Here is a 57,671-nt window from a genome sequence, read left to right as displayed (position 1 = left end):
TCGCCGCGGAAGACGATCGCGTCAGCCGGCCCTTCGCTCGAAAGCAGGTTCTCGGCGAAGTTCAGCTTCGCATCAGGAAAGAAACGAGCCTTGAGCATGAGATCGCCGTCGGCGAGTGCTCGTGCGCCCTGCTCCCCCTTCACACCGCAAAACGCCCAAACCGAGGTCCAGAACTTTTCGGGCTCATCGATCGACCAGGCATGAAGGTCCAGATAGGTTTCAAACTCTAGACCAAACTCGGCATTGCAGCGCTGCACGAAGGCATGCATCGGGCTTGCCTCAATCGACTCTTTCGAAGGCACCCAAAGCGGCACGGTGTCACTCATTTAATCTCCTCCCCTATTATCCGCTATATACCATGCTGCACCGCATTATAAAGTGTGCATCGCTTTCGGACACAGGCTCTCCGAGATTTGCATATGTCTCCCGTTTCATATATCCGGCGAAATCGATAGCTAACGGATAAGCAGCTGAAAATACTGGCGGAGCTTATGGGTACGTCAAGACAACCAAAATGGCGGCGCAAGATGATACCCGTTTCCCGCTGGCTGCCGGGTTTCGCGCGAATTGCAACCAGCCTGATCCTTTTCGCCGCCATCACTTTCGTGGCGCTTCGTGTTGCCGCCCCTTACCTCGTTTCGAGCGGACTGGTGCGCTCCGGCATCGAGGACGTATTGTCGAAATGGACCGGCTATCAGGCCGAGATCAAGGGCACGCCGGTTCTCGAATTCTGGCCGACACCGCGCATTACGCTGAACCAGATTACCATCCGCCAGCCCGAAAGCAGCGGCAACAAGCTGCTCGGCACGATCGAGAGCCTTTCGGCCGATTTCAGCCTCATCGACGCCATCGGCGGCAGCGCCCGCTTTCATGAATTCCACCTGCTGCGCCCCAATCTTTCCCTCACGCGCGACCAACAGGGGCTGATCGACTGGACCTATGCCGGGCAGCTTGCGAAGGCGATCACCAGCGCGCGCCAGGAAGGTGGAGCCGAAGTCCTCGATCAAAGGCTTGATGCGACGATCGGTGCGATCACCGTCGAAGACGGCACGCTCAATGTCGCCGACCTTGCAAGCGGCAAGACCTATCATTTCGAAGGCGTGACCGCCGATATCACCTGGCCGCGGCTTTCAAGCCCGATGACAGCAGTGCTGATCGCGAGAACGAGCGGGCAAGATTTGAAGCTCGACTTCTCGTCCAGTAGCCCGCTGCTGATCTTCGGTGGCAAGGTTGCTCAGATCAAAACCGCACTCACCTCCAAGCTCGTGACGGCAGAATTCACCGGTATCGGCGGTATCTCAGGTCTTGCCGGACTATCCGGCAACATGTCGGTCAATATTCCCGACCTGCCGGCGCTTTTGGCCTGGTCCGGCAAATCCATTCCGGACGTCGAGACGCTGAGATCGTTTTCGATCGAGAGCGACATATTTTCCGCCGCCAACGGCCTGCGCTTCAACGAAGTCGCGCTTGGGCTCAACGATGCGAATGCAACCGGCGTCATGGACATCTCCATTGGAACAAACGCGCGGGCAAGACTTGGCGGCACGCTGGCCTTCGACCGTATGAACCTCAAGCCCTTCTTCGACGCCTTTGCTCTGCGCCTGGCCGCCGGCGAAGCGGGCGCGCCGGAAGATGGCGGTCCGCTGCAGAAGCTTGATGTCGACCTCAGGCTCTCCGCCAAGGAAATGCAGCTTCCGCCCTTCCAGCTCTCTGATGTGGGGGCAAGCATCATCGTTTCCAGCAACGAAGCCAAATTCGATATCGGCGACAGCCAGTTCGAAGGCGGAGAGATGACGGCGCATCTGGAGGCAACGCGCGGGAACTTCGATGGCGGCGGCAAGCTGCAGGTCTCGATCCGCGGTGCCGATTTTGCTGGGCTGATCGAACGGTTGCAGTTGAAGGGCCCATTACCGCTCGCGAACGGATCGCTCGACATTTCACTGAAAACCAACAAGCCGATCTGGACGGCAGGTGCTGCCGACGTGAGCGGACAGCTGGCATTCCACGGCAATGCGGGCTCGATCGCCGGCCTTGACATCGAAGCGATCCGAAGCCAGGCCGTTCAACAGAAATTTTTCCCGCTGAGCGCCGTTTCGGGCCGCGCGTTCGAATTCAATCGGATCGATGTGGCTGCCACTCTCGCGGATGGCTCGGCCGAGCTTCGCGGCGTCAGCGTTCAGGAGGTGCAGACGAGACGCTGACCCTTTCAGGCATCATCCCGTACGAATCCAACGGACCGGCCCTTTCCGGATGGCTGCAGGCGACGGATGACGCCAAGAAGGCAGTGTTGCCGCTTCTGCCGTTCTTCGTCGGCGGCTCTTGGCCGAACCCGGTGATTTCACCGGTTCCGCGGATCAATCAGCAGCTACCGGGCGCCCAGTGATTTTCAAGGCGCGTTGGCTGCCGCACGCTCATCGCGTTCCCGCTGTATCTCGCGGCGCTTGGAGACGAGCGAAGCGCAGATGACCCCGACCGTCACGATACCGATCAAAATCGTGCAGACCGCATTGATTTCCGGGGTCACGCCGAGGCGCACCTGGCTATCAATTCGCATCGGCAGGGTCGTGGCGCCCGGGCCTGACGTGAAGCTCGCAATCACGAGGTCGTCGAGCGACAAGGTGAATGCCAGGATCCAGCCCGAAAAGACGGCAGGCGCAATGATCGGCAGCGTCACCTCGAAGAAGGTCCGGACCGGCGGAGCGCCGAGGTCCTGCGCCGCTTCTTCGATCGAATGATCAAAGCTCACCAGACGCGACTGCACGACAACCGCGACAAAGCACATCGTCAGCGTCGTATGCGCCAGCGTGATCGTCCAGAAGCCGCGGTCAAATCCGATCGCCACAAAGAGCAGCAGCAACGAAAGGCCGGTGATCACCTCGGGCATGACGAGCGGGGCATAGACCATCCCGGAGAAAAGCATGCGGCCGCGAAACCGCGTGTAGCGTACGAGCGTGAGCGCCGCGAGCGTGCCGAGGATGGTAGCCAACGTGGCGGAGAGCACGCCCACGCGCACCGTCACCCAGGCAGCGTCGAGCAAAGCCTGATTGTACAACAGCTGTGCGTACCATTTCGTCGAGAAGCCGCCCCAGACGGTGACGAGCTTCGATTCGTTGAACGAGAAGATTACGAGCAGGACGATCGGCAGATAGAGGAAGGCAAAGCCGAGCGTGACCGAGACGATATTGAAGCGGGTCCATTGCAGCATGGCTTACCTTCCCTGCTCGTCGGCTTTGGCTTGCGCGTTCTGGAAAAAGACGATCGGGATCACCAGGATCAACAGCAGGATCGTCGCGACTGCGGAGGAGACCGGCCAATCGCGGTTCGAATTGAACTCGCTCCAGAGCGTCTTGCCGATCATCAGTGTCTGCGATCCGCCGAGCAGGTCGGGGATGACGAATTCGCCGACGGCCGGGATGAAAACCAGCATGCAGCCGGCGATAACGCCCGGCAGCGAAAGCGGGAACGTCACACGCCAAAAGGCCGTGATCGGCGTGCACCCGAGATCCTGCGCGGCCTCGATCAGCGTCCCGTCCATCTTTTCCAGCGATGAATAGAGCGGCAGAACCATGAACGGCAGGTAGGAGTAGACGATGCCGATATAGACCGCGATGTTGGTGTTTAGGATGATGAGCGGACTGTCGATGATCCCGGTGGCCAGCAGCACCTGATTGAGCAGGCCTTCCGGCTTCAGGATCGCGATCCAGGCGTAGACGCGGATCAGGAAGCTCGTCCAGAACGGCAGGATGACGAGCATGAGCAGTGTCGGACGGATGCTGCGAGGGGCCTGCGCCATGCCATAGGCGATCGGATAGGCGATGAGTAGCGTCAGGAATGTCGAGATCGCGGCGATAACGACGCTCGAGACATAGGCGTTGAAATACAGCGGATCGTCGACGAGATAACTGTAATTTTCGAAAGAGAAGGTCGATACCTTGTCCCAAAAGCCGGTCCAGCCATCGCCGAGCGAAAAGACGGGCGTATAGGGCGGCATCGCGATCGCCGTTGCCGACATCGAGATGCGGAAGACGATGAAGAACGGCGCCAGGAAGAAGATGAGCAACCAAGCATAGGGAACGATGATCACGAGGCGGCTGTAGATCGCGGAACCGAGCTTGCCCATGGTCAATCCCTCAGCAGCACGCCGGCATCTTCGGCGAAGGAGATCCAGACTTCCTGATCGTATGTGAAAGGATCATCGACCGCACGCTGCGCATTGAGCGAGGAAGCCTTCACGACCTTTCCGCTCTTCAGCTTGACATGGAAAACCGTCATATCGCCGAGATAGCCGATATCCCAAAGCTCGCCGGAGGCCGCATTAACCGAAGAGTTCGGCGGCGGATGACGAAGCACCTTCAGTTTTTCAGGGCGGATCGCAAAGCCGGCATTGCTGCCCTTTGCAGGCTTATCGGATGTCGCGACCTTGATGGTGAGGCCACTGTCGACCGCAATCTCGACCGTACCGGCCCCGGCGGAAGCAACCTGGCCGTCGAAGATGTTCACGTCGCCGATGAAATCCGCAACGAAACGCGAGTTCGGGGCCTCGTAGATTTCCGCCGGTGTCGCCACCTGGATGACCTTGCCGTGGCTCATGACTGCGATGCGATCCGCCATCGTCATCGCCTCTTCCTGGTCGTGGGTCACGACGACGAAGGTGAGGCCGAGATTCTGCTGCAGATCCATGAGCTCGAACTGCGTTTCCTCGCGCAGCTTCTTGTCGAGTGCACCAAGCGGTTCGTCGAGCAGCAATACTTTGGGGCGCTTGGCAAGCGAGCGGGCGAGTGCCACGCGCTGACGCTGACCGCCCGAAAGCTGGTTCGGCTTGCGGGAGGCAAACTGCTCCAGCTTCACCATCTTCAGCATCTGCATAACGCGCTCGATAATCTCGTCCTTCGGCATGCCGTCCTGGCGAAGGCCGAAAGCGATGTTCTTCTCGACCGTCATGTGGGGGAAGAGCGCATAGGACTGGAACATCATGTTGACCGGCCGCCTGTGGGGCGGAGTACCTGCCAGGTTCGTGCCGTCGAGGATCACTTCGCCGGAGGTCGGCTGCTCGAAGCCCGCAAGCATGCGCAACAATGTCGACTTGCCGCAGCCCGATGCGCCGAGCAATGCAAAGAATTCGCGATGATAGATATTCAGCGACAGGTCATTTACGGCGGTAAAGTCGCCGAACTTCTTCGTCACGTTCTTGAAGGAGATAAATGGCTTGGAAGCCGGATCGGCCCAAGGCGCGAAGGTGCGGCGAATATTGCCAAGTGACTTCATATTGTTCCCCGAGACATGATTTGAGAACCGGCCCTCCCCCATGGCCGACAGTCGTCAAGAAAAGGCCCGGGCGTTTCCACCCGGGCCGAAGTCTCGACTACTGGCCGGTAACGACCTTGGTCCAGATTCGTGTCACGAGACGCTGCGCCTTAGGATCGAGCGGCGGCACGGTAAAGAGCTTAGCCATGATCTCCGGCGTCGGATAGATCGCGGTATCATCAATCACTTCCTTGTCCAGCAGCGGCTGCGACGCCTTGTTACCGTTGGCATAGAAGACAAAATTCGATGCCTTGGCGGCAACTTCCGGCCTCATCATGTAATTGATGAATTCATGGGCCTCTTCGACATGCGGCGCATCCTTCGGGATGCCGAAGACGTCGAAGAAGATCTGCGCGCCTTGGGCAGGAACCGAATAGTCGACATTCACGCCAGCCTTTGCCTCGGCCGCGCGATCGCGCGCCTGGAACACGTCGCCCGAATAGCCGAGCGCAATGCAGATATCGCCATTGGCGAGCGCGCTGATATATTCGGAGGAGTGGAACTTGCGCACGAAGGGACGGACGGCGAGCAGGACATCTTGTGCCTTCTCCAGCTCTTCCGGCTTCTTGCTGTTCGGATCGAGGCCGAGATAGGCAAGAACGGACGGAATGACGTCCGTCGGCGAGTCCAGCATATAGATGCCGCAATCCTTAAGCTTAGCGGCCTTGGCCGGATCGAAAAGCGCATCCCAGTTCGGCTTTTCGTCAGTGCCGAGCGCAGCCTTCACCTTGTCCACGTTATAGCCGATGCCGGTCGTGCCCCACATGTAGTCGACGCTGTACTCGTTGCCTGGATCGAAGGTGGCGACGCCCTTCATCACCACGTCCCACATGTTCTTCAGGTTCGGCAACTTCGACTTGTCGAGCTTTTGATAAACGCCCGCAGCAATCTGGCGCTGCATGAAGGAAACGGTCGGAACGACGACATCGTAGCCGGTCCCGCCTGCAAGAAGCTTGGTTTCAAGCGTCTCGTTGGAATCGAAGGTGTCGTAGACGACCTTGATGCCGGTTTCCTTGGTGAAATCCTCGAGGATGGTACTGTCGATATAATCCGACCAGTTATAGACGTTGACGACACGCTCCTGCGCAAAGCCCGGCGCTGCAGCGAAAACGGCAACGACGGCCGTGGCCGCAAGTCTTGCGATTCTTCGACCTCATATTATCTCCTGTCCATTTATTATAAGCGTTTTGCAGGCATCACCCCGGACACCGTTTCCCTCTGGATTTTCGGGTAGACTAGAAAGGATTTTGTGAGGCGACAAGCGCAAAATCCTGCACTCTCAATGATTTCACCGGTCACTGGAAATCGAAGGCACTGAGCCCTGCTACCATCTCATCTAACCCAAGCGGGCGAGTGACAGGCGGTTCGGCGCGCGCAAGACAGCCCTTCCTTTCGCAAAGGCGACAGGCAGGCCCGATTGCCACCGGATGGAGGTTCGCAGAGAGGGCCTGGCCATAGACAGTGCTGTCTTTGAGCGCGATATCGCAGCCGAGCAGAAGTGCTGTACGCCGGACCCGTTCGCCAAATGGCGCATGCGGCCCTTCAAGCGTCCGCGCTATGGTAAGATACGCGGAGCCATCCGGCATCTCGGCAGCCTCGGCCAGAACTTGGCCCGGCTGGAGAAAGGCAGCGTGGATGTTGAGCTTCGGACAGCCGCCGCCGAAGCGCGCGTGGGGAAAACCTGCCGCTCCTCCCCGCCGCAGCCGATGGCCTGCGGCATCGGCCTCCATGACAAAGAACGGAACGCCGGCATTCGCTGGCCGCTGCAGCATCGTCAGCCGTGTCGCAGCCTGGCCGAACGAACAGCCGAAGCGCGCGCAAAGAATATCGATGTCATAACGCGATGCTTTGGCTGCGGAAAGGAACGCATCGTAAGGCATCATCAGCGCAAGTGCTGCATAACGTGCGAGCTCGAAGCGGACAATGCGCCTCGCCTCCTGCGTCGAGAGGCTGAATGTTTCCAGTTCTCGCGCAATGGCCTCGCGAAGCGCGAGCGTTGAGACCTCGACGGCGATTTCCTGGAGCTGATCGGAGGCCGCAAGGCGCTCCGAAATAAAAAGCCGCATGGAATGCCGGTCGAAGCGGCGACGCAGATCGGGCATCACGTGCACCGGCAGGATGCGGACGCCGATGCCACGCTCCTTCTGCAGCCAGTCCTTCAGAACCTGCGCGCGCTCACCCGCCGGCAGAGTGACGAAGAAAGCCTCCGCAGCCTCTTCAAGCGCGCCGAAATAGGCAGACCGGCGCTCCAGCACGTCGCGCACTTCATCTGCAGGCAGCCGCGCGCCAGCGGCCGGTGCCTGCCCCTCTCCCGCCATCAGGACCGCAAAATCGGAAAGCCGCATAGCCTGCTCGCGATAGGCGCGATAGAGTTTCACGACACCGCTTGCCGCATTGGGCGCGGCTTCTGCGACTTCGATGAGTTCCTGGTCTCCGGGCAGTTCGCCCGAAAGCAAGGGATCGGCGAAAACCTCGCGCAATTGCGCAAGATTGTTTCCAGGCTCACTCTGCAGCTCCTCAAGGTCGACCTTGTAGACCGACGCCAGCTTCAAGAGGAGCTGCACCGTCAATGGCCGCTGATTGCGCTCGATCAGATTGAGGTAGGATGGCGAAATTCCCAATGCCTCGGCCATCGCCGTCTGCGTGACCGCCAGGCCGTTGCGGATCCGGCGAACTTTCGGACCAGCAAATATCTTCCGCTCGACCATATGACACCTCCCGCATTGAAAGAATTTACAAACATTCACAAATTAACAAACTAATGTTGTAAATGCTCTCGCAACCTAACCTCAATTCCCGCCTAAAAATCAAGCTTTTCCTGGCATCGCGAGTGTTTTTGTAAATTATGTCACATAGCCGATGAGGACATGATTATCGCGAAGGAGGAAATCGTGACAGAATTTGACAAGCTTATCCGCAATGCTCCGGCAGGCCGTTTTGACGGTATCGAGCGGCCCTATTCGCCCGAGGACGTGAAGAGATTGCGGGGCTCCGTCGAACTTCGTTATTCGCTTGCCGAGATGGGGGCGAACCGGCTGTGGCAACTGCTGCATCAGGATGATTTCGTCAATGCGCTCGGAGCGCTATCTGGCAACCAGGCAATGCAGATGGTCCGTGCCGGACTGAAGGCGATCTACCTGTCCGGCTGGCAGGTCGCAGCCGATGCGAACACAGCTTCGGCGATGTATCCCGACCAGTCGCTTTATCCCGCCAATGCCGGACCAGAACTCGCCAAGCGGATCAACCGCACGCTTCAGCGCGCCGACCAGATCGAGACATCGGAGGATCGGGGACTTTCCGTCGAAACATGGTTTGCGCCGATCGTTGCCGATGCCGAAGCCGGCTTCGGCGGACCGCTCAATGCCTTCGAGATCATGAAGGCCTATATCGAAGCTGGCGCTGCCGGTGTCCACTTCGAGGACCAGCTGGCATCGGAAAAGAAGTGCGGGCATCTCGGTGGCAAGGTGCTGATTCCGACTTCGGCCCACATCCGCAATCTGAACGCGGCGCGGCTTGCCGCGGACGTCATGGGGGTTCCCACGCTCGTCATCGCCCGTACGGATGCGGAAGCGGCAAAGCTTCTGACCTCGGACATCGACGAGCGCGATCGGCCCTTCGTCGACGACGATGCCGGGCGCACGGTCGAAGGCTTCCATCAGGTGCGCAATGGCCTCGAGCCCTGCATCGCCCGTGCCGTTGCCTATGCGCCGCATTGCGATCTCATCTGGTGCGAAACCTCCAAGCCGGATCTGGAGCAGGCGCGGCGCTTTGCCGAGGGCGTGCACAAGGCCCATCCCGGCAAGCTGCTTGCCTACAACTGCTCACCGTCGTTCAACTGGAAGAAAAACCTCGATGACGCGACGATCGCCAAGTTCCAGCGGGAACTCGGCGCGATGGGCTACAAATTCCAGTTCATCACGCTCGCTGGTTTCCACCAGCTGAACTTCGGCATGTACGAACTGGCGCGCGGCTACAAGGACCGGCAGATGGCCGCCTATTCGCAACTGCAGCAGGCCGAGTTCGCCGCCGAGGCACAGGGCTACACAGCGACCAAGCATCAGCGCGAAGTCGGGACCGGCTACTTCGATGCCGTCTCGCTCGCCATCACCGGCGGCAAGTCCTCGACGACCGCAATGAAGGAATCGACCGAACACGCCCAGTTCAAACCCGCAGCCGAATAGCCACACCAAAGGAGACAAGGCCATGGCTTCCATCGCACGTGTCCGCGAAAGAGCGGACGAACAATCCTCCAGCATGAGCGCCGATCAGCAGGCCACGATCCGCATGCTCGCAAACGACCTGCACCGGCTGAATCAGTCCGTGATGAAGGCTGTAGAGGCCGGGGTCTCGGTCGAACTCGTGCGCTCCGCCCGCCACCATGGCGGAGACGGCAATTGGGGCGATCTCCTGATCCCCGTCGTCGTCGCCAACAGGATGTAGGAACAGAGATGGCGGCGCCGCTCCGGCGCCGCCATCTGCGTTATTCGACGTAATTGTCACTGTCACGAAAGGCGGGCATAATAAGCATCCGCTCATACGAGACGCCGGATGCCCGTCACGACGCACGCCAATCTCGAATCTCTCACTGACCTGGTCTATGGCGCATTGTTTGGCGAAACGGACTGGCAGGACTTTCTCGACACCCTCAACACGAGAATGCCCGATGCGAAGACGACGCTCTTCTACCACGACAGCGTGGCGGGCGCCGGTGCATTTTCGCTCTGCTCAGGCTTGGACGATACCGGCCTGGAAGGCTACAACCGGTATTATTGCACCATAAACCCGTGGATGCCGAAGGCAGCCGTCCGGCCGGTCGGCCTCGGCGTCATCGCCGACCAGATGCTGCCGCATGTCGAACTCGTCAAAACGGAATTCTACAATGACTTTCTGCGCAGTATCGGCTGCCGCAGCAGCGTTGGCGTGACGATCCTTCGTGAGAACAACCGGTCCTTCAATCTATCGACGCTGACATCGAGCACCGACACCGGGTTCAACCGGATCAACGCCGATCTCCTGACGCGACTTGCGCCGCATTTGCAGCGGGCCTTCGATTTCATGCGCCGGGACAAAGCAGGCAATGAGATGGGCCGTTCGCTGTTCGACGCGATCGGCGTCGGGCTCATCTATATCAGCGAAGGCCGCCAGATCCGATCGATGAATCTTGCCGCGGAACAGATGCTCGCCACAGATGCCGGGATCAGCGTCACGCCAACAGGACGTCTGAGCTCCAGCGATCGCGATTTCCTCGAGCACCTCGCCTCTTTTTCACGCTACCGCCCCTCCGCCGCGGCAGGGCCGTTCACCGCGAGGTTCAGTTCTGCCCGCGCCTCGTTCAAATGCACGCTCGTGCGCCTCACCTCCGATATCATGACCGAGTTCCTGCAGGGGCCGACCGCAGCAGTCGTCATCGAGCGAATACCCGTTGCGCGCCCCGAATTGAACGATCATTTGCCTGCAAAGCGACAACTGACCGCTGGCGAACTGCGGATCGCCTCCTCCATCGCCGCGGGTCTCTCGCCGCGCGAGACGGCCAAGCTGCATGGCATCAGCTACGAGACGGCCCGGACGCATCTGAAGAACATCTATTCCAAGCTCGGCGTGAACAGCCAGGTCGCACTTGTGCGACGTCTGATGCCGTAGAATTCAGCTGCGGCTGGCGCGCTTGCCGGCAAAAAGATCGGCATAGCTTTTCAGCAGCTTCGTCATACGATCTGCGACCGTGCGGATTTCCAGGCGATGGCGATCCTCGTTGTTCAACACGATCCATTGCCGGTGGCGCAGCTCCGCGAGCTCGCCGCCGAGCCGTTGCAGTCCCGGATCGAGATCACCCACGAAGCAGGGGAGCACCGCCTTTCCCGCACCTGCACGGACGAGGTCCGGCAGTGACCGGGGCCGGTTGACCGTCGCTCCGATCGGCTCCGGCGTCTGGCGGTACGGCCAGCGGAGATAGGCAGAAATGGCCTCATCCTCAGCGACCGCAATCCATCGGTTTTCCAATTCGCCGGCATTGCGCCGGACATAGACGGCATAAGCGACTTCGCCCAAAAGCCGAGCGGCGAGATTGGCTTCGTCCGGCTCGAAAGCGCGGATGCCGATATCGCTCTCGCGGTAGGCGAGATTGGCCCGCGCCTCTCCGATCGTCAGCACAATGTTGAAAGCGTCGGCAGGCATGCGGATTGCGGAGAAGTTTTCTGTCAGCAGCCAGGCCACCCAGGTGCCGGTTGCGATCTTTACCGTTGCGCCGCCCTCGCCGGCCTGGCGCCAGGCATCGACTTTCCGGGCCGCCGCTTCCATCTCCTGGAGATGGTCGAGGAGCGTCTGACCGTCGGCCGTCAAGCGGTAGCCGGTCTGGCTGCGGGCAAACAGCATCCGTCCCGTTTCCTGCTCCAGTTCAAGCATACGCCGGCCGACCGTGGCCGGGCTCAAGCCGCTCGCGACACTCGCACCGGTGAGCCCGCCGTGGCGCGCGACCTGCAGGAAAAGCTGATAGGAGTCCCACGGGGTATTTTTCATTGATGAAAAACATAGCCGGATTTTCGATGTTTATGAAGCGATTTTTGATGTGTATTTGAAGGGATGTCTTTAACGGAGGACATCACCAATGATCGAGCAGATCATGATTGCCAATTTTCTCGGCCTTTCGCAGAACGACCATCCAATCCAAAAACGTGAGAGGACTGAGGATGACTTCTACAGGGATTTTGGAAGCTCGCCTTTCGTAAGCGTCACCGCGTGGCTTACAAGCATCAGCCTCAAAAGGCAGAAGGACCGCGCCTTTCCGGCGCGATCCTCCTCCATACCTTCAAGCTGCAAGCCCGATCAGGCTGCCTGGCTTGCCCGGCCGTGAGACTGCGCCGACGCTTCGATGCGGAACTGCTGCAGCAGGCTCATCAGCGTGTCGGCCTCGTCGGCGAGCTGGCGGCTTGCTTGTGTGGTTTCCTCGACCATCGACGCGTTCTTCTGGGTCATCTGGTCCATGGCGTTGACCGAACCGTTGACCTCCTGCAGCGCCGCCGACTGATCCTGGCTCGCCGTGGCAATGGTTTCGACGTGCTTGCTGATCGCAATGATCTCCTCGCTGATCGAGGCGAGCACGCTGCCGGTTTTCTGCACCAGCGCAGAACCTGCCGTCACTTCTTGGCTGGACTTCTCGATCAGACCCTTGATCTCGCGGGCGGCATCGGCGGAGCGCTGTGCCAATTCGCGGACTTCCTGTGCGACAACCGCAAACCCCTTGCCCGCCTCGCCGGCGCGCGCCGCTTCGATACCGGCGTTGAGGGCGAGAAGGTTCGTCTGGAAAGCGATGTCGTCGATGACTTCGATGATCTGTTCGATCTGCTGCGAAGCCTGCTCGATGCGCCCCATGGCGGCCACGGCCTCGCTGACGACGACCCCGGAGCTGTCGGCGGTCTTCTTCGTGGCGGTGACCGCGTTGTTTGCTTCGGAAGCGCGCCCTGCAGACGAGCGCACGGTCACAGTAATCTCTTCGACGGCAGCTGCTGTTTCCTCCAAGCTGGCGGCCTGCGCTTCGGTTCGCTTGGAAAGCTCGCCGGCTGATGCCAGCATCGCGCCGCTATTGCGCTGGATGGCATTGGCGTTCTCGCGAATCTGCACGAGGGTATCCTGCAGGCGGACAAGCGATGCGTTGAAATCGACGCGCAACTGCTCCAGCCGACCGACAAACGGCGTCTCGATCGTCTGTGAGACATCGCCCTTGGCGAGGCGTCCGAGGCCGGCCGCAAGCTCGTTCACGGCAAAGTCGATCTGACCATCGAGCGAACGCTTATCGGCGTCGTTGCGGGCACGCTCGGCTTCGTTCAACGCCCGCTGTTCCGCAGCCTGCGCCTCGAGATCCTGCTGGGCGCGGGCGCTGTCGCGGAAGGCGGCCAAAGCACGTCCAATCTCCCCGAATTCGTTCTTCTTCTCGAGGCAGGGGATTGTGCCGTCAAGATTGCCGGCGGAGATCGAATGAACGGTCTGCGTCAGCGCAAACAGCGGCTTCACGCAGGCGCGGATCGCAAAAAAGGCAAGCACGCCGACAAGCAGCATGACGGCAGCGCCGACGCCGAGAACCATCGTCTGCAGGTGATTGATGCGGGCGAAATAGACTTCCATCGGAATGCCGATGAAGAGGATGCCGATATTGGCGCCGGCGGCACTCTTGACCGGGAAGTAGCCGGTCATGAAATTCCGGCCGAAGAGCTGCGCCGGACCGTAGTAGGCCTTGCCGTTCGCGAGAACCGGCTGCGCGGGATGATCGGCTGCAAGCTTGGTGCCGACAGCGCGGCTGCCATCTTCCTTCTTCACGTTGGTCGAAACGCGGACATAGTCGTTGCCCTGCTTCTGAAAGACCGTCGCGACACCGGCGATCGACTGGGCCGTGCGATCGACGAGGGCATGGTCCTTGATTTCGGGAATGCCTTCTTCCGTCACGGAGAGAAGCTCATCCCCCCTCACGCCGACAGCCGCGTTCGCATCCGCCGCACCATAGAGTACCGCCATCGTGCGGCTTGCGCCCTTTGCGTCCGAAACGGCGCTTTCCATCACGTATCGGCCGAGATTGTGGTGCGTGACAGCGACGATCGCCGCGGTGCTGATGGCGAGCAGAGCAAGCGTGATCGCAACCACCTGACGCACGATTGACGTCGAAAAGAATCGCGGCATGAAGACCTCCGGTGAGTACAACCAAAGTAAGAATAGGAGAAAAGCGTTAAGGATTTTTCTCGCAGCCGGCTTGCCTTCTAAGACGTTGCCACTGGCCCGCTGACAGCTGCTGCCTGCCTTCCGGATTAGCCGCACCGGAATGGCCAGTTTGCAACCAAAGGAAAAGCGGCTCCGGAGACCGAAGCCGCTTGCCGAACGGCAAGATGGCGCAAGGTTTATGCCGCGCGATAGAACGCTGCGTCGGAGCCTTCGCCGTCGATCTTGAACTGCTGGACGAGACCGAGAAGCGCATCCGCCTGACCGGCAAGTTCGCGGCTCGCGGCTGTCGTCTCCTCCACCATCGCGGCATTCTGCTGGGTCATCTGGTCCATCTGATTGACGGTCGCGTTGACTTCCTGCAGCGCACTCGACTGGTCATGGCTCGCACGGGCGATCATCTCGACATGCTGGCTGATCGTCACGATCTGCGCGCTGATCTTTGCAAGCACGGTACCAGTCTCCTGCACGAACTGCGAGCCTGAGCTGACCTCCGTCGTCGACTTGTTGATCAGGCCCTTGATTTCCTGCGCGGCAGCGGCGGAACGCTGCGCCAGTTCGCGGACTTCCATGGCAACGACTGCAAACCCTTTGCCTGCATCGCCTGCCCGCGCGGCTTCGATACCGGCGTTCAGCGCCAGGAGGTTGGTCTGGAAGGCGATCTCGTCGATGACGCCGATGATCTGTTCGATCTGGCGCGATGCGTCCTCGATGCGGGTCATCGCGTCGATGGCGTTGCTGACGACGGTTGCCGAATCGTCGGCGCTGCGCTTGGCCTCGCGAACGACCTGGTCGGCATCCTTGGCACGGGCCGCCGAGGAACGGACGGTGACGGTGATCTCCTCGACAGCAGCCGCCGTTTCCTCGAGAGAAGCGGCCTGATGCTCCGTGCGCTTTGCGAGATCTTCGGCGGACTGAGCCATCTGATTGCCGTTGCCCTGGATCATTTCGACATTGTCGCGGATCTGGCTCATCGTTGCCTGGAGGCGCAGCATCGAGCCGTTGAAATCCTGGCGCAGCTGCTCGAGGCGGCCGATGAACGGCGTTTCGATCGTAGTCGAAATGTCGCCCTGCGCCATACGTTCGAGGCCAGCGGCAAGCTCGTTGACGGCGAGCTCGATCTGGCGATCCATCTCGCGCTTTTCGGCGTCGTTGCGCTGGCGCTCCTGTTCGGCGGCTGCGCGCTCTTCTTCGCTTTCTTCCTCGATGCGGATCTTCGAGATCGCATTTTCCTTGAAGATGCCGAGGGCACGGGCCATGTCGCCGATCTCGTCGGACCGTTTCTCACCGGAAATGCTGGTATCCAGCGCACCGTCGGCAATGCGACGCATGGCGGCAGTGATCTGGCCGATCGGACGCTGCAGCGTCAGCACCAGGGCGAAGCCGCCGACGATCGAGACGAGGATGCCGAGGCCGGTCGTCAGAACGGAGATGCTGTTTGCCTGCGTGCGCTCGGTTCCTGCCGACTGCTTCTGCAGCTCGGCGAAGGTGGTCAGTTGGCCCCAGACGCTATCGAGCTGCTGACGGGCGGCTGCATAGTCAGTGGTACGCTGGCCGATTGTCGCGACCAGCTTTTCGCCGTCGCTGTCCATGGACGCCAGTGCGGGCGACATGGCGGCAACGATGTCTTCCGCAAAGTCCATGCCCTTGGCGCTCGCAAGCAGCGTGTTCAGGTTGGTGCCAAGCGTCGTGATTTCCTGATGCAGGCGAACGCGGTTGTCCGGGTTCGGCTTGGCGGTGAATTCGCCGAGCACCAGCTGCAGCGAATAGATCGAGGTCTCAAGACGGCGAGTGTCTTCGAGAACGGAGTTCGTCTGAGCGATGCGGCCGTCGAGCTCGACGAAGGTCGTCGTCGCTTCCCGCATCATCTGCGTGGCGGTCAACTGCGTATAGGTCGACATCTGGCGGAAGCGGGAAACAAGGCGGCCAAGGTTGACAATCGCTTCATCGGTCGCTGCATCAGGGGCTGCCGCCTGCGTCTTCAGGTCGTTGATCGTCTGGGCAATCGACTGCGTCATGCTCTTCTGGTTCTGCGGCACGGAGATTTCGATGAGGCGCTGCGCCTTGGCGATCTGCGGGATCGCGTCGGTGACGACCTTCAACTTGTCGGCAGGCACCTGCGCCTTGTTGAAGGCGGTCATGACAGAGGCAAGCGTATCGCCACCCTTCAACAGCCGATCGGCGGCGCGGAGCGTCGCGGTGGCATTGCCTTCGTCGTTGCGGATATTTTCCTCGAGCTGCTGTGCGTCGTAATTGACATTGAAACGGCTGCTGATCAGCGTCTTCTGTGCGTCATCGATCGACTTGCGAAGCGCCAGCTCCTGTTCATGAAGAGACCATAGCTTGCCGACGGTATCCGCAATCCCAGCCGTGCCGTCCGACGCGGCTTGCAGGTTCTCGCGGCCATCATTGTCGCCGATTTGGTTCAGGGTGGCTTTCAGCGTATCCCGCTGCGTCTTTATGTCGGTGTAGAGCTTGTCGCGTGCTTCCTGGTTGGTGATCTGCAGGAAATCGCCCATCGAGCCATACAGATCCTTGAAGCCACTTAGCGACTGGAGGACGCTGTTTGAAATCTCCATGCGGCCCTGCAGCAGGCCGGAGGCATAAAGGCCTGTCAGGCCGACGGCGGAAATGGTGATCACGAAAGGCAGGACGAAGATCAGAACCTTGGTCTTGATCTTGAAGCGCGAAAGGATCTTGTCAATAAACATGGCGATACCGGCCTTCCATACACCACTCCTCCCACCGGCTGAAATCGGCGCCGGCCGAGTGCATCGAGCTGATTTGTGGGACACTGGGGAACCCGAGGGTCAGGCGGCAATCATTGCCAAATCATCTCCGGCACAAAAGCGGCGATGCCCAAACATTCGCGGTGAATGTGACAGAAGATATCTTAATATTCAGATAAGCTGAACCGTTTGAAATCGTGTCTTCCCGCATCGTCGTATCCGCCCAGCAGTTTGCCGCGCAAGGACAGAGCACAAAAAGTATGACGAAAGGGATGTGTCAGAAGCCCTGAACGATCAGGAGGGTCACAAGTGCCGCCGTTGCACCGGCCGCGAGCATGAGGAAGCGGGAGGTCGCAAGCTTCGTATCAGGCTTTGCCTGAGCGATTGCGATGGCGCGGGCGCGTCGAGCGTTCCTGTTCATGCGAAGATCCTCACTTCTTTCAAGACTCAACAATCCATCAAAACGGCTTGCCGGTAAAGCGCAATTTAGGAAGCTCTTTCCTAACGGCCATTGGGACACGATGGCGCAACCTTCTTAACGAGTCTTGAATCTCCTGCTCCAGATTCGTGCCTACAAGGATTCACCTGCGGCAAAACCCGAGGCCCAGGCCCACTGGAAATTATAGCCGCCGAGCCATCCCGTCACATCGACGCATTCGCCGATGAAATAGAGGCCGGGTACGCTTTTCGCCTGCATCGTGCGGGAGTCGAGCCCAGCGGTATCTACGCCTCCAAGCGTCACTTCGGCGGTGCGATAGCCTTCCGAGCCGGACGGCTTGATCTTCCAGTTCTGCACCGCATCGCAGAGACGGATAAGCCCCTTGTCCGAAAGATCGGCCATGTTGCCGGAAATGGCTTCGCGTTCCGTCAGATAGTGCGCCAGCCGCTTCGGCAGGATTTCACCGAGCGCCGTCTGGGCCGACTGGCGGCCGTTCGCCTGCTTGGCTTTTTTCAGATGCATCAGAAGATCGACATCCGGCTCGATATCGATGGCGATCTCATCCCCTTCCCGCCAATAGGAGGATATCTGCAGGATTGCCGGGCCGCTGAGGCCGCGGTGGGTAAAGAGCAGGGCCTCGCGGAAGCCGGTTTTTCCATGCCTGATTTCGGACGGCGCCGAGATCCCCGAAAGCGGCGCAATGCTTTCCAGCAGGACGGGATCGAGCGTCAGCGGCACGAGACCCGGGCGCGTTTCGACGAGCGCGAGACCGAACAGTTCGGCGATGCGGTAAGCAAAACCGGTCGCACCCATTTTCGGTATCGACTTGCCGCCGGTCGCCACGACGAGCGAGGCGCACTCGTATTCGCCTTCGGACGTCCTGACGCGAAAGCCGTCGCTGTCTTTTTCAACGGTGAGCATTTCGGTCTGCAACCGCAGTTGCACACCTGCCGCCCGCATCTCGTCGAGCAGCATCCGGATGATGTCCTTCGCACTGTTGTCGCAGAAGAGCTGGCCGAGCGACTTTTCGTGCCAGGCAATTCCGTGCCGGTCGACCATGGTGATGAAATCGGCAGGCGTAAAGCGTGCAAGGGCGGATTTGCAGAAGTGCGGATTGGCGGACAGGAAGTTCTTCGGGCCAGCATGGATATTGGTGAAGTTGCAGCGGCCGCCGCCCGAGATGCGGATTTTCTCCCCCGGCGCTTTCGCGTGATCGAGCACGACCACTGAGCGGCCGCGCTGCCCGGCGCGGATGGCGCACATCATTCCGGCGGCGCCCGCGCCTATGACGATCACGTCGCTCTTCAGTCTCAAGCCCATTTCCCTTCTGTGAATGGCGCCTTCTTTTTCTATCAAATGGCGAAAGTCAACGCTGCCGCCCCTCGCCAATTGCCAAACTCCCGTTATGATGACCTTCCGATCAACCGCGAACATGTGTGTCATGTCACCCAAGAAGACGACGCTGAAGCCTGCCAGAAACGTGCCTGCCTCTACGAAAATTCCCCCAGATCCCGGATCTTCGCGCGGTGTGGCAAACTGGAAGGAAGCGGCGCAGTGGCTTCGCGCACGCGGCATCGAGGACATCGAGTGCATCACCCCGGATCTCGCCGGCGTTCCGCGCGGCAAGATGATGCCGACATCGAAATTCACGTCCAATACGTCGCTCGCCCTGCCCTCGGCGATCTATCGCCACACGATCTCCGGCGAATATCCCGAGGAGACCGAGAGCTTCCGCTACGAGCCCCGTGACAGCGACCTCAAGCTGATGCCCGACCTTTCGACGCTTTCCGTCGTTCCTTGGGAGACTGATCCAACGGCGCAGGTGATCTGCGATATTGTCAATTCGGAAGGCGAGGAGGTCCCCTATACACCGCGCAACCTCCTCAAGCGCATCATGGGACTTTACGCCGAACGCGGTTGGAAACCGGTCGTCGCGCCGGAGATCGAATTCTATCTCGTCGCCAACAACGACGACCCGGATTATCCGTTGCGCCCGCCGAAGGGACGCTCGGGCCGCTCGATCCTCGGCGGCCAGGGTTACTCGATCGCCGGCATCAACGAGTTCGACGAGCTGATCGACGATATCTATCATTTCTCCGAGAAACAGGGCCTCGAGATCGACACGCTGATCCATGAGGAGGGCCCAGCGCAGCTCGAGATCAATCTGCGCCATGGCGACCCGATCGAGCTTGCCGACCAGGTCTTCATGTTCAAGCGCACCATCCGCGAGGCTGCGCTGAAGCACGATATCTATGCGACGTTCATGGCGAAGCCGATGCAGGGTCAGCCGGGCTCGGCGATGCATATCCATCAGTCGGTCGTCAACATCGGGTCTGGCAAGAACGTCTTTTCCAATTCCGACGGATCGGCGTCGAAGGAGTTCTTCCACTTCATCGGCGGCATGCAGAAATATGTGCCGAGTGCACTTGTGATGCTGGCGCCCTACGTCAACTCCTACCGGCGCCTTGCGCCGGACATGTCCTGCCCAGTCAACAACGCCTGGGGTTACGACAACCGCACCACCGCATTCCGCGTGCCGGTTTCCGACCCGCAGGCACGGCGCGTCGAAAACCGGCTGCCGAGTTCCGATGCCAACCCATATCTGGCCCTGGCTGCTTCGCTGGCATCGGGCCTTCTCGGCATCATCAAGGAGATCGAGCCGACGGCACCGACCGAGGACGCAGCCAATGAAGGGTCGATCGACCTTCCGCGCGGCCTGCTCGAAGCCGTAGCACTCTTGGAAGACGAACCGGCATTCGAGGAGGTGTTCGGCAAGGAATTCATCGGCCTTTATGCAGGCGTGAAGCGGGGAGAGTTCGAAACCTTCATGCAGGTGATCAGCCCCTGGGAACGCGAATTCCTGCTGCTCAACGTGTGAGGAGGCCGCCGCATGACGGTGCAAGAAAACTGGCAGAGCCCCATCGCGCCGGGCGTTTCGTGGTACCAGGCGACGGTGGGCGAGCGGCCGACCTATCCGCAGCTTGACGGATCGAAGACATGCGACGTCGCCATCGTGGGCGGCGGCTATACCGGCTTGCAGGCGGCATACAATCTGGCGAAAGCCGGCGTCTCGGTCGTGCTGATCGATGCGTGCCGTTTCGGCGACGGGGCATCCGGCCGCAACGGTGGGCAGCTCGGCACCGGCCAGCGCTGGTGGCCGGAGGAACTGGAGGAGAAGATCGGCTACGAGCGTTCCAAAGCGCTCTTCGATCTTGCGGAGGCTTCCAAGAAACACCTGCTCGATTTTGCGACCGAACATCAGATCGACATCGAATTCATGCCCGGCCAGATGAACGTCTCGCACAAGGAAAGCTACACGCGCTTCTACTCTGAAAATGCCGAGATTGCGGCCCTTCGTTACGACTATCCGCATCTGCGGTTCATGGACAGAGAGGAGACCCAGGAACGCCTCGGCTCCAAACGCTACTACTGCGGCGTGCGCGACACCGGCACCGGCCACATTCATCCGCTGAAGCTGCTGATCGGGCTGGCGCGCGTTGCGGCCAATGCCGGGGCGCAGATTTTCGAGATGACCAAGGCGACCGCAATCGGCCAGGGCGGCGGCAAGGTGACGATCGAAACGCCGAAGGGCACAATTGCCGCGTCCCGCGCGCTGATTGCCTGCAACGGCTATATCGGCAATCTGGAGCCGGTGACGGCAAGCCATGTCATGCCGATCCGCTCCTTCATCGGCGCAACCGTGCGGCTCCACGAATATCCTGCCGTGCTTCCCGGCGGGGAAGCCGTCGCAGACTCGCGTTTCGTCGTGCGTTATTTCCGCAAGTCCAAGGATGGACGACTGCTTTTCGGCGGGCGGGAAGCCTATACCGCCGACAATCCGCGCGATATCAGCGAACATATCCGCCGCCAGATCGCCGAAATCTATCCGGCACTCAGGGACATCGAGATCACGCACGCCTGGGGCGGCAGCGTCGGCATAACGATGCCGCGCCAGCCCTTCGTGCGCGAAGTGATGCCGGGCGTCACCTCAATCGGCGGATATTCGGGCCATGGAGTGATGCTGTCAAATTACTGCGGCAAACTTTATGCAGAAACGGTGCTTGGAAAATCAGCCGATCTCGAGCTCTTCAAGGCGCTCGATATTCCGGCATTTCCCGGTGGTGCGGCAATGCGCGCGCCGCTGCTTTTCCTCGCCTTGTCGTGGTTCGCGCTGCGCGACAAGTTTTAAGGGCGATTGCGGGATTTCCTCCCGGTGCAATTCGCTTTAAAACCGAGACCCGACAGATTCATTGCATCGCACACTGGCTTTTTTAAATCGATTAGATTAAAACGGCCACAACCAGCCTGATTGAGAGAAGAGCTCATGAGCAGCCAGATCATTCCCGTCGAACCCTTTGATTATGTCGTCTTCGGCGGCAGCGGCGATCTTGCCGAGCGCAAGCTCCTTCCCGCCCTTTATCACCGCCAGATCGAGGGCCAGTTCACCGAGCCGACGCGCATTATCGGCGCTTCGCGCAGCCCGCTTTCCGATGACGAATACCGCAAGTTCGCGCAGGATGCCCTCAAGGAGCATCTGAAGAAGGGCGAGTATGACGAGGCGGAAGTCGAGAAATTCTGCAAGCGCCTCTTTTATGTCTCCGTCGACGCGCGTTCTGACGGCGGCTGGGATCAGCTGAAGAAGCTGCTGGACGAGGGCAAGGACCGCGTCCGCGCCTTCTACCTCGCCGTCGCACCCGGCATCTTCGGTGACATCTCGCAGAAGATCGCCGAACACAAGCTGATCACCAAGTCGACGCGCATCGTCGTCGAAAAGCCGATCGGCCGCGACCTTTCCTCGGCGCTGTCACTGAACGATACGATCGGCCGTGTCTTCAAGGAAGAGCAGATCTTCCGTATCGACCACTATCTCGGCAAAGAAACGGTGCAGAACCTGATGGCGCTGCGCTTTGCGAACGCCCTCTACGAGCCGCTGTGGAACGCCAATTACATCGATCACGTGCAGATCACGGTTGCCGAGGCCGTCGGCCTCGAAGGCCGCGCCGGCTATTACGACACCGCCGGCGCATTGCGCGACATGGTGCAGAACCACATTCTGCAGCTCCTCTGCCTGACCGCCATGGAAGTACCGTCATCGATGGATTCCGAGGCGGTCCGCGACGAAAAGCTGAAGGTCCTGCGGGCCCTGAAGCCGATCGATGCTTCCAACGTCGAGCAGGTCACCGTGCGCGGCCAGTATCGCGCCGGCGCCTCCGGCAGCGGCCCGGTCAAGGGCTACCTCGAAGAGCTCGAAGGCGGCGTTTCGAACACCGAAACCTTCGTTGCCATCAAGGCCGAGATCAACAATTGGCGCTGGGCGGGTGTCCCGTTCTTCATCCGCACCGGCAAGCGTCTTACCGGCCGCATGTCGGAAATCGTCATTACCTTCAAGCCGATCCCGCACGCAATCTTCGACCAGGCGGCCGGCCGCATCAACCAGAACCAGCTCATCATCCGCCTGCAGCCGGACGAAGGCGTCAAGCAGTCGCTGATGATCAAGGATCCCGGCCCGGGCGGCATGCGCCTGCGTAGCGTCTCGCTCGACATGAGCTTTGCGTCAGCCTTCAATGTGCGCAATCCGGACGCCTATGAGCGCCTGCTGATGGACGTCATCCGCTCCAACCAGACGCTCTTCATGCGCCGTGACGAAGTTGAAGCCGCTTGGCAGTGGGTCGATCCGATGCTCAAGGGTTGGGAAACAACCGGCCAGCTCGTTCAAGGCTATACCGCCGGCACTTGGGGCCCAAGCCAGGCCATCGCGCTCATCGAGCGTGAAGGCCGCACCTGGCACGACAACATCTAGGATCGCGACCGATGGCAGCAACCTTGCATGCTTTTACCAATGCAGCGGAACTTGCAAGCGGCCTTGCAGACAAGGTGACGGAGCGGCTTTCTGCAGCGATCACAGCCCGCGCAGCGGCCAGCATCGCCGTTTCCGGCGGCTCGACCCCGAGGGCCTTCTTCCAAGAGCTCTCCGTCCGCGACCTCGACTGGAGCAAGGTAACCGTCACGCTTGTTGACGAGCGCTTCGTTCCCGCGGACAATGAGCGTTCGAACCATCTGCTGGTCGCGAACAATCTGCTGCAGAACAAGGCGAAGGCGGCGCGCTTCCTGCCGCTCTATCACAAATCAGGCTCTGCCGAAGATGCGGCAAAGCTTGCGACTGCCGAGACGAAAGCGATTGGCAACCCGTTCGATGTGGTGATCCTCGGTATGGGCGGCGACGGCCACACGGCATCGTTCTTTCCCGACGGCAGCAACCTTGCAGCCGCGCTCGATCCGGCGACGCCGCGCGGCATCATCACGATGGAAGCGGAAGGCGCCGGCGAGCCGCGCCTGACCTTCACCTTCTCCAGCCTTCAGGATGCCGGGCTCCTGGTGCTTCACATCGAAGGCGCGGGTAAGAAAGATACGCTGGCGAAAGCGGAAAATGCCGGAGAAGAGGCCGAGATGCCGATCCGGGCCGTTTTGCGCCGGGCGGCTTCCCCGGTCGAAATCTACTGGGCGCCGTAAAACCAAGCCTTCGGGCAGAGCCGCCGAACGTCAAACTTGAGAGCAACCAAGGCAGGATACCTCCCATGTCCGCTAACGCACGCATTTCCGCGATCACATCCCGCATCGTCGAACGATCAAAACCGACGCGCGAGCGATATCTGGAACGCCTGCAGGCCGCGACTTCCAACGGCGTGAGCCGCTCGATACTCGGCTGCGCCAACCTCGCCCACGGCTTTGCGATCTGTTCCCCCTCCGAAAAGGATGCACTGGCGGGCGACCGCGTGCCCAATCTCGGCATCATCACCGCCTACAACGATATGCTCTCGGCCCATCAGCCGTTCGAGACCTATCCGGCGATCATCCGCGAAGCTGCGGCGGAAGCTGGGGGCATTGCCCAGGTCGCCGGCGGCGTCCCGGCCATGTGCGACGGCGTCACGCAGGGCCAGCCGGGCATGGAGCTGTCGCTCTTTTCCCGCGACCTGATTGCCATGTCTGCCGGCATCGGTCTGTCGCACAACATGTTCGATGCGGCGCTCTTTCTCGGGGTCTGCGACAAGATCGTGCCGGGCCTCGTGATCGCGGCCCTCTCCTTCGGCCACCTGCCCTCGATCTTCGTGCCGGCGGGGCCGATGACCAGCGGGCTGCCCAACGACGAAAAGTCTCGTGTCCGCCAACTCTATGCGGAAGGCAAGGTCGGCCGCGCCGAGCTGCTCGAGGCCGAGTCCAAGTCCTATCACGGCCCGGGAACCTGCACCTTCTACGGCACGGCAAACTCCAACCAAATGCTGATGGAGATCATGGGCTTCCATCTGCCCGGCTCTTCCTTCATCAATCCGGGCACGCCGCTGCGCGAAGCGCTGACGCGCGAGGCGGCAAAGCGCGCTCTGGCGATCACTGCGCTCGGCAACGAATTCACGCCCGCCGGCGAAATGATCGACGAGCGCTCCATCGTCAACGGCGTCGTCGGCCTGCATGCAACCGGCGGCTCCACAAACCACACGCTGCATCTCGTCGCCATGGCGCGCGCTGCCGGCATCCAGCTCACCTGGCAGGATATTGCCGAACTCTCCGAGGAAATCCCGCTGCTTGCCCGCGTCTATCCGAACGGACTGGCCGATGTTAACCATTTCCACGCCGCAGGCGGCATGGGCTTCCTCATCAAGGAGCTTTTGAAGAAGGGCATGCTGCACGATGACGTGCGCACTGTTGCCGGCCAGGGTCTTGAAGCCTATACGATCGACGTGCGCCTCGGCGACAACGGCACGGTGGTTCGCGAACCGGCACCGGAAAAGAGCCACGATGGCAAGGTGCTCGCCAGCATCGAAACGCCGTTCCAGTCGAATGGCGGCCTGAAGATGCTGCGCGGCAATCTCGGCAAGGCGGTCATCAAGATATCCGCGGTGAAGCCGGACCGCCATATCATCGAGGCACCGGCGATCGTCTTCCATAGCCAGCAGGAGCTGCAGGACGCCTTCAAGGAAGGCAAGCTCAACCGCGACTTCGTGGCGGTTGTGCGCTTCCAGGGGCCGAAGGCAAACGGCATGCCGGAGCTGCACAAGCTGACGCCGCCGCTCGGCGTACTGCAGGACCGCGGCTTCCACGTCGCCCTCCTGACGGACGGACGCATGTCCGGCGCGTCAGGCAAGGTTCCGGCTGCGATCCATGTGACGCCGGAGGCTGTCGAGGGCGGGCCGATCGCCCGCATCAAGGACGGCGACATCATCCGTCTCGATGCAATCCGCGGCACGCTGGAAGTCCTCCTCGATGCCGCCACCCTGGCGGACCGCGAGCCGGTGACGGCCGATCTTTCGGACAATGAATTCGGCATGGGGCGCGAGCTCTTCGCTCCGTTCCGCCGCTCCGTCGGCACCTCAGACCACGGCGCCAGCGTCCTCTTCCACTGACGCAAACAGCCCGCGAACGGATCGCGGGCTTGCTCAATTCCAGAAATGTCCGATCAGGCGCGAACGTCTAGAACGTAGTCGCGATGCGCCGGATGCGTGCTGTAGACGAAAATCTTGTTCATTTCCTTCTGCGTCAGCAGGCGCAGGAAGCGGACCTCGATGGTGTTGTTGGTGTTCACCCGCATCAGCATGCAGCCGACCTTGGTGATGCGCGCATCGGGAATATCCAGATAAAACTGCTTCGGCAAAGTGAACTGCGTCAGGATCGCCAGGATCGCGCTGCTCATCGAAATTCGTATGATATCGCAGCGCCGGGACGCCATGTGCATGACCCCCTTTTCGGTGTACTCGATCCGCGCAGCGTTCATCGTATCCTCCATTTTGAACCGCTGTTCGCGGTCGTACATGAAGGATTCTTCCTTGTTGAGAAAATGCCCTGGAGGCAATGGATTGGATGCACCCACGACCCTGATTCCCCTTGAAACTATGAGGGGAAAGCTAGCAGCGGATGTTTAACAGAAAGTGATGATTGCTGCGTTTCAGGCGCTCACAAAGAACCGCCCAAAAATAGTCTCCTACCTTCTGTAAGTGTGGCCTTCGGCATCGAAAAGATGCAGTTTCGAGCGATCAGCAGCGAACCTCATCTTCTGACCTTTCTTGATGTCGGTGATGCCCGGCAGCTTGACGATGATCGGCTCGCCCGGCATCAGGCCTTCGATATAAAGCAGGGTAACTTCGCCGAGCGCTTCGACGATCGAGACCTCGCCTTCGAAGATGTAGTCGTCGCCATTGGCGATCTGCAGGTCTTCAGGGCGCACGCCGAAACTTGCCGTCTTTCCTTTTTCGGAAGCCGCGGTCGGAATGTCGAGCGTGACCGACCTGCCGCCCTTGAGCGTGATCGTCGTGGTGGCACCCGCTTCACTGATGGTAGAGGGGATGATGTTCATGGCCGGAGAGCCGATGAACTTCGCAACGAAGAGGTTTGCCGGACGCTCGTAAAGCTCCAGCGGTGCGCCGACCTGCTCGATGTGGCCGGCCGACAGGACGACGATACGGTCGGCAAGCGTCATCGCCTCGACCTGGTCGTGGGTGACGTAAATCATCGTGGTATCGGCCATCTGCTCATTGAGGCGGGCGATCTCGATACGGGTCGCGACGCGCAACGCTGCATCGAGGTTCGACAGCGGCTCGTCGAAGAGGAAGACCTTCGGGTCGCGGCAGATGGCGCGGCCGATCGCAACGCGCTGGCGCTGGCCACCGGAGAGCGCCTTTGGCAGGCGGTCGAGATAATTGGTGAGTTGCAGGCTTTCGGCGGCGGCTCTCACGCGACGATCGATCTCCTGCTTGCTCTCGCCGGCGATCTTCATGCCGAAAGCCATGTTGTCGAAGACTGTCATGTGCGGATAAAGCGCGTAGGACTGGAACACCATGGCGATGCCGCGCTTCGAGGGCGGGACATCGTTGACGAGTTGGCCATCGATATACATCTCGCCGCCCGTGATGTTCTCTAGGCCGGCGATCATGCGCAGCAGCGTTGACTTGCCGCAACCCGACGGCCCCACGAAGACGATGAACTCACCCTGGTTGATCTCCAGGTCGATGCCGTGGAGGACATCCACGGAGCCGTAGGATTTACGGATTTCCTTTAGAGTAAGTCCAGTCATGTGATGCTCCCCTCCTGATCCTTACGCGAGACGGGCGAAATACGCCCCCCAAGCGGGAATATCGATCTTGTCGCCGTAGTTGTTGCTGGTGAAACCGTGTCCCGTCAATGCCTGCCATTCTCCCATCGGTAAGCTGACGTTGATTTCCACCGGGCTCATGTTGAAAATGCAGAGCAATTGCTCGTTGCCATATCTGCGCGTGAAGACAAGCGCATCGCCTTGCGGCTGCTCGAATTCGATCTCGCCCTTGGCAAACGCCGGATGCTGCTTGCGAAAGGCGAGGAAGCGGCGGTAGTGCTCGAGCACGGAATTCTCGTCGCCCTGCTGCACGCTGACGGCGCGCAGGATATGCTCGACCGGCACCGGCAGCCACGGCGTGACGGTCGAGAACCCGCCCTGGGAAACCTGCGAGTCCCAGACCATAGGCGTGCGGCAGCCGTCGCGTCCCTTGTATTCCGGCCAGAACTGGATGCCGTATGGATCCTGCAGGTCCTGGTAGGCAAGATCGGCTTCGGTCAGGCCGAGCTCCTCACCCTGATAAAGGCAGACGGAGCCACGCAGGGTCATCAGCAGGGAAGCATATTGCTTGGCAAATGCGTCATGATCGGCAACGAGCGAACCCCAGCGGCTGACATGACGCATGACGTCGTGATTGGAAAATGCCCAGCACGCCCAGCCATCGGGCGCTGCGGCGGCGAAATCTTCCATCACTTCTTCCACGCGCTCCGGCGAAAGCGGATCGGGGGCGAGAAACTCGAAGGCATAGCACATATGCATCTTGTCGTTTCCGGAAGTGTATTCGCCGACGATCTCCAGGCCGCGCTGGCTGTCACCTACTTCGCCGACGGCCGCGATTGCCGGAAACTCTTCCAGAACCGCACGGAAGCGCTTCAGGAATTCCAGGTTCTCCGGCCGGTTCTTGTCGTAGATGTGTTCCTGGAAATTATAGGGGTTCACCGCCGGCGCGGTCGAAGCGTTGCGGCGCGCGGGCGGCAGCGCCGGATTGTCGCGCAACTGCTGGTCGTGGAAATAGAAATTGATCGTGTCGAGACGGAAGCCGTCGACGCCGCGCGTCAGCCAGAAGCGGACAACATTGAGCAACCGGTCCTGTACTTCCAGATTGTGCAGGTTCATGTCCGGCTGCGAGGTCAGGAAATTGTGCAGGTAATACTGCATGCGCCGCGGATCCCACGCCCATGCCGAGCCGCCGAAAATCGACAGCCAGTTGTTGGGCGGCGCGCCATCCGGCTTTGCATCCGCCCAGACATACCAATCGGCCTTTGCATTCGTCTTGCTGGAACGGCTTTCGGCAAACCAGGGGTGCTGGTCCGAACTGTGCGAGATGACGAGGTCGATCATCACCTTGATGCCGAGGCGATGGGCCTCGGCGATCATCGTGTCGAAATCCACCAGCGTGCCGAAGATCGAATCGACGTTCTCGTAGTCCGAAACGTCGTAGCCGAAATCGCGCATCGGCGAGGTGAAGAAGGGCGAAATCCAGATCGCGTCGGCACCGAGGCTTGCTACATACGGAAGGCGGGCGGTGATGCCCTTCAGATCGCCGATGCCGTCGCCGTTTGAATCTTGAAAGGAGCGCGGGTAGATCTGATAGATTACCGCACCGCGCCACCAGTCCTTGTCGACTGTCAAATTGGTTTGGGATGCCATGCTCATGTCTGTTCCTGCGGGATGTGTCGTGTTGGGATGATCAGCCCCCCTTGACCGAACCGGCGAGCAGGCCGCGCACCAGATAGCGCTGCAGCCCGAAGAAGACGAGCAGCGGTATGATGATGGTGACGAAGGCCGAAGCCGTTAGGATTTCCCAGTTGCCGCCGCGCGAGCCGAGCAGCGCGTTCAGCGCGCCGGTCAGCACGAGGTGCTGCCTGTCGGTGCCGAGGAAGACCATGGCAACAAGCAGGTCGTTCCACACCCAGAGGAACTGGAAGATCGCGAAGGACGCAAGTGCGGGAAAGAAAGAGGCAAAACGATGCGGACGAAGATTTCGAAATCGCTGGCGCCATCGACGCGCGCCGATTCGATGATCTCCTTCGGCAGCCCTGCGATATATGCGCGGAGCAGGTAGATGGCCAGCGGCATGCCGAAGGCCGTGTGCGCCAGCCAGATGCCGAGATAGGTCTTGGACGGCGCATCGAAAGCCGCGCCGACCATATTGTAGAGGCGCAGAAGCGGGATCAGCGACATCTGCAGCGGCACGACGATGAGGCCGACGACGAGCGCGATCAACAGCGCGCGGCCCGGGAACTCCATCCAGCTCAAGGCGTATGCTGCAAAGGCAGCTATGAGGATCGGAATGATGGTCGCCGGGATCGTCACCGTCAGCGAATTGATGAAGGATTGACCGATGCCCTCGCCCGTCAAAACCGTCCGGTAGTTCTGCATCGTGAATTCCGGCGGCGTTGCGATCGAAACGTAGACGCGCCGGCCACCGTCGTCCGGGCCGAAGGGGGCATTCTTTGTGTAGCGGTAGCTGCCGTCGCTGTTGACGAGCAGCGAGACGCCGTCGCCGAGGTCGGCGGTCTCATCGGCGCTGTAGGCAGCGGGCTGCTGGACGCGCGTGCCGAAGGCTTTGATCGAACGTCCCTCCTGGCCTTCCAGGACATTGCCGGCGATCACATAGGTCGCGCCCTCTTGCTTCTGCTGGTCGGGCTGTCCAAGGCGGGATGCCACGGTTCGGGAGGAGCCGGCGAAGGCTGTCCACCAGCCGGAGACGACGAGCTGATCCTTGTCTCGCAGCGCGCTGATGAAGATGCCGAGCGTCGGAATCAGCCACAGGATCACGATGACCAGAACAACGAAGTGCACGAAAAGGCGAGCGGGGCCAATCTTGAAGAAATCTCTGGCAAGCGTCATCTCAGTGGCCTCCCAGCTCGCGATTGGCGCGGCGGACGTTCCAGACCATGATCGGCGTCACGGCCAGCATGATGATGAGGGCGATGACGGCGCTTCGGCCGGAATCGCCGCCTCCGCGGAACATCCAGTTGAACATCAGGTTGGCAAGAACCATCGAGTTCCATTGACCGTTCGTCATGGTCAGAACGATGTCGAAGACCTTCAGCACGAGAATGGTAATGGTGGTCCACACGACGGCGATCGATCCCCAGACCTGCGGCACCATGATGCGCCAGAAGATTTGCCAGCCGTTGGCGCCGTCGATGACAGCCGCCTCGATGGTTTCTTCCGGAATACCGCGCAGCGCCGCGGAGAGAATGACCATGGCAAAGCCCGTCTGGATCCAGATCAAGATCACCATGAGGAAGAAGTTGTTCCAGAAGGGCACCGAAATCCACACCTGCGGCGTGCCGCCGAAAAGCTGCACGATCGCGTTCGAGAGTTCGATCTGGGTGTCGTTGCCGCCGCGAAACTCGTAGATGAACTTCCAAATGACGGATGCGCCGACGAAGGAGATCGCCATCGGCATGAAGACGATGCTCTTGGCGATGTTGCCCCACCAGATGCGGTCGGTCATCACTGCGATGACCAGGCCGAAGAACGTGCAGGCCGCCGGAACGACGGCAAGCCAGAGAATATTATTAAAGATGGATTGGCGGAATTCACGATCGCCGAAGGCCCACTGGTAATTTGCAAAGCCGACGAACTGCTCACCGGAGCGATCGTAGAAGGAGAGGATGAGGGTCGCCACGACGGGGTAGACGAGATAGACGATCAGCAAAAACAGCGCCGGCCCGAGAAAGAGCCACGGGCGGATCATCGCACGGCGGTTCAGATTGCGCGCTGCCGAACGAATGTCGCCATCCTTCACGGGTAGCGCCAGATCCAGAATCTTGTTCGAAAAATAGAAGTAGGCCGAGCAGGCGAATACCGCCACCACCACAACGCCCAACGCGGAAACTATCTGCGACAGCATTCGTCCCTCCCCGTGCTACCCTTGCCTATGTTGAAGGGCCGACACCAGTTACCGTCAACTTCTTTATGCGTTTGATCATAGTATCCGGCGTTGACCGGCCCCCCACGGGTCCGGTCATTCGTGCCAGAAATGCCGCGGGTTTCCCGCGGCACCGGCATCGCGATTACTTGATGGCGTCCCAGGAGGCCTGGATTTCCTTGCCGGTGTCTTCCGCAGACTTGCCGCCGACGAAATCGACCATCCCGGTCCAGAAGGCGCCTGCGCCGATCTTGCCGGGCATCAGGTCCGAACCGTCGAAGCGGAAGGTCGTGGCCGTCGTCAAGATCTCGCCTTCCCGCTTCATCTGCTCGTTGGCATAGGCCGCCGTGTTCACACCCTTGTACGGCGTCAGGAAGCTCGACTGCGCCATCCAGACCTCGTGCGCGATCGGCGTCTTCAGGAATTCGACGAAAGCGCGGGCGGCCTTCGAATCCTTGGTGATCGAGACAAGCGTGCCGGCACCGAGAACCGGCTTGCCGAGGTCGGCATGCGCCGCATAGGTCGGCATATAGAAGAAGTCGGCGTCCTGACCGAGTTTGGTGCCTTCGGGGAAGAAGGACGGGATGAACGAAGCCTGATGGTGCAGGTAGCACTTCGGCGGAACGGCGAAGAGACCCTTCGGGCTGTCGCGGAAGTCGGTCGAAGCAACGGCCGCAGCACCCCCATCGACATAGCTCTCGTTCTTGGCGAACTTGCCGAATTCATCGATCGCGGCAACGACGGCCGGGTCGGTGAACTTCACTTCGTTCGTGGTCCACTTGTCATAGACATCCGGCTTGTTCATGCGCAGCATGATGTCTTCGATCCAGTCGGTCGCAGGCCAGCCGGTCGCGCCGCCAGAACCGAGGCCGATGCACCACGGAACGCCGCCGTCCTTGACGATCTGGTCCGTCAGGGCATGGAGCTCTTCCATCGTGGTCGGAACCTTATATCCAGCTTCCTTGAAGTTTTCCGGAACATACCAGACAAGCGACTTCACGTCGGCCTTGTACGGGAATGCATAGTAACCGTCCTTGCCGTCCTTGCCCTTGTAGGTGCCGTAACCGACCCAGCTGTCGCCCGCGCCGTAGTTGTCCTTCACCCACTTGGAATTCTCCTCGCCCAGCGGCGTCAGGAGGCCCTTGCTGGCGAGATCGGCCAGGAGGCCGGGCTGCGGCAGGATCGCGACGTTCGGAGGCGAGCCCGCCTGCGTATCGATGACGATCTGCTGTTCGTAGTTTTCGGAGGATGAATAGGTGGCATCGACGCCCGTCGCCTCAGTGAAATAAGCGAGAATGCTGCGGAAGAAGGCCTCGTCCTCACCGCGCCACGGCCCGAAGATTGTCAGCGGCTCGCCTTTCAAATCGGCGTGAGCTGCCTTGAACTCGTCATAGCTCTTCCAGTTGAACTTCGTATCCTGACCTGGAGGAAACTTCAGGTCGGCAGCAGAAGCTGCCCCGGCAAACAGCGCCGTTACGGCAACGCCCATCAAAAGAATTTTCTTCATGTGATCAACCTCCCATCACAATCCCAACGGCGCTTCCCAACCTCCCGAGAGCAAATTTCAAAGCGCTTTGACACTCATTTCACTTTCGGCAGAAAAGAGTCAAGCCATTTCAAAAACACCGCGGAACGAGACGCTTGCATTGCCCATTGCAGCGGCATCTGGAGGGGAATATGGAGCGATTTTTCTTGAGTTCAAGCGCCGCAGTTGCTACATAATTGAAAGCGCTTTGGACGCAGGGAGGCGTGTGTTGAGGGCGCTGAGGAGGAACGCGGCAGGTGAATCTCAAACAGCTCTCGGAATTGCTTGGTCTTTCGCAGACGACCGTCAGCCGTGCACTCAATGGCTATCCCGAAGTCAACGAGGCGACGCGCGAACGTGTGCTTCGCGCCGTCAAGGAAACGGGATACCGGCCGAACAAGGCGGCTCAGCGTCTGGCGACCGGCAAGGCGGGTTCGATCGGACTGGTGATGCCGATGGCGCCTGGCCATCAATCGGATATACATTTTGGCGAGTTCCTGGCCGGCCTCGGAGAGGAGGCCGTCCGGCAGGACTTCCATCTCGTCATCATGCCCTCGGACCCCGACGACGAAGTGGCTGCACTTCGCCGCCTCGCGATCAGCGGCAATGTCGATGCGCTTTTCGTTGCCTATATGCGCGCTCACGACCCGCGCCTGGCGATGCTGAAATCGCTGGCGATGCCGTTCATCGTCCATGGCCGCTCGTTCGGCTCGGAGCCGGATTATCCCTATCTCGATGTCGACAACGAGACCACCTTCTACGATGCCGCGAAACTCCTGTTGCAGCTCGGCCATACGCGATTCGCGCTGATGAACGGGCCGGCGCATCTCGACTTTGCGATCCGCCGGAAGAACGGCGTCGTCGCGGCCTTGTCGGAACGGGGACTGACCCTTTCCAAAACCTGCGTCAGTCACTCGCTGATGACCGACGAGCAAGGCCTGATCGCGATGGAGCAGTTTCTGCAGATGCCGGAGCGTCCGACTGCCGTCCTCTGCTCCAGCACCGTGCTCGCACTCGGCGCGATCCGCGCCCTGAACCAGGCTGGCCTGAAGCTCGGTGAGGATATCTCGCTCATCGCCCATGACGACGAGCTGCCGCTTCTGAAGCCGGAGAATTTTTCGGTTCCGCTGACGACGACGCGCTCATCTCTTCGTGCCGCCGGCGCCCGCATTGCGCAGCGCCTGATCGGCACCGTCAAAGAGATCGGCACCTATCCGGAGCACGAGCTGTGGAAAGCGGAGCTGATCGTCAGGGCCTCGACCGGCCCTGCACCGCGATAGGCCTCAAAATTTCGGCGGCGTCTGGCCGGCCGCGCGATGCCCGGCAATGACGGTGTTGGCCATCAGCATCGCGATCGTCATCGGGCCGACGCCACCGGGAACCGGGGTGATCACCGCGGCAACATTCGATGCTTCCTCGAAGGCGACGTCGCCGACCAGCCGTGTTTTGCCCTCGCCCCTTTCCGGTGCGGCGATGCGGTTGATGCCGACATCGATGACGGTGGCGCCGGGCTTCACCCAATCGGCCCTGACCATCTGCGGACGGCCGACGGCCGCAACCAGGATATCGGCATTGCGGCAGACGGCAGGCAGATCCTTGGTGCGCGAATGAGCAATCGTCACCGTCGCATTGGCGTTGAGCAGCAACTGCGCCATCGGCTTGCCAAAGAGGTTCGATCGGCCGATGACGACGGCGTTCAGCCCAGACAGGTCCTCGCCATGCATTCGGCGGACGAACACCATGGCACCGGCCGGCGTGCAGGAGACGAGGCCGGTTTCAAGGTCGCCAGTCGCAAGCTTGCCGGCATTGACGACGTGCAGCCCGTCGACATCCTTTTCCGGCAGGATCGACTGGATGATCGGCTCGCTGTTTAGATGCTTCGGCAGCGGCAGCTGTACGAGGATGCCATGGATCGAGGGATCGGCGTTGAGGTGACGAAACGAGCGCGGCAAGCTCTTCCTGCGTCGTCTCGGCCGACAGGGTGTGCTGTACCGACTTGAAGCCGCATTGCTTGGCCATCTTGCTCTTTGAATTGACATAAGCATGGCTTGCCGGATCGTCGCCGACGATCACCACGGCAAGCCCGGTCTTCACGCCGCTCTGCTTTTCCAGCGAAGCCGTCGCCATCTTTACTGTTTCGATTATCGAAGCGGCCACCTGCTTGCCATCGATCACTGTCGTCACGCGATTCTCCTGCCCTGCCTCGCGCGCAAACTAGGCTCTCGCCAGCCGCGCTGTTTGCCTCAGAACGCCGTATCCTGTTTAAAAGCGCCAAATGCAAGAGCTTTAACATCTTCCCGGCCCTAAAGTATCTGTGTTGGTCAAGCGGCTTTGACGGACCATACCCGACCGTCGCGCAGGAGCGCGTTGGCGAGGATAAGAAGCTTGCGCATGACGAGGTTCCGCGCGCGATTTCGATGATGCCGCGGCAGAGATCAATGATGGCCGGCGCCGTGGGATTGCAGCCTGTCGCGCAGGCCGGCGAGCCGATCGCGCAGCAGTTCGAGTTCACCGGCTGCCACCTCCGGCTGTTCCGGGACCGCTAGCGTCTCCGCGGCACGTGCGGGACGCTCTCGCAGGAGGCGCAAACCAAGCATGCCAGCAAGGCCGATCGCCATTGCAAGTGCAGCCCCGACACCAGAGCGAAGCGGCAGTCCGGGGCCGGAGGCGAACGGCAGTGGTCTTTATCGGCTTGGCGGCGGTGATCGGAGCGGCGATGGAAGCCGTCGCTCTAACGGCATCGGCCATCCGCGATCTCGCCGCCTCTGTCTTGTCGCGCAGTTCGGTCAGTTTGGCGAGATCGACACCGGTGTCCCGGCTCCGGGCGATCAGCGTGTTGCGCTGATCGTTCAGCGTCTTTCGTGCTTCTGCGGCTTCCTTGAGAGCGGCATTTGCCTCTTGGGCCTGGCGAGCCAGCTCCTTCGCAACCTTGTCCTTCAGGCCGTCAACGACAGCCTGCTGTCCGAGACGGCGCGGATGGCGCGGACCGAGCTCGTTCGAAAGCAGCGCCAGCGTCGCCTTCTCGGTGACGTATTTGTCGCGCGCGTCCTGCAGCGCAGGGGAGATCACTTCGATCGGCAAGGAACCGTTCAGCACATCGCCGGGCTTGGCCACCTTGAGACGATCGGCCTCTTGCTTGGCAAGCGTGATCCGCTGCTCGGCGATCTTGAGATCGGCGTCAAGCTGGTTGATGCGCTGCTGAAGATCACTTGCGACTTTGACGTTGCCTTCGCCGCTGCTTGCGGTGAAGGCGGCCAGCTGCGCCTTCACGTCCTCATAGGCCTTGCGCAACCCTGCGCCTGCCTCCGCCGATGCAGGAGGGCCGCTGGACGTCAGCATGTCGGAAAGCCAGGAAGCGATACGCGAAGACTTGGCGCCATCGGCCGTCGTGACTTTCAGACGGACTGTGCCCTGCGTTCCATCCGCATTGGCCTCGACCATTCCTGCAAGCGCCGCTTCCGCACGCGAGGCCGCGTCGGCCGCTGCACCACTGCCCGAAAGGAGATCAAGTGCTACGCCGATCGTGGATTGGCCGCCGGTGAACTCTGGATCGCGATCGAGCTTCAGCGCTCCAACGGCGGCAGACATGGTGCGGCCGGAAAGCAGGCGGCTCACGGCTGCCGCGGTCACGGCGCCGCGCTCGGCTTTGGCCGCCTGCACATGAAATGCCGCCTCCGCCGCATAATGGGGGGTGTCGGTAGACATCAGCAAGGGGATGCCTGCGCCGATCAAGGCAGCCACTGCGATTGTGCCGATCGGTTTCGCCAAATTGCGGCGGCGGACGGGCCGAGCGTTGAGATTTGCTGCATCTACCTGCCGGGCCTCGGCAGGCGCCGCCAGTCTATGCTGCGATGGCTCCGCAGGACGGACATCGTTTGCAGCACGCAGACGTGTTTCGAGGATTGTCTCGATGCGGTCGACCAGGTGCGGCGGTTCGGGCGGTGCGCTCCGCTGCCGGCGCTGCTCTTCGAGTGCTTTTCCGATCACCCTCAGCAGTTCGGCCTCCGAGGGGCGAACGGGCAGGGTTTCGAGATTTCGGTCTCGTGCATCGACGCGCCCCGCCGTTGCCAGTCGACGCCTATCAATGCTGCCTTTTAACCTGCTGTCATACATGACGCCATATCTCATGCGCACGAGCCGAGCCGCCCGTAGGAAGCGGATGATTAAGGCACTCTAAATTTTCATGGCAAAGAAATGGTTAACTGCCCGAGGCAAGAAGCAGGGTCTCGAGTGAGCCCCCTCGCTCTGTTCCTGCGGTAACGGCAAGGGGACGCTGTTGTTGCCCGCCTGGCTAAGGATGCGCTCGCGGCGATTGAAGCGGTACTGCATCACGTAAAACAGAAAGACCGGGATGCCGAGTACATAGCGCCGCCAGAGACGGGCCGGTTCCTGCAGCATCCGGTAGGCCCATTCCAGCCGCATCATGCGAACGGTTTCCGGAGCGCGGGGAACAACTTCGGAGATGAAATCGAAGAGCGCCCCGACAGTCAGAACAAGCCGAGCATGGTCGGCGCGAATGTGATGATGCGCCCACTTCTCCTGCAGCGGCGTTCCCATGCCAATGATCAGGATGTCGAGGTCCTGGCGCTCAACCTCGTCAATGAGCTCCGTCGGGTTCTCCTTGTCGAAATAACCGTCCGAAATGACGATGAATTCGTGCCAGGGCGCATGCTTGCGGAAATTCGCTGCGGCTTTTTCGACGACTTCGCGCCTGCCGCCGATCAGGCCGACACGACGCGGATTTTCCATATAGGTCAGAAACGCGGGAACGAAGTCCGTGCCATTGAGATTGGCAGGGAACGGCGCCCCATGCGCTATCTTGGAAGCGATGTTCAGGCCGATGCCATCCGGCAGGACGAGATTTTGCAGGAGGATATCCCGGTATTCGCTATCGCGCAGCGTCATCAGCATGTTGTGAGCGTTGACGAAGGAAATGACGGTCTGGCCGACAGGAAAGGAGGCGAGCTCGTTGATGAAGACGAGCGCGTCGTCCCATCCGAGGTCGCACACCGGCACGTCGAAGATCGTGCGGCGCGATGCGAGAACCGCGAAATTCGCGATCAGGTTCATTCCAACCTCCAGCCAGGGTGCTTCACGCGCCCGACATCCCGGAAAACACAAGATACATTCCGCACCAGCAGGTTTTTACGAACCGGCAGCACCCGCCCGCCTGCAGGAAGTCCCCAACGCTGCACCAGGGATATGAAGGGAGCTATAGCAGGTGGGTTTCAAACAACTCTTAGAAAAGTCGTTCGAATTCCGCCGCCGCTTTCAAGGCTTTGTTAAGCTTGTGCGCCAAAGCGCTGCGGCTTTTCGATCCCTGGAATGCCGCCAATCTGCTCGACGAGGAAGTCGACCAGCAGCCGGACCCGGGCAACGCCGGCGCGTTCGGGGACGATCAGCATGCTGAGCGGGACAGGCGGCAGCGAATAGTCCGGCAAGATCACCTCAAGCTTGGCAGCCGTCAGGAGATCGTCGACAAGCCATCGATGGGTAGGTGCGATGCCGCGCCCGGCGACAATGGCCTCGCGTGCAGCAAGCCCATGGTCGACCCGAAAGCGCCCTTCAAAGGGCACGGCATGGTCTTCGCCGCCGGGCCCCCGCAAAGCGAGCATGTCGCTCCCTGCCACGTTCGACATACGGATGCCTTCATGACCGAGCAAATCCTGCGGGACAACCGGCTTCCCCCGCGCTGCAAGATAGTCCGGTGACGCGACGAGCAGACGCCGGGACTGGCCGAGCGCCCGCAGCTTCATCGAACTGTCGGTGAGCGGGCCCAAGCGAAGCGCGATATCGACGCCTTCCCGCACAAGGTCGACGCGCTCATCGGTAAGGCTGAGGTCGACTTCGATATCGCGATAGCGGTCCTGAAACGCGAAGATCAGCCGGCTGACGTGCAGAACCCCAAAAGCCGCAGTGCAGGAGATCCGGATCGTGCCGGACGGCGCACCACGCGTGCCGCGCGCCTCATCGCCTGCCTGTTCGACAAGGCGCAGGATCTGGACGCTGTTGGCATAATATCGGCTGCCTTCATGGGTCAGCGCGACACGCCGGGTGGTCCTGCTCAGCAGAGGCGCGCCGACGGCCTCCTCAAGCTCCCGCAAATGCCGTGTGACCGTCGACTGACCGACCCCGAACTCGCGCGCAACGGCCGAGAGGCTGCCGCGTTCGGCAACGCGGACGAAGGTTCGCATACGTTCCAGCGTCACGTCTGAACTATCCACTATTCGGCATAATCTTATCCATTACGCACATCTAGTGGATGATTTAAACCCTGTCTACCTATGGGTCAGTTCTCACCTTCACAGGATCACTGACCATGAAAGTTCTGCTTGTCTTCGCTCATCCCGAACCGCGCTCGCTCAATGGGGCACTGCGAGACGTTGCCATGAAGGAGCTCGAGGCCCAGGGCCATGAGGTGCGCGTGTCCGACCTGTATGCCGAGGGCTGGAAATCCGAAATCGACCGTGCCGACTTTCCGTCGCTGGTAACTGATACGCGGTTCATACCTGTCGCTGCATCCAAGAGAGCTTTCGAAACTGGCGCGCTGACCGAGGATGTCAAAACCGAGATCGATAAGCTCCTGTGGGCCGATATGCTGATCCTCCAGTTTCCGCTTTGGTGGTTCAGCATGCCGGCAATCCTCAAGGGCTGGGTCGAGCGGGTCTATGCCTATGGGCTTCGCCTACGGCGTCGGCGAGCACAGCGACAAGCGATGGGGCTGACCGCTATGGCGAAGGGGCACTGGCGGGCAAGCGGGGCCATGTTGATTGTGACTGCCGGCGGCTGGCAGGAACATTACTCGACCCGCGGGGTCAACGGACCGATCGACGACCTGCTATTCCCGATCAATCATGGAATCCTCGATTACCCGGGCTATGACGTTCTTCCGCCTTTCGTGGCTTACAGGGTCGATGCGTCTGGACGAGGCCGGCTTCGAACGCGCAGCCGAGCGCCTGCGTGAGAGGATGCGCACGCTCGAGTCCACCCCACCTATCCCATATCGTCAGCAGAATGGCGGAGACTATCTGATCCCCAGCATGCAGCTACGCGCTGAGCTCGGCGAACCGGGCGCAACCGGCTTTGCGCTTCACCTGAACGGCGCAGGCGAAGCCGGCGAAACTAGTGCGCAGCGCTCGCAGCTTCAGGTGGCGGGGGCTCGATGATCTTGACCGGATCGGCCGTTTTCTTCTGTTGGCCGGAGGCGTTGGCTTTCACGTCGTCCTTGGAAAGGTAGTCGAGCTGCTCCAGCATGACCTCGTGAGACGTATTCGCCGCCGAGTTTCTCGTTCATGCCTTTCTTGATCGCGTCGCGGAAGGCCTGCGGGTCGAAGGATTTCAGCTTGCTGATATCGACCATCTTATTGCCGACGAGCAGGGTGAAAAGCTCGTCGGTGGTCATTTCGGTAAGCGGCAGGGTCATGCCCTTGACCGTATCCTTGTTCATCATGAAGGACACGCGGCCGAGGAAGTAACCAGTCACCGCGCCGTCGCCGATGATCGGTACGGTGATTGTCTCGCCCTTCACAAGCTCAAGCTGGCTCTGCTTCGAATTATCAGCCGGCGGGGCCGGCGCTGTCGCCAGCTTCACGGAGAAATAGACCGAAGCAAGCGTGATGGCGCAAACCCAGATGCCTGTCAGGACGAGCTTCACCATCCGGCATCACGCGCGACGAACTGTTCCTGGGAATAGGTGCCGTCGGCATCTGCATCCTGAACGGCATTCTTCAACAGGTCGGCAACCGCACGAACGGCTTCGAGATGTGCCTCAACGCGCCGGGCATTCAGCGTCAGCTTCTGCTTCAGCCCGTGAAGCTGTTCCAGATGCGACGCAGCAAGCTCGGCCGGGTCCGTATCACGGAAGAGCATCGACAGCTCATAGAGGCAGCGGCTCTTATGTGCATTTGAGACCTTGAGATCGAACTGCGGGTCGCTGCCGATCCGCGTGTTCTCGTTGTCAATGATCATTTCCAGGCGGCCGAGGACCGACTTGATACGATATTCATTCGAGATGATTTCCATTTTATCCTCGGTTATGCTTCATTATTGATCTTGGCATCCGCCGTTGGCGTGCCGAATGTCTTGCGCTGGAATTCGTCGATCATGCTGAAGGCGACCTTGCGGTCATCCTGGTCCGCCGACGCGTTCACGATGGCGCCTTCCTTCTTGCGAAGCGCCTCGTTATACATCTGCTTGGCTATGCCGACGCCGTCACCTTCGGAGATGACGTTGCCGAGTTGCTCGGCCATCATGCCCTTCCAGATGTCGCCCGTAGCGCCCTTGCCGTAGACACTGTTCACTGTCGCTCGGCAGCATGTTCTTGATGAAATTCTGAAGCACCATGGCCTCGAACTTCCGGTAGGTTTCCGGAATCTCTTCAGACTTGGCGCGATTTTCGACGTTGTCGAGGCCGGTGGCGCTATCAAGCACGTCGACCTTGGCAGAAAAGCCATCGCCGTTCTCGGCAAGGCCCGTTGCCCGAAACGCCGTGCGGCTCGCTTTCAATTTCTCCTGGGCCACCTGAACCTCCATCGGGTCGGCGGCTTTGACAACATCCAGGACCAGATCACTCGGGGGTGAAATAGCCAATGTCACAATCCTCTAAATTAAGTTGTAGGGATTATGGTTTTTGAAGCTTGCTGGAGGCTGGTGTTGCAAATTTCTGATCGATGACATCGTAGACCGCGTTGTCATCGGCCTCGCGCCGTTCGGCTTCAAGGGCTTCCTTCATGCCCTCTTCCAGCCGGTCGCCCTTGGCCCGCTCGCGCTGCAGGCGCATCTCGTGCAGCTGCTGCATGCCGGTCAGCTGCTTGTCCTTGGTGCTCAGCCGCTCGAACCGGTCGGCATAGCTTTGCGAAAACGCACGATGGACCGGATCCATGGAGCCGAGCGCCATGACGACATTGTCAATCGACTGGTTGACCTCGGCGCGCTGGCGGCTCGTTTCGGCAAGGTCGTATTCCGCCATCTGCTCCAGATGCCGCTGCACTGCGACGAGCCGCTTCAGTTTTTCCGAACGGGTCTTCTCCGCCATCCGCTATCTTCCGATAAACACGCTTGGGAAAGATTGCGCATACTGGCTGATCAAGGCAGAAACCGAGAAATAGAACAGGAACAAGCCGCCAAGCAGCATGTAGGGCGTCGAGATGAAATACACGGGAATCTGCGGCGCCAGCTTGTTGATGAAGCCGATCGAGACGTTGAACATCATGCTGTAGATGAGGAACGGGCTTGCGAGCCGGAGCATGATGTAGGTCGTCGATTGCAGCGTATCGGTGAGCGAAATCAGATTGGCGCGCATATCGGCAATGCCGCCGAAGGGCATCGTCGAGTAGGAATCGATCAGCGCCCGGAACACGATGTGATGGAAGTCCATCATGAAGAGGATCATCATTCCGGCAAAGGTGATGAAACCGGAGAGACTTGTTTCCAGCGAATCCTCGATGACATCTGCCGCACCCGGTGAGGTGTATCCGACCATCATGGCGATGATGCTGGCGGCGAATTGGAAGCCCAGCGTGTAGAGCCGCGCCAGCAAGCCGTACATGACGCCGATCAGCGATTCGCTGACGATGAGCCCGATATAGGTCGCGCCAGTGTTGCTGACGGCCGGATAAACCGTATCCCAAAGAACCGGCAGCATGGCGATCGAAAGGCCGCCGGCCACAAAGACCCTCAGCAGTTCCGGCACGCGCGCCGAGGAAAAGCCTGGCATTGCAAGGACACAGCCGCCGATCCGGCAGAAAACCAGGAAGAGCGCCAAAACAGTCCCTTGCGGGTCGGAAATCATGAAATGGAGCCCAAAATCTTTATCTCGATGCCCTTGGCCAGTTCGACGTGCGAAAGAACCGGAAGCGTGGCGAACAGCCGTTCGATGATCATGCGCACATAGGAGCGTGTTTCGGGCGATGTGACAAGGGCGAATGGCAGGCCGCGGTCCATGAATTCACGGATAACCTTCGTTGCCTGCTCGCTGAACTCCTCAAGGCTGCGCGGGTCGATGTCGAATTCGACGACCTCGCCCTTGTTGTCGCGCTTGAGCGCCTGGTGGAAGGCCATGTCCCACTTGCTGCCGAGCCGCAGGACGCGCAGCACGCCATTGTCCGCCAGGTCGCCGCAGAGCTGCTGCGCCATGCGGATCCGCACATGCTCGACGATCTGCTCGGTCTTGCGGACATGCGGCGCGAGCTCGGCCACGGCTTCCAGGATCAGATGCAGGTTACGGATCGAGACGCGCTCGGCAAGCAGCAGCTTGAGGACGGCCTGCAGGCCCGAATACGACATATGCGAGGTGCAGATCTCGTCTGCGAGCTTCTTGTATTCGGGATCGAGACGGTCGATCAGAACCTTCACGTCCTTGTAGGAGAGAAGCTGCGGCAAGTTGTTGCGGATGACCTCGCTCATGTGGGTGAGGACCACCGAGACGTTGTCGATCGGCTGGAAACCTTCGCGTTTCAAGTCCTCGGCGAAAGCCTCAAGAATGGAAACCGCCGGCATGCCGAAAGCCGGTTCGCGGATTTCGTCTCCTGGAATGCGCGGCTTGCGGCCAGAGCCGGTGACGACCAGAACTTCGCCGACACGCAACGCGTTCGATGCCACCGTCGTGCCGTGGATGCGGATCTGGTAGGACTTCTCGGGAATGCTGATATCGTCGGTGACCTTGATCTCCGGAACGACGAAGCCATACTGCGTTGCAAATTTCTTGCGCATCTTGCCGACCCGGAAGGCGAGTTCCTGGTGTGCGCCGAGGAGGCGTGTCGACACCATCTTGCCGAGCGCGAGTTCGATTTCCGAGGTGCGCAGGACCGATTTGACGGAGTCCTTTTCGAGCTCCTTGGTCTGAACGACCTTCTTTTCCTCCTGCTCGCGGCGGACCTTGTTCTCTGCTTCGATCTGCCTCGGAATGAACCATGCACCGAACGCCATGAGGCCGCCGAGGAACATGAAGGGGACTGTCGGCAGGCCGGGCATCAGGCCCAGGACCGCCATCAGCACGGCGGAAACGGAAAGCGCGCGCGGATAACCGCTCAGCTGATTGACGACGGCCTGGTCGGTCGAGCCGATGGTGCCGCCGCGCGAAACGAGAAGGCCGGCCGCCAAGGAAACGATAAGCGCCGGCATCTGGGCGACGAGGCCGTCGCCGACCGAGAGCTTGACGAAAACGTCGGCCGCTTCGGAAATCGGCATGTCATGGCGGAAATAGCCGATGATGATGCCGCCGAAAATATTGATGCAGGTAATAAGGAGGCCCGCGACCGCATCGCCGCGGACGAACTTGGAGGCACCATCCATGGCGCCGAAGAACGAGCTTTCCTCCTCCAACTCCTTGCGACGGCGCTGCGCTTCCTTCTCGTCGATGATGCCCGCGGAAAGATCGGCGTCGATCGACATCTGCTTGCCGGGGATCGCATCCAGGGTGAAACGCGCGCCGACTTCAGCGATACGCGTCGCACCCTTGGTGATGACAATGAAATTGATGGTGATCAGGATCAGGAACACGATCAGGCCGATCACGAAATCGCCGGACATCACCAGGCTTGCAAAACCGGCGATCACGCCGCCGGCGGCGTCATGTCCCTCATTGCCATGCGAAAGGATTACGCGCGTCGTTGCAATGTTTAGCGACAGTCGCGTCATGGTCGCGATCAGCAGGATGGTCGGGAAGGACGAAAATTCGAGAGGCTTCTGAATCCAGAGGGCAACCATCAGGATCAGAACGGAAAACGCGATCGAAAAGGCCAGCCCCAAGTCGATCAGAAACGGCGGAATCGGCAGGAAGAGCACACAGATGATGACCATGATGCCGAGGGCAAAACCGACATCACGAAGGCTCGGAGCAGATTTCGGAAGGGGGAGTGCAGGTGGTTGCGCCATTTCGATTCTCGTCTCTTCATGAGAGGAGGCAGGTATGCCCTGCCCAGTTCGGATCGAGAATTAACCGGCGAAGCTTGCGCGAAGGTAGCTCAGAAGCCAGACTGGATGCGCGAGAAGACCATGTCGGTGAAAATGGAGATCTGGGAACCGACGAACGGCGCGGAAATGCCGACGGTAATGAGAACGGCGACAATCTTTGGAACGAAGGTGAGCGTCGCTTCCTGAATCTGCGTCAGCGCCTGGATCAGCGCAATGACGAGGCCGACAATCATGGCAGCAGCGACCGCAGGGCCGGCTGCGATCAAAACGGTCCAGATCGCCGCCTGAAAAAGGTCGAGTGCATCGGCTTCATTCATCGTCAGGCAACCTCATATCGCCTTTCGGTCCGCCCCGCAGTAGCCGGACCATTATTGCGTTCATTGCAAGTCAGTTCACGACGACGTGTCTGACGTCGGCGCTTCATCCGCGAGAGTGATTCCCGCCTGCACGAGAATACTCTTCCCGTCCGTCGTCGTCGCGATAATTCCGTCGGAATACACCTTGACCGAGGCGACAGTGCCTTTCACGGTGCCGTCGGCGCTGGTCATGTACTTGCCGATGTAGCTGCCTGCCTGGGTGAGGCTGGAGCTTGCGAGCAGCGTGTCCAATTTCGTGTTGGTCTGGATCGTCTGCTCGACCTGCGAGAAGCTTGCGAGCTGCGACATCTGCTCGCTGGCGTCCATCGGATCCGTCGGATCCTGGTTCTTCATCTGCGCGATGAGCAACTGCAGGAAGTTGTCGTAGTTGAGCGTTGCCTTCTGCTGCGCAGTCTGCGTGGTCGACGTCGTGCCGACGCTGGAAACGCCGTCTACCGCCATGGTGCGATCTCCTTGCGGATTTGCTCGACCATCGCCGGGTGCATTTCCTGGTTGTTCAAGATGCCGTCCTCGGTCGGATAGAGCGCGCGGATCGCCTTCAGCGCATCGAATGCGCGCCCCGTCGAGACGAGGCCATCGATGCGCTTCAGCTCGGCGAGAACCTCTTCGTTCTTGAAGCAGGTCAGCAGCATGGTGATCGACTTGCGGAACATCGCCGTCGACTGCTCCTTGCCTTCCGGATTAATCAGGATCATCTGCGCGATGAAGTAGAGCTGGCGCAGCGGCGTCGTGGCGTCTTCCGGCTGAAGAACATGGTTTTCAAGAAGAAACGTCACATCATTCAGGAATTCCAGCGCGACCTTGCGGTCAACGCGCAAAACCGCGCCGTTGATGAAGATTCTCTCTCCGGCTTTTAGCGAAATGCGAAGTGTACTTTTCATTTAAGTCCATCCCTGATGATGGTGGTAACGTCGATAATGCCTTGATAGTTACTCGATTGGCGTCGCCTGATCTTGTCGCATTCCTTCAAAATCCAGATTGCGATCGAAATCAGGTTGGCCCGCAGCTCGATCTGGAGCTGATTGTCGGGATGTTTGAGATCCTCGATAAAACTCACCCAAACACGCCGGGTGTAAAACAGTGCCTCAACGGATTCCCGGCTGTACTTTTCCTTGTCGCGCGCCAGCCGAGAGCAATTCGATTGACCGGTCGAGAACTTGCCGCTCCCGCTCTTTCGCGTCGGTCACCGAGTCTTGCATGACCTCGGCATAAGAGAATTGATACATTCATGCATCCTTCTTTGTATTGCGCGCCTTTGATCATCAAAGGTAATTCACTGAGGCTCAGCTGCTGTATTTTCGATACGATCGTGTAAGCCGTTTCGAGCTGCGTTTCCAAGGTCTTGACGAGGGTCGAAGCTTCGTGCAGGATCAACACCTTGGAGGTCCACGACCTTGTTGTTGATGATGGTCAGCCTCGGCATCGAGAGCGTCGTTCGCCTTCTCGACGCGCTCCTGCGACAGGCCGAGCTGGCTCTGCCTGCGTCACGAGGCCGGATGTCGCCTGCGCCGCATAGCCGATGGCGCTGCTGAGGAAACCGCGTCCATGGCATCAGCTGCCAAGGCCCTGATCGCATCAGCGCATTCGTCATCACCGTGGCCATTGCGAGGTAGCGCATGCCGTCGGAATTGGCGTTGGTGGACGATGTGATGACTTCCGAGTTGCTGATCCGGCTCGTCATGTTCTGGTTGGAGGCCTTGGACCAGCCTGTGGCCGGGTTCGTCCATGCCGCAGCGCTGAACATCGGCTCCACGGTGCTGGTCATGAAGGTATCGATTTCAGCCGCGGTCAAGGCGCTGACCGGCTTGGAAAGCCCGGTCGCGTAAGTGTTCAGGGCGGTGACGATATCGGCTTCAACGGTGGCGCTGCGATCCGTCAGTGGCGGAACGTCCGTATTGACACCGGAGAACAGGTATTCGCCGCCGGTGATCATGTTGCCGGTGTCCATGAGCTGCGAAAGTGCCGCCGCCGAGGACTGGAGAGTAACGGTGATGGCGGTCGATGCCTGGCTTCCCTTGAGCGCCGTCAGATTCTTGACCAGTGCATCACTCGCCTTCTGCACGTCGGCCAACCCGCTCTGGGACATTTCGAGACGGAGATTGACGGTGGAGTTGCTGTCCTTGAACGAGGAGATCCGATCAAGCTCGCGCGCATAGTTCACGCTCTTGGCCGCGTCGATGCCGAGCGATACGCCGATATCGGCGTAGGTTTTCGTGGTGGCTTCAATCGAAGCCTTGACCATCTGGTTCTGCGACTGGCGGATCGTCAATCGCATCGCGTTCTGAATGGCTGAACTAGAAATAAAAGAGCTCTTCATGGCTTAACTCGCTATATCCAGCAATGACTTCAACATTTCATCGATGGCGTTCAAAATCTTCGTCGCCGCCTTGTAGGATTGTTCGATGTCGAGAAGCAGCGTCAGCTCTTCGTCCAGGTTGACGCCGGTCTCGTTGGAATAGGCTTCGTCGGATCGCGAAAGCGCTGCCGCCGTGTTCTCCGTGGCACCGCTCGCGTCGCTGCGGTACTGTTCGAACCAGCCGATCGAGCTAGACGAAAAATCCATGATGCTGACATTCGAGTCGATACCCGTCACCGAGTTGAAGCCGATTACGCCGGCGCCCGGATCGAAATCCATCTTGGCGCCCATGGCCGTGTAGAGCTTGTCGAGCTGCGCGGTGTAGCCGCCATTGGCAGCGGTATTCTGATTGAACGCGGCGCCGTTGATCGAACCGTCGCGCAGCTTCATCGGATCGCCGCCCAGCGAGGTCACTACCGCCGGATTGACCGTGATGGAACCAGCAATGCCGTCGATGATCGTGGCCGTCGTCGGCGTTCCGCCCGGAAGCCCGCTCGGCAACGTCCAGGTAAAGAGACCCGGCAGCGTGCTGGTTCCGGCCGTGTTCGTTTCCGAAAATAACGCAACGAGACCCTTGGCGATTTCGTCGAGCTGGGATTGGAATGTCGGCGCGACGTCGTCACGAAGCTGGAGAAGCGCCTGGAGACTGCCCTGCGCCGACGTCGTGCCGCCCGAACCCTTACCGAGCGCCACGCCATCGATGTAAACGCCGTTGCCGTCGGTGGAGGCGCCGTAGCTCTGGGTCGGCTTGAAAGTCACCGCGCGCGGAATGGTCTCGAAGAGCGTCACCCCGTCCGAGGTATACAGTACCATGTCGTTGTTATCGCGGGTGACGGTCGTGACGCCCACGATCCCCGAAATCTGCTTGAGCAAGGCATCGCGCTGGTCGAGCGCTTGCGACGGATCCGCACCGGAGGACGTGGCAGACTTGACGGCGTTGTTTGCGGTCTCGAATTGCGCCAGCAGCTCATTCAGCTCTTCTACGGAATTTGCAATCGATTTGTCCGCATTCATGCGCACCTGCTGGACAGCGTTGGTCGCATTGTTGAGCGAGTTCACGACGTCCTGCGCCGCCGTGATGGCGCCCTGGCCGGCGATCGTGCTGTTCGGTGCGGCTCTAAACGCGCTAAGCTTGTCACGAAAGACCGCAAGGTAGGTGGAGGGCGCCGTCTCGTAATCGTTGCCGCCGATGACGGACTTGATGTCTTCCAAGCCGTTCAAGAGGGTCTGCTGGGCACTGTCTTGAGAATTGCTCTTCAGGTACTGGCGCAGGAGAGCATCTTCCTGCGCACGGTTGATCTTGACCACCTGCGCGCCGTTCAAGGAGGTGGTGAGCATCGCCTGCCGACGCACATAATCCTTATTGCCGGCATTGGCGATATTGTTCGATACGACGCTGCTTTGAGCGCCTGTATTGTTGAATATGCCCTGTGCCGTATTAAGTGCGGAAGTGAGCGACATGGCTTAGCCGTTACCTTACTTATCTCTTGAGATTGACGAGGACGTCCATCAAGTCCGAACCCGTCTGGAACACTTTCGAGTTTGCCGTATAGCTGCGCTGCAACTCGATCATTTCCGTGAGCTCGCCCGCCATATCGACGTTCGAGCCTTCAAGCGCGCCCGATTGGATCTTTCCGAAGCCACTCGTCTGCGGGAAGCCGGTGACGGTGACGCCGGACCTGCCGTTCGCTGAGTAGACGTTGCCGGACATCAGCGTCAGCAGATCGGGGCTCGGCACGTTTGCGAGCGGGATCTGGAAGACGGGCTTGGTGCTGCCGTCGTCGTATTTCGAATACACCACACCATCGGCGTCGATGGTGAGTATCGACCGGCGAGTTCGCGCCCTGTCCATTCGACGTTACCGGTGCCGGACCAACTGTCGCCGACCTGCGACAGATCGAGGCTCATATTGATGGTGAGACCCGTCACCGGATCGATGATGTCCGTGGCGCTGGTATGCGTTGCATCCGTCAGCATCTGCCCCGAGCTGTCGAAATATACCCGCTTCACGTCAACGGCAGCGGAAGAGGTACGGGAAGGAGCTCGTGCCAGTCGCGGCCTTGTCGGCGTTGCGGAATACGGCCATTTCCCATTCGTAGGCGGTGCCAGTCGGCGGCAGCGGCGCCACGGTCGTTACCGGGACCTTTGTGAAGTAGATGTCGTACATCACCTTGCTGCCGAGCTTGTCGTAGGTGACGATCGAATATTTCTGCGTATCGGATGTGGCCGTTGCGTTGTTTGCGCTCGGGAGCGTCTGCCGCAGTGGTTTCGATGGGCGAAGATGGCTTGAGGTTGCCCGTCCACGTACCATTCGCCGTCGGCACGGCTTCCAGTTTCTGGTCGCCGAGGACATTGATCGGAACGAGGCCGTCGAAGCCGTTGACGACGACGGCGGGAGCGGACGAAGCCATAAGGATAGCCCATCAGCGTGAAGCCCGCCGAGTTGACGAGGTTGCCTTCGTCGTCCTTCGTGAAGTCACCGGCGCGGGTCAAGACCGGCGTGCCGTCGGCGCCCTGCACGATGAAAAAGCCGTCGCCGGAAATGGCGAGGTCATAGCCAGAAGTCGTGTAGGAGATGTCGCCTTGGTCGGAAACAGCCTGACGGATGGACGTCTGCACACCACCGGAATTGTAGTTGCCTGCCGTGGACGGCAGGACCAGAGAGGAGAAGGCCGTCGAGACAGCCTTGTAGCCGGTGGTATTTGCATTCGCGATGTTGTCGGCAACGGTGCTCAGGCGGTTTGCCTGTGCGTTCATCCCCGACACTGCCGTCTTCATGCTGCCAAAAATGCTCATCTGAAAACCTCGTTTTCCTGTGATAGCTTGGAGAGTATTTGGCGGGCCTTGCGTGAAGCTGTCTGTAGCGGAGCTGCCTGAGCGAAATATTGAAAGGCACGTTTCCGCGGCGCCAGGCCCGCCGCTAAAAATCAGTTCCAGTCGATGCAGTAGCCGAGGAAGCGCTTCGAATCGACCGGGTCGAAGCCGAGCTTCTTGCGCAACTTCTTGCGCAGCTTGGAGATATGGCTCTCAACGACATTCTCTTCGACTTCCTCGTCGAAGATGCCGTAGATGGCGTTGAAGATCTGGGTCTTGGTGACGCGGCGGCCGCGGTTGGCGATCAAGTATTCCGAAAATGCGGCGTTCGCGGCGAGGAAGCGCAAAGACTTCACCGTTGATTTCCGGATCGCGGCCGTCCGAAAAGACGCGGATCGCGCCGATATCGGTGTGGGTCGAAATCGCTTTCAGGCGGCGGCGGATTGCAGCGGCGCGCGCCAGGATTTCACGGGGGTGCACTGGCTTGCGGACGACATCGTCGACGCCGCAATCAAAAAGTGCAAGGGTGTTTTCGAGCGAAGTGCTGGTCGCTGACCGCAATCACCGGCGCCATGGGAGCGATCCCGGATCGCCCGTGGCAGCTCTAAGGTCTGCGCTGGCCCTGGCCGATCAGGAAAGCTTCGACAGCCGCGATATCGGAATCCGCCGCCGTTTGCACCCACTCGCCGAATTCCGCTTGGATCAAAGCCGGTCGAGGGAATGCCCTCGCGGCCAAACAGTGATGTGTAACCATCTTTCACGAGCTCACGCTCATCAACCACTACGATCATTCGTCCGCCTCCGAATCAGTGTGGCACCTCGATGATCTATGGGTACGAATCGCACAAATCTGGGACAAGCTGCTGGAACTCAATGGCAGGAATTAATAGTTGATTAAGAATCTGGGTACCGATTTGCTCTATATGTAGTATGCCTGTCTCAGTTATGCACACAAAAATTTCGTGGAAAAGTTAACAGGCGGGTAAATTAGGACTTGTGAACCCAATTTTCGTGCCAGATTCCTGCCACATTATGGCACAATTCCGTTTTGTTACGCCATTTTTCTATTTTTGCTTGCATCAGTTATCGGCAGAAGTTACTCGCATTGGGAGTCCACTTGCCATAGCCGGTAGCGACGAGATTGGCGATCACGCGGCAGACATACCGCTTCTGCGCAGGGTCGTTGTTTGGTCCGGCGTGGTATCTGGCTACCGCCATCGTCCAGGTTTCATGCCGGTCGTGAAGATTGCGAAGGAACTTCGCCGCATATTCGACATTGCGGTGCGGGTCGAACATCGCTTCTGCCGAGCTGAAATTCTCGCCATGAAAGTAATGGTTGATCTGCATGCAGCCGATGTCGATGAGCTTTGCCCCGCTTTTTCGCGCCGAATAAAACTGCCTCATGGCGTCCAGCTCGGAAGGCGGGAAGACTGCCTTGCCTTCTATGTTCAGCGCAAAGGGATAAAGCGAACCTTTGCGTCCGGTTTCCGTCAGGCCCACGGAATAGAGAATGCCTTCCGGTATGCCGTATTTAGCGGCAGCAGACTGGATTTCCCTTTCGCAGGCACCGTTGGCGGCGCGCGTCTCAGAGGTAAACGCTGCCAGAAGTGCCGCCGCCAGAAGCGCCAGGAGCAGCATCTTCAACATTTGTCTCCCCTGCCCCATTAAGGCCTCCATTGCCCCGCTGTGCTGTCTGGGCCTGGCGCTCGCGCGCTTCACCGCCCTGCCCCTGCTGCAGGGATTGTTGCTGGGAAGACTGCTCTTGCGCATTTGCCTGGTTCCCCGCGTCGGGCTTTTCTACCGGCGCCATGCTGATCGTGACGTTGTCGATGGCATAACCCTGGCTGCGAAGCACCTCGATGATCTTGCCGTGATCTTCCTTGAGCTGCCGATAGGCCGCACCGGTTTCGACCTTCAGATCGACGTTCAGGGCATCGCCGGAAAGGCGCATCGTTGCCGTCACGAGGCCGAGGTCGATCGGCGTCATCTGGATCTTCAAGGTGTTGACGACCTTGCCGGTGCTCGTCCATTCGGCCGCGTTCGACAGTGCGGAACTCGGCTGCATCGCACCCGTCCACTCCCTGTCGCCAAGGATTGCAGCGGTCACGGATGCGGAATTCTGCGCGAGGCCGATATAGCGGCGTAAATCGAGAACCGTGACGTTTTCGATATCGCTCTTCGCCTTGGCGGCGGACGCTTCCTGGTCAGCACCGATACGGATGTCCATGGACTCGCCGCGCCCGTCCGCGCGGCTCAAACGGAACGTCTTTCCATCAAGATTGGCTGCGTCTTCCACGGCCGGCATCTGCGCGTCGCTGGCGCTGATCGCCGCCAGCGCATCGGCCGCAGGCGCAATACCAGTGCCACGGCCGGCACCCTTTTCCTTGCCGGCCATATCGTCCTTGGCATTCACATGGGCTGCAGCCAGGAATGCCACCGGGATCACCGTATCCGTGGCATCCTTGTTCAAAAGACCAAGCGCATCAGAGACAGACGTCGCATCCGACGAAGGGCCTTCATCGGCTCCGGCCTTGCTCTCCAAGGGCTTTGCCGATTTTTCGTCTTCTGCGACATGTGCATCTTCCGCGACTTCGCCGGCGTCTTCCTTGATTTCGAATTTTGCCGAAGTCGTATCGACGCGGCTTTTCATCTGATCCTTGCCGGATTTGCCTGTGACGATTGCAACCGTCTGAGGCTGCGTCGCGGCCTGTTGTTTCAACGATGCATCGCTGAGAGCGATCATCGGCTTGCTGCGAGCGCGATCGCGTAGACTGAGAGCGATACTGCCGGCAGCGCCTTCATCGACTTCTGTTTGGGCATCATCAGTCGCAGGGGCCCCAGCAGGCTCGCCGCCGGTACTGTTTTGCGGACTGTTTCCTGCCTTCGAAAGCACGTCCGAAAAGCCGCCATTACCAGCGTCGCCGCCCTTGGCTGCCGGACCATTGCCTCTGGCGGCTGACGACGCCTCGGTTGCGGCCGCTCCCCCGTAACGCTCATATCGATCATTTCAATTGCTCTCTTGGCTCAAGAGACCGTCGATTTCATCGAGTTTCGAACGGCTCGTCGTCACAAACGATTTGAATGACGGGTCAGCCTCCTGCCCTGCACCGTCCGGCATCAGCGCCGGCGCCGCCCCATCGTCAGCAGGCTTGGAGGGCGCCGCGATCTCTGCGGGCTGGGATCCGTCGGCCGAAGATACGGCTGCCTGTTCAGAAGTAATTTCTTCATTAGCAGGTTTAGAATCGGACGCTTGTGTCAGGCTTGCCGGATCCGGCGGCTGCAGCACCTGTTCGGCGATTGATTTGGCCGCAGCGCGTAGCGCGCGGTCGCGCGCGGAGAGCTCGCTGTCTGCAACGCTGCTGATGCTCCTTGCGGCCGCACCCACGTCGGGCGTGGAGACTAAGGCCATGTTGCCGTAGAAATCCGCGAGCGCGCCGAGCGCATTGTTCGGTTCGCCGGCAAGCGATTGCGCGTATGCGGCTGCCGTCCTCGCAAGCTCCGCCTTGCCGGCAATACCGGCGGCGCGCGCAACGCGCAGATAGACCTCGCGCCGCCGCGACTCGTCCATGAAGGAGACGATGCTGACAATATCTTCCGTCTCCACATGGTCGTGGTCGACGACAAGCTTGACGAAAAGATCGGCGAACTGGCTCGCATAGGGCGAATGGAGGAACCGCCGAACATAGCGCTGCGAATAGGCAAGCCCCTTGTCAAGGAGACCCCCCTCGACGCAAATTGCCACCGAGCGGCGCAGGGCCGCCTCTTCGACGATCGTTCCGGGCGCCGAGAGCCGCGCCTGATCATAGAGCTTGAGCGCTTCGCGCGGGCTTCGCGCCACCATGACGTTGCCGCCGACAAGCGCGAGATAGGGACCGATCTTCTTGTCGCGGTACTCATTTGCGGTATCGACCAGTGTCTTTGCAACGAGCAGGCCCTTGCCGCTCAGGTACTTGCGCAAGACATCGGTTACACGAGTGTCGAAATAGCCGTTCACGTCCACGGGCGATCAGATATTCAAGCGTGGCCGGATTGCCGCCGCTCATGGCATAGACGAGTGCGGCATCGACATTGCGGTCATCATCGAAGACGTGAGGCATCCGCACTGCGCAGGCGCTGATCGATCGTGCCGAGCATGAAGCGCTGCATCTCCGCCGCCGAATGATCGCCGAGGGCGACCGAGTCCTGTACGAACTGCAGCGAACGCAACATCTTGTACGGCGCCAGGTTCGCCTGATCCTCATCCGCAGCGACGGCTGGCGAAGCGATCGCCAGTGCGAGAGCCAGGAGAAGATGCCGGTGCTGCGGGCGCGCCATGAGACTATCCTTGATCCGCCTGAACCAGGATTTCGATGCGGCGGTTGGCGGCATTGAATGGATCGTCGGCCAACTTCAGCCTCCGGTCAGCAAAGCCCGAAACCTGGGAGACGCGCTTCTCGTCCACCCCGCCTCGAACGAGCATGTAATAGGCTGCCTTGCGCACGATCCATGGAAAGACGCCAGTTCTCATTGTCGGCGCCCTTGTATTGCCGGCCGTCCGTATGGCCGCGGATCACGACTGCGCCCTGACGGCTTTTCAGGATTTCGCCGATCTTCTCCATCGCCAGCACCATTTCCTTACGGGGAACGGCCGAGCCGATATTGAACATGGAACTGTCGTTCTGGTCGGCCAGGCTGACGAGCAGGCCGCCCTCTGCTGCAGTGACGGTCAAACCCTCCGCAAGCTTGCCCGCAATACCGCTGATCTGCCTGGCGATCTCCTGCTGCAGTTCCTCGGCCTGTTTCTGCACGTCGGCGAGCTTCGGTGCATCGGCAGGCTGCTGTTGGCCGGGTTTTTGTGCCTCGGCTGCGGCTTCACCTGATTTTTCCGGCAAGAGCGCGCTTTTGTCCTGCGCTTCGCCTGCTGCGGCGGACGCCTGATCTGCGGTTGCGGGCTTGAGAGCCTCTGCCTTCGCCAGTTCCGTCGCATCGGGCTTCTGTTGGGGGTCGGCCTCGTCGGCTGCGGCCGGTTCGGCCTTGTCGGCATGCGTGACCTCGACCTGTTTTGTCCAGAAATCCGGATCGAACGGATCGCGATACGCCTTTCCGCCATCAGCCCCGGTTGCGGGACCCGAATCGCTTGCTCCGCCCTCGCCTTTCGCGCTGACATTTGCCTGCTGGCCGACTTCCTGGGCGATTTCGGCAAGAACCGAATAGGGGTTCTCGAAGAAATCGGCTTCGGAGTAATTCTTCTGGTCGCCTGAAGTCGACGTCTGATCGTCACCATTCGCGGCCGATGCGCCTTTGGTGGGTTCTTCTTCCTCTTCTTTCGACTTATCCTGCTTCCGATCGCCATCGGCCTGGTCGACGGGCTTCTTCAAGCCCTTCTCAGTGGGCTTCTCATCGGCAAGTTTGATCGGATTGAAATAGGTGGCGACGGAGGCCTTGGTTTCCTCGTTCGCTGCATTGACCAGCCACATGACGAGGAAGAACGCCATCATCGCGGTCATGAAGTCGGCATAGGCGATTTTCCAGGCGCCGCCATGCGCGCCGTCATGATCGCCGCCGCCATGTCGCTTGACGATGATGACTTCGTTCCTGCCGTGGTGATGGTTTTCGCTTTCACTCATTCAAGAACCTTCTTCAGGCTGGCAGACCAGGCGGAAATGCGCGTAACCAACACGGAATCGCCGACGTCAACAGAGAGATCGACGTCATCGGATTCCTGATGACGCAGCAGATCCGGCCTTTCACCCATTTCGCCCTTCAGCAATTCGAAAAGCCGCGCCGGGCCTTTAACCGTCATCGAACCTGCCGCTCCTTCCAGGATCGCTTCGCGTAGCAAGGCTGCAAGACTTGAGACCGCCTGGACGGCAAGCGCTTGCGTCAGCATCGGCGCAATCGCTTTCGCGGTTGCCGCACTTACGAGATTTGCGACCTCCGCCGCGATCTCATCGAGACGGCGTGCAATCACTGCTGCCGTCTCTTCTTCATACCTTGCCGTCAGTTCTTCAATCTCGCGCTGGTGCACAAGCGCGACCGTCTGCGCCTCCAACTCGTATCGCTCCGTCAGCTCGGCCGTCGCTGCGGCATAACCCTCGCCATAGGCCTCACGGCGCTCGGCTTTGACATCGACCGCAGGCTCTTGCGGGATGTCCGGAAAACCGCCGAAGACTTCGTCGGCGAAGTTGTCCGTATCGACGACCGGTGCGGCAGGTTTCGTCTCACCGAAGTCCTTCAAATACCGAGTAAGCATAGCGCTCATTGAAACCACCCGGCATCTGCAATCAATTTCGACATGCGCATCCCGCCTTGCACGAACCAAACACTCACGCCGGCAACGGACGCGAAGGCATTCTTCAGCCTTCGCACGGCTCAAACAGCGTTTCTTCTTCAGACTAGAAACCCAAACTTGTGCGAGGATGAATGGCAGGCTCCACGCCTGCCGTTCAGGCCGACACTACTCGAGCAGGATCAGGACCTTGCTCGCGGACGTGTTCATGACAGAAAGTGCTTCGGTTGCCATATCGCGTGCTGTTTGAGCTGCGGACAGGCGGACCGACGCTTCGTCCATGTCAGTATCGACAAGGGCGCCTATGCTTGTCTTCAGCGACGTCGAAAGCGTGGCGACGAAATCCTGTCGGTCTTCGATGCGGGAATTCATCGTGCCAAGGCCCGCGGCGGTGGCATTGAGGCTGGAAAGGATATTGTCCAATACCGTCAGCATGTCCTGCAGGTCCTGCGACGTCGAGTTTGTGGAGATCGATATTTCGGTACCAGCCGCCGACGTCGTCGAACCCACATCGAGCAGATAGTAATTGCGGGCCGGCACCGCGTCCGGATCGGCGCTGATCGATTTCGTCAGAAGACCGCGGCTGGCGTTGTTCGTATCGATCATGATCGTATTGGCTGCCGGGTAAGTAATATTCTGCGGGTAATATTCACCGTTCGGACCGCGGACGAAGCCGCCGATGACCGACCGTTGCACAGGTGCCGTCGCATCTCGGTTCAACAGCCAGTTCTCACCGGAAAAATTGACGGAATTCACGGCACTTTCCAGCTGTGACTTATACTGCTCCATCGTGACGCTGAGCTTGTCGCGATCATTGGCAGGGTCGGTCGCCGATACGACGGTTTTGCGTATCTCCGAGACCACGTCGATAAGCGAGGTTAACGCAGTATAGGCGGTATCGACCTTCGCGGCACCGAGACCTAGTGCATCGCCGACCGTCTTCAACGCGTTTTCGTCCGACCGCAGGGTGGTTGCCGAAGCCCATGAGGAGGCATTATCCGCCGCAGTCTCGACGCGCAGCTCCGACGATACCTGCCGCTGAACGGTGTCGGCTTCCTTGCTAACGCCGCGAAGAACAGTGAGCACGTTCAACGCGCCTACGTCTGTGATCGTGTAGGCCATCGATTAATCCCTGAAATACAATGAATGGGACAGGCCGGATTGCCGGCAGCGACTTAACTGGCTTCATGCCGCCGGCTGGTCCCTCCAGGCCGGTACGTCGCAAACAAATCAACTCTACAATGAGGTTAACCCGACATTTACCTTGACGGCAAGAGCTTGA

The 57,671-nt window shown here is 60.0% G+C and carries 41 protein-coding genes and 12 pseudogenes (1 of these 53 cut by a window edge); 12 read left to right on the top strand and 41 right to left on the bottom strand.

Annotated elements, in window-relative coordinates:
• Nucleotides 1–326, bottom strand: a pseudogene (locus tag ACW4PC_RS18190) (acetoacetate--CoA ligase) (it extends 1,662 nt beyond the left edge of the window).
• Nucleotides 327–491: 165 nt separating this feature from the next.
• On the opposite strand from ACW4PC_RS18190, the pseudogene ACW4PC_RS18185 reads away from it, so the two are divergent.
• Nucleotides 492–2,383 (top strand): annotated as a pseudogene (locus ACW4PC_RS18185) (AsmA family protein).
• A 3-nt stretch (nt 2,384–2,386) separates the two neighbouring features.
• Here the strand turns inward: ACW4PC_RS18185 and ACW4PC_RS18180 are convergent.
• The 5 genes from ACW4PC_RS18180 to ACW4PC_RS18160 all read right to left on the bottom strand — a co-directional run bounded on the left by ACW4PC_RS18180 (nt 2,387) and on the right by ACW4PC_RS18160 (nt 8,012).
• Nucleotides 2,387–3,205 (bottom strand): ABC transporter permease, encoded by an 819-nt coding sequence (locus ACW4PC_RS18180; protein ID WP_455874686.1) that lies wholly within the window; start codon nt 3,203–3,205, stop codon nt 2,387–2,389.
• 3 nt (nt 3,206–3,208) lie between these two features.
• On the bottom strand, nt 3,209–4,120 hold the full coding sequence (locus ACW4PC_RS18175; RefSeq protein WP_455874685.1) for an ABC transporter permease subunit: 912 nt from the start codon (nt 4,118–4,120) through the stop codon (nt 3,209–3,211).
• Nucleotides 4,121–4,122: 2 nt separating this feature from the next.
• Nucleotides 4,123–5,265 (bottom strand): ABC transporter ATP-binding protein, encoded by a 1,143-nt coding sequence (locus ACW4PC_RS18170; protein ID WP_074066722.1) that lies wholly within the window; start codon nt 5,263–5,265, stop codon nt 4,123–4,125.
• Nucleotides 5,266–5,362: 97 nt separating this feature from the next.
• The gene (locus ACW4PC_RS18165; protein ID WP_455875052.1) at nt 5,363–6,448 is read right to left on the bottom strand and encodes a polyamine ABC transporter substrate-binding protein; all 1,086 of its coding nucleotides are present in this window, start codon (nt 6,446–6,448) and stop codon (nt 5,363–5,365) included.
• Between the two features lie 151 nt (nt 6,449–6,599).
• Nucleotides 6,600–8,012, bottom strand: coding sequence for a helix-turn-helix domain-containing protein (locus tag ACW4PC_RS18160; RefSeq protein WP_455874684.1), 1,413 nt, complete (start codon nt 8,010–8,012; stop codon nt 6,600–6,602).
• 159 nt (nt 8,013–8,171) lie between these two features.
• Between ACW4PC_RS18160 and aceA the strand changes: the two genes are divergently transcribed.
• The 3 genes from aceA (at nt 8,172) to ACW4PC_RS18145 (ending at nt 10,944) form a co-directional block, all read left to right on the top strand.
• A complete protein-coding gene (gene aceA, locus ACW4PC_RS18155; RefSeq protein ID WP_455874683.1) occupies nt 8,172–9,485 on the top strand; it encodes an isocitrate lyase in 1,314 nt (437 codons plus the stop codon).
• A 22-nt stretch (nt 9,486–9,507) separates the two neighbouring features.
• Entirely contained in the window at nt 9,508–9,744 is a 237-nt protein-coding gene (locus ACW4PC_RS18150; protein ID WP_455874682.1) for an SMc00767 family acetate metabolism repressor, read from the top strand.
• 108 nt (nt 9,745–9,852) lie between these two features.
• A complete protein-coding gene (locus tag ACW4PC_RS18145) occupies nt 9,853–10,944 on the top strand; it encodes a helix-turn-helix transcriptional regulator (protein ID WP_455874681.1) in 1,092 nt (363 codons plus the stop codon).
• A gap of 3 nt (nt 10,945–10,947) precedes the next feature.
• Here ACW4PC_RS18145 and ACW4PC_RS18140 read toward each other — a convergent pair whose 3' ends face one another.
• From ACW4PC_RS18140 to ACW4PC_RS18120, 5 genes are all read right to left on the bottom strand, one after another.
• Complete coding sequence (locus ACW4PC_RS18140; protein ID WP_455874680.1) at nt 10,948–11,817, bottom strand: LysR family transcriptional regulator; 870 nt, start codon at nt 11,815–11,817, stop codon at nt 10,948–10,950.
• Between the two features lie 306 nt (nt 11,818–12,123).
• Nucleotides 12,124–13,968 carry a methyl-accepting chemotaxis protein gene (locus ACW4PC_RS18135; protein WP_455874679.1) on the bottom strand — a complete coding sequence of 615 codons (1,845 nt, stop codon included), beginning with the start codon at nt 13,966–13,968 and terminating at the stop codon, nt 12,124–12,126.
• Between the two features lie 215 nt (nt 13,969–14,183).
• The gene (locus ACW4PC_RS18130) at nt 14,184–16,715 is read right to left on the bottom strand and encodes a methyl-accepting chemotaxis protein (RefSeq protein WP_455874678.1); all 2,532 of its coding nucleotides are present in this window, start codon (nt 16,713–16,715) and stop codon (nt 14,184–14,186) included.
• Between the two features lie 295 nt (nt 16,716–17,010).
• Nucleotides 17,011–17,154 (bottom strand): hypothetical protein, encoded by a 144-nt coding sequence (locus tag ACW4PC_RS18125; RefSeq protein WP_455874677.1) that lies wholly within the window; start codon nt 17,152–17,154, stop codon nt 17,011–17,013.
• Between the two features lie 150 nt (nt 17,155–17,304).
• Nucleotides 17,305–18,492, bottom strand: coding sequence for an NAD(P)/FAD-dependent oxidoreductase (locus tag ACW4PC_RS18120; RefSeq protein ID WP_455874676.1), 1,188 nt, complete (start codon nt 18,490–18,492; stop codon nt 17,305–17,307).
• A gap of 121 nt (nt 18,493–18,613) precedes the next feature.
• Between ACW4PC_RS18120 and ACW4PC_RS18115 the strand changes: the two genes are divergently transcribed.
• The 5 genes from ACW4PC_RS18115 (at nt 18,614) to edd (ending at nt 25,568) form a co-directional block, all read left to right on the top strand.
• Nucleotides 18,614–20,050 (top strand): glutamine synthetase family protein, encoded by a 1,437-nt coding sequence (locus ACW4PC_RS18115; RefSeq protein WP_074066713.1) that lies wholly within the window; start codon nt 18,614–18,616, stop codon nt 20,048–20,050.
• 12 nt (nt 20,051–20,062) lie between these two features.
• Complete coding sequence (locus ACW4PC_RS18110; RefSeq protein WP_455874675.1) at nt 20,063–21,361, top strand: NAD(P)/FAD-dependent oxidoreductase; 1,299 nt, start codon at nt 20,063–20,065, stop codon at nt 21,359–21,361.
• A gap of 135 nt (nt 21,362–21,496) precedes the next feature.
• A complete protein-coding gene (zwf, locus tag ACW4PC_RS18105; RefSeq protein ID WP_455874674.1) occupies nt 21,497–22,972 on the top strand; it encodes a glucose-6-phosphate dehydrogenase in 1,476 nt (491 codons plus the stop codon).
• Nucleotides 22,973–22,983: 11 nt separating this feature from the next.
• Nucleotides 22,984–23,682, top strand: a complete 699-nt coding sequence (pgl, locus tag ACW4PC_RS18100; protein ID WP_455874673.1) for a 6-phosphogluconolactonase — start codon at nt 22,984–22,986, stop codon at nt 23,680–23,682.
• A 65-nt stretch (nt 23,683–23,747) separates the two neighbouring features.
• A complete protein-coding gene (edd, locus tag ACW4PC_RS18095) occupies nt 23,748–25,568 on the top strand; it encodes a phosphogluconate dehydratase (protein ID WP_455874672.1) in 1,821 nt (606 codons plus the stop codon).
• A 53-nt stretch (nt 25,569–25,621) separates the two neighbouring features.
• On the opposite strand, the gene ACW4PC_RS18090 is transcribed toward edd, so the two are convergent.
• The 6 genes and pseudogenes from ACW4PC_RS18090 to ACW4PC_RS18065 all read right to left on the bottom strand — a co-directional run bounded on the left by ACW4PC_RS18090 (nt 25,622) and on the right by ACW4PC_RS18065 (nt 32,643).
• Nucleotides 25,622–25,975, bottom strand: coding sequence for a hypothetical protein (locus ACW4PC_RS18090; RefSeq protein WP_074066708.1), 354 nt, complete (start codon nt 25,973–25,975; stop codon nt 25,622–25,624).
• Between the two features lie 168 nt (nt 25,976–26,143).
• Complete coding sequence (locus ACW4PC_RS18085; protein ID WP_455874671.1) at nt 26,144–27,232, bottom strand: ABC transporter ATP-binding protein; 1,089 nt, start codon at nt 27,230–27,232, stop codon at nt 26,144–26,146.
• A 21-nt stretch (nt 27,233–27,253) separates the two neighbouring features.
• Entirely contained in the window at nt 27,254–28,906 is a 1,653-nt protein-coding gene (gene bglA / locus ACW4PC_RS18080; RefSeq protein WP_455874670.1) for a beta-galactosidase BglA, read from the bottom strand.
• Between the two features lie 34 nt (nt 28,907–28,940).
• Nucleotides 28,941–30,103: pseudogene (locus ACW4PC_RS18075) on the bottom strand (carbohydrate ABC transporter permease).
• Nucleotide 30,104: 1 nt separating this feature from the next.
• Nucleotides 30,105–31,118, bottom strand: coding sequence for a carbohydrate ABC transporter permease (locus tag ACW4PC_RS18070; RefSeq protein ID WP_455874669.1), 1,014 nt, complete (start codon nt 31,116–31,118; stop codon nt 30,105–30,107).
• Between the two features lie 163 nt (nt 31,119–31,281).
• Entirely contained in the window at nt 31,282–32,643 is a 1,362-nt protein-coding gene (locus tag ACW4PC_RS18065; protein WP_455874668.1) for an ABC transporter substrate-binding protein, read from the bottom strand.
• A gap of 275 nt (nt 32,644–32,918) precedes the next feature.
• Here ACW4PC_RS18065 and ACW4PC_RS18060 point away from each other — a divergent pair, with 275 nt between their 5' ends.
• Nucleotides 32,919–33,941, top strand: coding sequence for a LacI family DNA-binding transcriptional regulator (locus ACW4PC_RS18060; RefSeq protein ID WP_455874667.1), 1,023 nt, complete (start codon nt 32,919–32,921; stop codon nt 33,939–33,941).
• Between the two features lie 3 nt (nt 33,942–33,944).
• On the opposite strand, the pseudogene folD reads toward ACW4PC_RS18060, so the two are convergent.
• The 4 genes and pseudogenes from folD to ACW4PC_RS18040 all read right to left on the bottom strand — a co-directional run bounded on the left by folD (nt 33,945) and on the right by ACW4PC_RS18040 (nt 38,885).
• A pseudogene (gene folD / locus ACW4PC_RS18055) lies at nt 33,945–34,845 on the bottom strand (bifunctional methylenetetrahydrofolate dehydrogenase/methenyltetrahydrofolate cyclohydrolase FolD).
• Between the two features lie 324 nt (nt 34,846–35,169).
• Entirely contained in the window at nt 35,170–36,789 is a 1,620-nt protein-coding gene (locus ACW4PC_RS18050; RefSeq protein ID WP_455874666.1) for a succinoglycan biosynthesis protein exop, read from the bottom strand.
• Between the two features lie 45 nt (nt 36,790–36,834).
• Entirely contained in the window at nt 36,835–37,731 is an 897-nt protein-coding gene (locus ACW4PC_RS18045) for a WecB/TagA/CpsF family glycosyltransferase (RefSeq protein ID WP_455874665.1), read from the bottom strand.
• 212 nt (nt 37,732–37,943) lie between these two features.
• Nucleotides 37,944–38,885 (bottom strand): LysR family transcriptional regulator, encoded by a 942-nt coding sequence (locus ACW4PC_RS18040; RefSeq protein WP_455874664.1) that lies wholly within the window; start codon nt 38,883–38,885, stop codon nt 37,944–37,946.
• 95 nt (nt 38,886–38,980) lie between these two features.
• On the opposite strand from ACW4PC_RS18040, the gene ACW4PC_RS18035 reads away from it, so the two are divergent.
• Nucleotides 38,981–39,625 carry an NAD(P)H-dependent oxidoreductase gene (locus ACW4PC_RS18035; RefSeq protein ID WP_455874663.1) on the top strand — a complete coding sequence of 215 codons (645 nt, stop codon included), beginning with the start codon at nt 38,981–38,983 and terminating at the stop codon, nt 39,623–39,625.
• 4 nt (nt 39,626–39,629) lie between these two features.
• Entirely contained in the window at nt 39,630–39,827 is a 198-nt protein-coding gene (locus tag ACW4PC_RS18030; protein WP_455874662.1) for a hypothetical protein, read from the top strand.
• Here the strand turns inward: ACW4PC_RS18030 and ACW4PC_RS18025 are convergent.
• The 20 genes and pseudogenes from ACW4PC_RS18025 to ACW4PC_RS17930 form a co-directional block, all read right to left on the bottom strand.
• Nucleotides 39,784–40,318, bottom strand: a pseudogene (locus ACW4PC_RS18025) (hypothetical protein). The gene ACW4PC_RS18030 and the pseudogene ACW4PC_RS18025 sit on opposite strands and share 44 nt — an antisense overlap.
• On the bottom strand, nt 40,312–40,683 hold the full coding sequence (locus tag ACW4PC_RS18020) for a hypothetical protein (RefSeq protein ID WP_039843988.1): 372 nt from the start codon (nt 40,681–40,683) through the stop codon (nt 40,312–40,314). Before ACW4PC_RS18020 ends, ACW4PC_RS18025 begins: the two are co-directional and overlap by 7 nt.
• Before the next feature lie 11 nt (nt 40,684–40,694).
• Nucleotides 40,695–41,250, bottom strand: a pseudogene (locus tag ACW4PC_RS18015) (rod-binding protein).
• 31 nt (nt 41,251–41,281) lie between these two features.
• A complete protein-coding gene (locus tag ACW4PC_RS18010) occupies nt 41,282–41,695 on the bottom strand; it encodes a hypothetical protein (RefSeq protein ID WP_039843986.1) in 414 nt (137 codons plus the stop codon).
• Between the two features lie 3 nt (nt 41,696–41,698).
• Nucleotides 41,699–42,451, bottom strand: a complete 753-nt coding sequence (locus ACW4PC_RS18005) for a flagellar biosynthetic protein FliR (protein WP_455874661.1) — start codon at nt 42,449–42,451, stop codon at nt 41,699–41,701.
• A complete protein-coding gene (flhA, locus tag ACW4PC_RS18000) occupies nt 42,448–44,535 on the bottom strand; it encodes a flagellar biosynthesis protein FlhA (RefSeq protein ID WP_022717184.1) in 2,088 nt (695 codons plus the stop codon). Before flhA ends, ACW4PC_RS18005 begins: the two co-directional genes overlap by 4 nt.
• Nucleotides 44,536–44,624: 89 nt before the next feature.
• Entirely contained in the window at nt 44,625–44,891 is a 267-nt protein-coding gene (gene fliQ / locus ACW4PC_RS17995) for a flagellar biosynthesis protein FliQ (protein ID WP_022717183.1), read from the bottom strand.
• A 75-nt stretch (nt 44,892–44,966) separates the two neighbouring features.
• Nucleotides 44,967–45,392: a flagellar hook assembly protein FlgD gene (gene flgD, locus ACW4PC_RS17990; protein ID WP_074066695.1), complete on the bottom strand. Its 426-nt coding sequence runs from the start codon at nt 45,390–45,392 to the stop codon at nt 44,967–44,969.
• Nucleotides 45,383–45,832 (bottom strand): flagellar biosynthesis repressor FlbT, encoded by a 450-nt coding sequence (flbT, locus tag ACW4PC_RS17985; protein WP_022717181.1) that lies wholly within the window; start codon nt 45,830–45,832, stop codon nt 45,383–45,385. The genes flgD and flbT overlap by 10 nt, the downstream gene beginning before the upstream one ends.
• A pseudogene (flaF, locus tag ACW4PC_RS17980) lies at nt 45,829–46,177 on the bottom strand (flagellar biosynthesis regulator FlaF). Before flaF ends, flbT begins: the two are co-directional and overlap by 4 nt.
• A 47-nt stretch (nt 46,178–46,224) precedes the next feature.
• Nucleotides 46,225–47,226: a flagellar hook-associated family protein gene (locus ACW4PC_RS17975; RefSeq protein WP_455874660.1), complete on the bottom strand. Its 1,002-nt coding sequence runs from the start codon at nt 47,224–47,226 to the stop codon at nt 46,225–46,227.
• Nucleotides 47,227–47,271: 45 nt separating this feature from the next.
• The gene (flgK, locus tag ACW4PC_RS17970; protein WP_455874659.1) at nt 47,272–48,768 is read right to left on the bottom strand and encodes a flagellar hook-associated protein FlgK; all 1,497 of its coding nucleotides are present in this window, start codon (nt 48,766–48,768) and stop codon (nt 47,272–47,274) included.
• Between the two features lie 19 nt (nt 48,769–48,787).
• Nucleotides 48,788–50,103: pseudogene (locus tag ACW4PC_RS17965) on the bottom strand (flagellar hook protein FlgE).
• A gap of 131 nt (nt 50,104–50,234) precedes the next feature.
• Nucleotides 50,235–50,912 (bottom strand): annotated as a pseudogene (rem, locus tag ACW4PC_RS17960) (transcriptional activator Rem).
• 292 nt (nt 50,913–51,204) lie between these two features.
• Nucleotides 51,205–51,759 carry a lytic transglycosylase domain-containing protein gene (locus ACW4PC_RS17955; RefSeq protein ID WP_455875051.1) on the bottom strand — a complete coding sequence of 185 codons (555 nt, stop codon included), beginning with the start codon at nt 51,757–51,759 and terminating at the stop codon, nt 51,205–51,207.
• Nucleotides 51,707–53,127, bottom strand: a pseudogene (locus ACW4PC_RS17950) (flagellar hook-length control protein FliK). Before ACW4PC_RS17950 ends, ACW4PC_RS17955 begins: the two are co-directional and overlap by 53 nt.
• 1 nt (nt 53,128) lies before the next feature.
• Nucleotides 53,129–54,435 (bottom strand): annotated as a pseudogene (gene motC, locus ACW4PC_RS17945) (chemotaxis protein MotC).
• 4 nt (nt 54,436–54,439) lie between these two features.
• Nucleotides 54,440–55,727 (bottom strand): annotated as a pseudogene (locus ACW4PC_RS17940) (MotB family protein).
• Entirely contained in the window at nt 55,724–56,362 is a 639-nt protein-coding gene (locus ACW4PC_RS17935; protein WP_455874658.1) for a hypothetical protein, read from the bottom strand. Before ACW4PC_RS17935 ends, ACW4PC_RS17940 begins: the two are co-directional and overlap by 4 nt.
• 195 nt (nt 56,363–56,557) lie before the next feature.
• Nucleotides 56,558–57,511: a flagellin N-terminal helical domain-containing protein gene (locus tag ACW4PC_RS17930; protein WP_455874657.1), complete on the bottom strand. Its 954-nt coding sequence runs from the start codon at nt 57,509–57,511 to the stop codon at nt 56,558–56,560.
• Between the last annotated feature and the right edge of the window lie 160 nt (nt 57,512–57,671).

It is taken from the genome of Rhizobium yanglingense (genome assembly GCF_977109285.1).
This window is presented reverse-complemented; position numbering and strand designations above follow the sequence as displayed.

Bases quoted from the DNA above. Each gene is read 5' to 3' on its own strand.
- ACW4PC_RS18180 (WP_455874686.1), bottom strand. From the start codon at position 3,205: ATGCTGCAATGGACCCGCTTCAATATCGTCTCGGTCACGCTCGGCTTT.
- ACW4PC_RS18175 (WP_455874685.1), bottom strand. From the start codon at position 4,120: ATGGGCAAGCTCGGTTCCGCGATCTACAGCCGCCTCGTGATCATCGTT.
- ACW4PC_RS18170 (WP_074066722.1), bottom strand. From the start codon at position 5,265: ATGAAGTCACTTGGCAATATTCGCCGCACCTTCGCGCCTTGGGCCGAT.
- ACW4PC_RS18160 (WP_455874684.1), bottom strand. From the start codon at position 8,012: ATGGTCGAGCGGAAGATATTTGCTGGTCCGAAAGTTCGCCGGATCCGC.
- aceA (WP_455874683.1), top strand. From the start codon at position 8,172: ATGATTATCGCGAAGGAGGAAATCGTGACAGAATTTGACAAGCTTATC.
- ACW4PC_RS18150 (WP_455874682.1), top strand. From the start codon at position 9,508: ATGGCTTCCATCGCACGTGTCCGCGAAAGAGCGGACGAACAATCCTCC.
- ACW4PC_RS18145 (WP_455874681.1), top strand. From the start codon at position 9,853: ATGCCCGTCACGACGCACGCCAATCTCGAATCTCTCACTGACCTGGTC.
- ACW4PC_RS18140 (WP_455874680.1), bottom strand. From the start codon at position 11,817: ATGAAAAATACCCCGTGGGACTCCTATCAGCTTTTCCTGCAGGTCGCG.
- ACW4PC_RS18135 (WP_455874679.1), bottom strand. From the start codon at position 13,968: ATGCCGCGATTCTTTTCGACGTCAATCGTGCGTCAGGTGGTTGCGATC.
- ACW4PC_RS18130 (WP_455874678.1), bottom strand. From the start codon at position 16,715: ATGTTTATTGACAAGATCCTTTCGCGCTTCAAGATCAAGACCAAGGTT.
- ACW4PC_RS18125 (WP_455874677.1), bottom strand. From the start codon at position 17,154: ATGAACAGGAACGCTCGACGCGCCCGCGCCATCGCAATCGCTCAGGCA.
- ACW4PC_RS18120 (WP_455874676.1), bottom strand. From the start codon at position 18,492: ATGGGCTTGAGACTGAAGAGCGACGTGATCGTCATAGGCGCGGGCGCC.
- ACW4PC_RS18115 (WP_074066713.1), top strand. From the start codon at position 18,614: ATGTCACCCAAGAAGACGACGCTGAAGCCTGCCAGAAACGTGCCTGCC.
- ACW4PC_RS18110 (WP_455874675.1), top strand. From the start codon at position 20,063: ATGACGGTGCAAGAAAACTGGCAGAGCCCCATCGCGCCGGGCGTTTCG.
- zwf (WP_455874674.1), top strand. From the start codon at position 21,497: ATGAGCAGCCAGATCATTCCCGTCGAACCCTTTGATTATGTCGTCTTC.
- pgl (WP_455874673.1), top strand. From the start codon at position 22,984: ATGGCAGCAACCTTGCATGCTTTTACCAATGCAGCGGAACTTGCAAGC.
- edd (WP_455874672.1), top strand. From the start codon at position 23,748: ATGTCCGCTAACGCACGCATTTCCGCGATCACATCCCGCATCGTCGAA.
- ACW4PC_RS18090 (WP_074066708.1), bottom strand. From the start codon at position 25,975: ATGTACGACCGCGAACAGCGGTTCAAAATGGAGGATACGATGAACGCT.
- ACW4PC_RS18085 (WP_455874671.1), bottom strand. From the start codon at position 27,232: ATGACTGGACTTACTCTAAAGGAAATCCGTAAATCCTACGGCTCCGTG.
- bglA (WP_455874670.1), bottom strand. From the start codon at position 28,906: ATGAGCATGGCATCCCAAACCAATTTGACAGTCGACAAGGACTGGTGG.
- ACW4PC_RS18070 (WP_455874669.1), bottom strand. From the start codon at position 31,118: ATGCTGTCGCAGATAGTTTCCGCGTTGGGCGTTGTGGTGGTGGCGGTA.
- ACW4PC_RS18065 (WP_455874668.1), bottom strand. From the start codon at position 32,643: ATGAAGAAAATTCTTTTGATGGGCGTTGCCGTAACGGCGCTGTTTGCC.
- ACW4PC_RS18050 (WP_455874666.1), bottom strand. From the start codon at position 36,789: ATGAGATATGGCGTCATGTATGACAGCAGGTTAAAAGGCAGCATTGAT.
- ACW4PC_RS18045 (WP_455874665.1), bottom strand. From the start codon at position 37,731: ATGAACCTGATCGCGAATTTCGCGGTTCTCGCATCGCGCCGCACGATC.
- ACW4PC_RS18035 (WP_455874663.1), top strand. From the start codon at position 38,981: ATGAAAGTTCTGCTTGTCTTCGCTCATCCCGAACCGCGCTCGCTCAAT.
- ACW4PC_RS18030 (WP_455874662.1), top strand. From the start codon at position 39,630: ATGCGCACGCTCGAGTCCACCCCACCTATCCCATATCGTCAGCAGAAT.
- ACW4PC_RS18020 (WP_039843988.1), bottom strand. From the start codon at position 40,683: ATGGAAATCATCTCGAATGAATATCGTATCAAGTCGGTCCTCGGCCGC.
- ACW4PC_RS18010 (WP_039843986.1), bottom strand. From the start codon at position 41,695: ATGGCGGAGAAGACCCGTTCGGAAAAACTGAAGCGGCTCGTCGCAGTG.
- ACW4PC_RS18005 (WP_455874661.1), bottom strand. From the start codon at position 42,451: ATGATTTCCGACCCGCAAGGGACTGTTTTGGCGCTCTTCCTGGTTTTC.
- flhA (WP_022717184.1), bottom strand. From the start codon at position 44,535: ATGGCGCAACCACCTGCACTCCCCCTTCCGAAATCTGCTCCGAGCCTT.
- fliQ (WP_022717183.1), bottom strand. From the start codon at position 44,891: ATGAATGAAGCCGATGCACTCGACCTTTTTCAGGCGGCGATCTGGACC.
- flgD (WP_074066695.1), bottom strand. From the start codon at position 45,392: ATGGCGGTAGACGGCGTTTCCAGCGTCGGCACGACGTCGACCACGCAG.
- flbT (WP_022717181.1), bottom strand. From the start codon at position 45,832: ATGAAAAGTACACTTCGCATTTCGCTAAAAGCCGGAGAGAGAATCTTC.
- ACW4PC_RS17975 (WP_455874660.1), bottom strand. From the start codon at position 47,226: ATGCGATTGACGATCCGCCAGTCGCAGAACCAGATGGTCAAGGCTTCG.
- flgK (WP_455874659.1), bottom strand. From the start codon at position 48,768: ATGTCGCTCACTTCCGCACTTAATACGGCACAGGGCATATTCAACAAT.
- ACW4PC_RS17955 (WP_455875051.1), bottom strand. From the start codon at position 51,759: ATGCTGCTCCTGGCGCTTCTGGCGGCGGCACTTCTGGCAGCGTTTACC.
- ACW4PC_RS17935 (WP_455874658.1), bottom strand. From the start codon at position 56,362: ATGAGCGCTATGCTTACTCGGTATTTGAAGGACTTCGGTGAGACGAAA.
- ACW4PC_RS17930 (WP_455874657.1), bottom strand. From the start codon at position 57,511: ATGGCCTACACGATCACAGACGTAGGCGCGTTGAACGTGCTCACTGTT.